This is a genomic window from Streptomyces sp. NPDC058375 (genome assembly GCF_042723425.1).
GTDB classification, from domain to species: Bacteria; Actinomycetota; Actinomycetes; order Streptomycetales; family Streptomycetaceae; genus Streptomyces; species Streptomyces durocortorensis.
In genome coordinates this window covers 1-43098 of record NZ_JBHXJG010000033.1, presented here as the reverse complement: position 1 = coordinate 43098, position 43098 = coordinate 1, and the positions used below count along the sequence as shown (strand labels likewise).

General features: G+C 72.8%; 42 protein-coding genes and 1 pseudogene. 11 read left to right on the top strand and 32 right to left on the bottom strand.

The window, feature by feature from the left end; translation table 11 throughout:
* The 17 genes from ACFWM7_RS08570 to ACFWM7_RS08490 form a co-directional block, all read right to left on the bottom strand.
* A partial coding sequence (locus tag ACFWM7_RS08570; RefSeq protein ID WP_383256746.1) for a ferredoxin occupies positions 1–192 on the bottom strand: 192 nt, incomplete at its 3' end.
* Between the two features lie 23 nt (positions 193–215).
* Positions 216–1400 carry a cytochrome P450 gene (locus ACFWM7_RS08565; RefSeq protein ID WP_383256744.1) on the bottom strand — a complete coding sequence of 395 codons (1185 nt, stop codon included), beginning with the start codon at positions 1398–1400 and terminating at the stop codon, positions 216–218.
* A 15-nt stretch (positions 1401–1415) separates the two neighbouring features.
* Positions 1416–1679: an acyl carrier protein gene (locus tag ACFWM7_RS08560; protein WP_359980278.1), complete on the bottom strand. Its 264-nt coding sequence runs from the start codon at positions 1677–1679 to the stop codon at positions 1416–1418.
* Positions 1680–1757: 78 nt separating this feature from the next.
* Positions 1758–2969 carry a ketosynthase chain-length factor gene (locus ACFWM7_RS08555; protein ID WP_383256740.1) on the bottom strand — a complete coding sequence of 404 codons (1212 nt, stop codon included), beginning with the start codon at positions 2967–2969 and terminating at the stop codon, positions 1758–1760.
* Positions 2966–4237: a beta-ketoacyl-[acyl-carrier-protein] synthase family protein gene (locus ACFWM7_RS08550; RefSeq protein ID WP_383256749.1), complete on the bottom strand. Its 1272-nt coding sequence runs from the start codon at positions 4235–4237 to the stop codon at positions 2966–2968. Before ACFWM7_RS08550 ends, ACFWM7_RS08555 begins: the two co-directional genes overlap by 4 nt.
* A 90-nt stretch (positions 4238–4327) precedes the next feature.
* The gene (locus ACFWM7_RS08545; RefSeq protein WP_383256736.1) at positions 4328–5830 is read right to left on the bottom strand and encodes an FAD-dependent monooxygenase; all 1503 of its coding nucleotides are present in this window, start codon (positions 5828–5830) and stop codon (positions 4328–4330) included.
* 31 nt (positions 5831–5861) lie between these two features.
* Positions 5862–6806 carry an aromatase/cyclase gene (locus ACFWM7_RS08540; protein ID WP_383256732.1) on the bottom strand — a complete coding sequence of 315 codons (945 nt, stop codon included), beginning with the start codon at positions 6804–6806 and terminating at the stop codon, positions 5862–5864.
* Positions 6807–6853: 47 nt separating this feature from the next.
* A complete protein-coding gene (locus tag ACFWM7_RS08535; protein ID WP_383256729.1) occupies positions 6854–7102 on the bottom strand; it encodes an acyl carrier protein in 249 nt (82 codons plus the stop codon).
* Positions 7103–7115: 13 nt separating this feature from the next.
* Complete coding sequence (locus tag ACFWM7_RS08530) at positions 7116–7445, bottom strand: TcmI family type II polyketide cyclase (RefSeq protein ID WP_381649821.1); 330 nt, start codon at positions 7443–7445, stop codon at positions 7116–7118.
* A gap of 90 nt (positions 7446–7535) precedes the next feature.
* On the bottom strand, positions 7536–9014 hold the full coding sequence (locus ACFWM7_RS08525) for an FAD-dependent monooxygenase (protein ID WP_383256725.1): 1479 nt from the start codon (positions 9012–9014) through the stop codon (positions 7536–7538).
* Positions 9011–9586: an NADPH-dependent FMN reductase gene (locus ACFWM7_RS08520; RefSeq protein WP_383256723.1), complete on the bottom strand. Its 576-nt coding sequence runs from the start codon at positions 9584–9586 to the stop codon at positions 9011–9013. Before ACFWM7_RS08520 ends, ACFWM7_RS08525 begins: the two co-directional genes overlap by 4 nt.
* Before the next feature lie 38 nt (positions 9587–9624).
* The gene (locus ACFWM7_RS08515; protein ID WP_383256721.1) at positions 9625–9948 is read right to left on the bottom strand and encodes a darcynin family protein; all 324 of its coding nucleotides are present in this window, start codon (positions 9946–9948) and stop codon (positions 9625–9627) included.
* 17 nt (positions 9949–9965) lie between these two features.
* Positions 9966–10751 (bottom strand): 3-oxoacyl-ACP reductase FabG, encoded by a 786-nt coding sequence (fabG, locus tag ACFWM7_RS08510; RefSeq protein ID WP_383256719.1) that lies wholly within the window; start codon positions 10749–10751, stop codon positions 9966–9968.
* A 289-nt stretch (positions 10752–11040) separates the two neighbouring features.
* Positions 11041–11796, bottom strand: a complete 756-nt coding sequence (locus ACFWM7_RS08505) for an ABC transporter permease subunit (RefSeq protein WP_383256715.1) — start codon at positions 11794–11796, stop codon at positions 11041–11043.
* Positions 11793–12719, bottom strand: a complete 927-nt coding sequence (locus tag ACFWM7_RS08500) for an ATP-binding cassette domain-containing protein (RefSeq protein WP_383256713.1) — start codon at positions 12717–12719, stop codon at positions 11793–11795. The genes ACFWM7_RS08505 and ACFWM7_RS08500 overlap by 4 nt, the downstream gene beginning before the upstream one ends.
* Before the next feature lie 76 nt (positions 12720–12795).
* Positions 12796–13470 (bottom strand): response regulator, encoded by a 675-nt coding sequence (locus ACFWM7_RS08495; protein WP_383256709.1) that lies wholly within the window; start codon positions 13468–13470, stop codon positions 12796–12798.
* A 32-nt stretch (positions 13471–13502) separates the two neighbouring features.
* Positions 13503–14678 carry a sensor histidine kinase gene (locus tag ACFWM7_RS08490; protein WP_383256707.1) on the bottom strand — a complete coding sequence of 392 codons (1176 nt, stop codon included), beginning with the start codon at positions 14676–14678 and terminating at the stop codon, positions 13503–13505.
* A 334-nt stretch (positions 14679–15012) separates the two neighbouring features.
* On the opposite strand from ACFWM7_RS08490, the gene ACFWM7_RS08485 reads away from it, so the two are divergent.
* Together ACFWM7_RS08485 and ACFWM7_RS08480 are read left to right on the top strand one after the other, a co-directional pair.
* Positions 15013–15888 carry a peptidoglycan-binding protein gene (locus ACFWM7_RS08485; protein ID WP_383256704.1) on the top strand — a complete coding sequence of 292 codons (876 nt, stop codon included), beginning with the start codon at positions 15013–15015 and terminating at the stop codon, positions 15886–15888.
* A gap of 135 nt (positions 15889–16023) precedes the next feature.
* Positions 16024–16596 (top strand): GNAT family N-acetyltransferase, encoded by a 573-nt coding sequence (locus ACFWM7_RS08480; protein WP_383256700.1) that lies wholly within the window; start codon positions 16024–16026, stop codon positions 16594–16596.
* Between the two features lie 163 nt (positions 16597–16759).
* Here ACFWM7_RS08480 and ACFWM7_RS08475 read toward each other — a convergent pair whose 3' ends face one another.
* The 4 genes from ACFWM7_RS08475 to ACFWM7_RS08460 form a co-directional block, all read right to left on the bottom strand.
* Positions 16760–17215, bottom strand: a complete 456-nt coding sequence (locus tag ACFWM7_RS08475) for a DUF1772 domain-containing protein (protein ID WP_383256697.1) — start codon at positions 17213–17215, stop codon at positions 16760–16762.
* A 139-nt stretch (positions 17216–17354) separates the two neighbouring features.
* Positions 17355–19043 (bottom strand): VWA domain-containing protein, encoded by a 1689-nt coding sequence (locus ACFWM7_RS08470; protein ID WP_383256695.1) that lies wholly within the window; start codon positions 19041–19043, stop codon positions 17355–17357.
* A 138-nt stretch (positions 19044–19181) separates the two neighbouring features.
* Positions 19182–20102 carry an ABC transporter permease gene (locus tag ACFWM7_RS08465; RefSeq protein WP_383256692.1) on the bottom strand — a complete coding sequence of 307 codons (921 nt, stop codon included), beginning with the start codon at positions 20100–20102 and terminating at the stop codon, positions 19182–19184.
* Positions 20099–22753, bottom strand: a complete 2655-nt coding sequence (locus tag ACFWM7_RS08460) for an alpha/beta fold hydrolase (RefSeq protein WP_383256689.1) — start codon at positions 22751–22753, stop codon at positions 20099–20101. Before ACFWM7_RS08460 ends, ACFWM7_RS08465 begins: the two co-directional genes overlap by 4 nt.
* 133 nt (positions 22754–22886) lie before the next feature.
* On the opposite strand from ACFWM7_RS08460, the gene ACFWM7_RS08455 reads away from it, so the two are divergent.
* Entirely contained in the window at positions 22887–23321 is a 435-nt protein-coding gene (locus ACFWM7_RS08455; RefSeq protein ID WP_383256684.1) for a GNAT family N-acetyltransferase, read from the top strand.
* Between the two features lie 69 nt (positions 23322–23390).
* A pseudogene (locus ACFWM7_RS08450) lies at positions 23391–24029 on the top strand (phosphatase PAP2 family protein); the annotation flags it as partial.
* Between the two features lie 391 nt (positions 24030–24420).
* On the opposite strand, the gene ACFWM7_RS08445 reads toward ACFWM7_RS08450, so the two are convergent.
* A complete protein-coding gene (locus ACFWM7_RS08445) occupies positions 24421–24867 on the bottom strand; it encodes a DUF4291 family protein (RefSeq protein ID WP_383256681.1) in 447 nt (148 codons plus the stop codon).
* A 240-nt stretch (positions 24868–25107) separates the two neighbouring features.
* On the opposite strand from ACFWM7_RS08445, the gene ACFWM7_RS08440 reads away from it, so the two are divergent.
* Positions 25108–26052: a DUF4258 domain-containing protein gene (locus tag ACFWM7_RS08440; RefSeq protein WP_383256677.1), complete on the top strand. Its 945-nt coding sequence runs from the start codon at positions 25108–25110 to the stop codon at positions 26050–26052.
* A 35-nt stretch (positions 26053–26087) separates the two neighbouring features.
* A complete protein-coding gene (locus ACFWM7_RS08435; RefSeq protein WP_383256675.1) occupies positions 26088–26312 on the top strand; it encodes a DUF2283 domain-containing protein in 225 nt (74 codons plus the stop codon).
* 86 nt (positions 26313–26398) lie between these two features.
* Here ACFWM7_RS08435 and ACFWM7_RS08430 read toward each other — a convergent pair whose 3' ends face one another.
* From ACFWM7_RS08430 to iolC, 7 genes are all read right to left on the bottom strand, one after another.
* Entirely contained in the window at positions 26399–27475 is a 1077-nt protein-coding gene (locus tag ACFWM7_RS08430) for a sensor histidine kinase (protein ID WP_383256672.1), read from the bottom strand.
* A gap of 83 nt (positions 27476–27558) precedes the next feature.
* A complete protein-coding gene (locus ACFWM7_RS08425) occupies positions 27559–28275 on the bottom strand; it encodes a response regulator (protein WP_383256669.1) in 717 nt (238 codons plus the stop codon).
* 128 nt (positions 28276–28403) lie between these two features.
* Entirely contained in the window at positions 28404–29906 is a 1503-nt protein-coding gene (locus tag ACFWM7_RS08420; RefSeq protein ID WP_383256666.1) for a CoA-acylating methylmalonate-semialdehyde dehydrogenase, read from the bottom strand.
* A gap of 60 nt (positions 29907–29966) precedes the next feature.
* Positions 29967–31937, bottom strand: a complete 1971-nt coding sequence (iolD, locus tag ACFWM7_RS08415; protein WP_383256663.1) for a 3D-(3,5/4)-trihydroxycyclohexane-1,2-dione acylhydrolase (decyclizing) — start codon at positions 31935–31937, stop codon at positions 29967–29969.
* Positions 31934–32875: a 5-deoxy-glucuronate isomerase gene (gene iolB / locus ACFWM7_RS08410; protein WP_383256658.1), complete on the bottom strand. Its 942-nt coding sequence runs from the start codon at positions 32873–32875 to the stop codon at positions 31934–31936. Before iolB ends, iolD begins: the two co-directional genes overlap by 4 nt.
* Positions 32872–33783: a deoxyribose-phosphate aldolase gene (locus tag ACFWM7_RS08405; protein ID WP_383256655.1), complete on the bottom strand. Its 912-nt coding sequence runs from the start codon at positions 33781–33783 to the stop codon at positions 32872–32874. The genes iolB and ACFWM7_RS08405 overlap by 4 nt, the downstream gene beginning before the upstream one ends.
* Positions 33780–34964: a 5-dehydro-2-deoxygluconokinase gene (gene iolC / locus ACFWM7_RS08400; RefSeq protein ID WP_383256651.1), complete on the bottom strand. Its 1185-nt coding sequence runs from the start codon at positions 34962–34964 to the stop codon at positions 33780–33782. Before iolC ends, ACFWM7_RS08405 begins: the two co-directional genes overlap by 4 nt.
* A 159-nt stretch (positions 34965–35123) precedes the next feature.
* Here iolC and ACFWM7_RS08395 point away from each other — a divergent pair, with 159 nt between their 5' ends.
* The gene (locus tag ACFWM7_RS08395; protein WP_383256647.1) at positions 35124–36053 is read left to right on the top strand and encodes a sugar phosphate isomerase/epimerase family protein; all 930 of its coding nucleotides are present in this window, start codon (positions 35124–35126) and stop codon (positions 36051–36053) included.
* Between the two features lie 109 nt (positions 36054–36162).
* On the opposite strand, the gene ACFWM7_RS08390 is transcribed toward ACFWM7_RS08395, so the two are convergent.
* A complete protein-coding gene (locus tag ACFWM7_RS08390; protein WP_383256643.1) occupies positions 36163–36687 on the bottom strand; it encodes a DinB family protein in 525 nt (174 codons plus the stop codon).
* Positions 36688–36925: 238 nt separating this feature from the next.
* On the opposite strand from ACFWM7_RS08390, the gene ACFWM7_RS08385 reads away from it, so the two are divergent.
* On the top strand, positions 36926–37117 hold the full coding sequence (locus ACFWM7_RS08385; RefSeq protein ID WP_010064909.1) for an AlpA family transcriptional regulator: 192 nt from the start codon (positions 36926–36928) through the stop codon (positions 37115–37117).
* A gap of 7 nt (positions 37118–37124) precedes the next feature.
* Here the strand turns inward: ACFWM7_RS08385 and ACFWM7_RS08380 are convergent, their stop codons facing one another.
* Together ACFWM7_RS08380 and ACFWM7_RS08375 are read right to left on the bottom strand one after the other, a co-directional pair.
* The gene (locus ACFWM7_RS08380; RefSeq protein ID WP_383256639.1) at positions 37125–37880 is read right to left on the bottom strand and encodes a class I SAM-dependent methyltransferase; all 756 of its coding nucleotides are present in this window, start codon (positions 37878–37880) and stop codon (positions 37125–37127) included.
* Positions 37881–38156: 276 nt separating this feature from the next.
* Positions 38157–40580, bottom strand: coding sequence for an MMPL family transporter (locus ACFWM7_RS08375; RefSeq protein WP_383256636.1), 2424 nt, complete (start codon positions 40578–40580; stop codon positions 38157–38159).
* Between the two features lie 158 nt (positions 40581–40738).
* Here ACFWM7_RS08375 and ACFWM7_RS08370 point away from each other — a divergent pair, with 158 nt between their 5' ends.
* The 3 genes from ACFWM7_RS08370 to ACFWM7_RS08360 form a co-directional block, all read left to right on the top strand.
* Positions 40739–41509, top strand: coding sequence for a TetR family transcriptional regulator (locus ACFWM7_RS08370; protein ID WP_383256633.1), 771 nt, complete (start codon positions 40739–40741; stop codon positions 41507–41509).
* A 98-nt stretch (positions 41510–41607) separates the two neighbouring features.
* Complete coding sequence (locus ACFWM7_RS08365; RefSeq protein ID WP_383256630.1) at positions 41608–41925, top strand: heavy-metal-associated domain-containing protein; 318 nt, start codon at positions 41608–41610, stop codon at positions 41923–41925.
* Positions 41926–42026: 101 nt separating this feature from the next.
* On the top strand, positions 42027–43098 hold a 1072-nt coding region (locus ACFWM7_RS08360; RefSeq protein ID WP_383256627.1), incomplete at its 3' end, for a cation transporter.

The following is a 43098-nucleotide window of genomic DNA, read 5'->3' as shown; positions in this document are numbered from 1 at the left end:
AGACAGGGTCACCCTGAGCGCCGCGATGGGGCACACCCGGACCGCGCGTACGGCGGCGGCCCGCTGGTCCGCCGGCACCTCGCCCTCGAAGAGGAGCTCGGCATATCCCTCGTCGGCCTGCAGCAGGGCGGGGGCCGCGCCTTCGCACAGCCCGTGCCCCTCACAGCGGCTCCGGTCGACGGTGATCCTCATCTCGGCGGCCCTTTCTCGGCGGATCAGGTGTGGAGCGTCACGGGCAGGGACGCGATGCCGCGGATCGTGTTGTGCAGCCGCCAGGTCGGCTCGCCGATCTCAATGGAACGGACCTTGCCGGTCAGCGACGTCAGGAGGCTGTGGCTCTCCAGGCGGGAGAGCGCCTGGCCGACGCAGCCGTGGATGCCGTGGCCGAATCCGACGTGCTGCGCGACGCCGGGCCGCCGGATGTCGAACCGCTCCGGGTCGGTCCACTGCCGCTCGTCGCGGTTGGCGGAGCCGTACAGGAAGAGCACCCGGGAGCCCTCCGCCACCGGTGCGCCGCCCAGCTCCCGGTCCCGGGTCGCCAGCCGGGTGAAGCCGCGCAGCGGGGACTCGATGCGGATGATCTCGTTGAACGCCGACGGGATGAGGGTGGTGTCGGCGCGCAGCAGGTCCCACTGGTCCGGGTTCGATCCGAACAGCCACATCATGCTGGAGAGCGCGCTGACGGAGGTGTCCATCGACGGGGCCAGGAAGTCTCCCAGGAGACCGGGCAGGAGGTACTCCTCGATCTTCCCCTCCTTGGCGTCGCTCACCAGCTGGGCGCCCCAGCTGCCGGGCCGCAGGTTGCCCGGGACCGACATCCGCTGGAGGAACTCGGACATCTCCTGGAGCAGCGGGAATCCGGCCATGGTGCGCTCGTTGAGCGGGCCGAAGGCGTTGAACCCGGCGGTGGCCCACTCCAGGAGCCGTTCCTTGCCCTCCTCCACGGGCCAGCCGAGCAGGTCGGGCACGACGGCGAGCGGGAACGCCTGCGCGAAGTCGGTGACCGCGTCGAAGGTGCCCTTCTCGATGAGCTGGTCGACGAGGGTGTCGGCCCAGCCGGTGATGTAGTCGTGGAACTCCTCCAGCGCCTTCGGCTTGAGGTGCCGGGCCACCAGGCTCCGCACATAGCCGTGGTACGGCGGGTCGCTGGTGAAACTGCTGCCCTTCTGGGCCTTGTTGAGCGTCTCGGTCAGTCCGACCCCGGAGCCGGAGGAGAAGGTCGTCGGATCGTGGAGCGCGTCGTAGACCTCTCGGTACCGGGCGGCCGCGAAGACCTGGTGGGCCTCCAGCCAGACCACCGGTCCGAGGTCGCGCAGCCGTCGGTAGTCCTCGTAGGGCGAGAGGATCGACTCGTCGGCGTAGGGATCGATGCCGGTGCTGGGGATGGTGAGCGTCGCCATACGGATCTCCTCGGGTCAGCTGGTGGCGGAGTGGTCCAGAAGGTGGGCGTTGACGACCCGGACCAGGTCGCGCGGGGTGTCGATGTCGACGAGTGCCGAGTCCTCGAACTCCAGGCCGTACTCCCGCCCGATGCGGCTGCCGGTCTCCAGCAGGGCGAGCGAGTCGTATCCGAGATCCTCGAAGGTGGTGTCGAGGATGTCGGCCTCCAGCGCGCTGCCGCCGCCCGCGCCCTCCCGGAGAATCCGCTTGAGATCATCGATGCCGAACTGCTTGCTCATGCGTCCGTCCTGTTCGAAGACGTGAATGGGGCGTGGATGGGGCGTTGTCGGGACGTGGGTGGCCGGATGGGGGTGGGGTCACTTCGCCGTTCCCCGCACCACGACCGCGGAGTTGAACCCGCCGTGGCCCCGGGCGAGGACGACGGCCGTACGCACCGGGGTGCGGCGGGCCTCGGTGACCAGGTCGAGGTCGTAGCCGTCGGCGCGGCTGACGTTGACCGTGGGCGGGATGACGCCGTCGCGGATCGACAGGAGCGCGGCGGCGACGTCGAGCGGGGCGGCTCCGGCGGCCAGGCGTCCGGTCATCGTCTTCGGAGCGGTGACCGCCACCCCGCCCGCGCCGAACAGCGCGCTCAGCGCGTCGGCCTCGATCCGGTCGAGTTCCGGCACGGCGGCGGCGTCCGCGAAGACGACGTCCACCTCCTCCGGGGCGGTCCCGGCGTCCTCCAGCGCGGAGGCGAGCGCCCGGCGCAGCCCGGGCTCGCGCCCGCTGCCCGGCCGGGGATCCATCGTCGCGCCGTACCCGGCGATCTCCCCGTACACCTCGGCGCCCCGCCGTCGCGCGGATTCCGCGTCCTCCAGTACGAGCAGGGCGCCGCCCTCGCCCGGGACGTGCCCGGCGGCCCGCGCGTCGAAGGGGAGGTAGGCGTCCTCGGGATCCCGGGAGGTGCTCATCCGGCCCCCCGCCATCTGCGCCACCCAGCCCCAGGGGCAGAGCGAACCGTCCACCCCGCCGGAGATGATCAGCCGGGTGCCCTTGCGGATCTGCCGGCGGGACTGGGCGAGGGCGTCGAGGCCGCCCGCCTGGTCGCTGACGACGACTCCGCTGGGCCCCCGCATCCCGTGCTGGATGGAGATCTGACCGGTGTTGACGGCGTAGAACCAGGCGTAGGACTGGTACGCGCTGACGTACTTGGGCCCCTTGCTCCACAGGTTCTCCAGCTCGCGCTGGCCGAACTCGAACCCTCCGGCGGTCGCGGCGGTGATCACGCCGGTGCTGAAGTCGGGCAGCTCCGAGGGGGTGATGCCGGCGTCGGCCAGCGCCCAGTCGGCGGCGGCCAGGGAGAGCCGGGTCATGTGGTCGGTCTGCGGGATGAGGCGGCTCGACAGGTGCGCGGCGGCGTCGAACCGCACCTCGCCCGCCAGTTTCGCCGGGTAGTCGGCGGCGTCGAACCGGGTGAGCTCGCCGATGCCGCTGACGCCGGCCAGCGTCGACTTCCAGTAGGCCTCGGTGCCTTCGCCGTTGGGCGCGATGACGCCCAGTCCGGTCACTGCTGCTGCGGCGGTCACGCGGCACCCCTCTCCGGGTCGGTCAGGACCATCGCGCTCTGGAATCCGCCGAATCCGCTGCCGACCGTGAGCACCCGGTCGGTGCGCCAGTCGCGGGCGGTCAACGGGACGTAGTCCAGGTCCAGTTCGGGGTCCTGTTGGTGCAGGTTGGCGGTGGGCGGTACGACGTTCTCCTTGATCGCCAGCGCGGAAGCGGCGATCTCGATGGAGCCGATCGCCCCGAGCGAGTGGCCCACCATCGACTTGATGGAGCTCACCGGCACCCGGTGGGCGTGCTCGCCGAGGCTGCGCTTGAACGCCGCCGTCTCGTGCCGGTCGTTCTGCTTGGTGCCCGACCCGTGGGCGTTGACGTAGTCGAGGTCGGACGGGGCGAGCCGGGACTCGTCGAGCGCCGAGGTGATCGCCTCGGCCATCTCGACGCCGTCCGCCCGCAGTCCGGTCATGTGGTAGGCGTTGCTGCGGCTCGCGTAGCCGGTGATCTCGGCGTAGATCGTCGCCCCGCGCCTGCGCGCGCTGGTGTACTCCTCCAGGACGAAGCCCGCGGCCCCCTCGCCGAGGACGAAGCCGTTACGGGTGCTGTCGTAGGGGCGCGACGCGTGCTCGGGGTCGTCGTTGAAGACGCTGGTGGCCTTGATCGCGTCGAAGCACGCCACGGTGATGGGCGAGATCGGCGCCTCGGTCGCGCCGGTGATCATCACGTCGGCGGCTCCGTCGCGGATCAGCTCGACGGCGTGCCCGACCGCGTCGATCCCCGAGGTGCAGCCGGTGGACACCACCGTGCCCGGCCCCTCCGCCCCGGCCGACCAGGCGACCTCGGCGGCGATCGAGCTGGGCACGAGGTAGTCGTACAGGTGCGGTGTCGCGTACGTGTGGTCGACCAGGTGCGCCGCCCCGTCGTCGCTGACCACCCGGTACTCGTCCTCCAGGCTGGTGGTGGCCCCGACGGCGTTGCCGATGGTGACGCCGATCCGGTGCGGGTCGATCTCGGAGAGCTCCAGTCCGCTGTCGGCCAGCGCCTCCCGGGTGGCGACCACGGCGAACTGGGCGGCCCGGTCCATCCGGCGGATCTCCTGGGCGCGCAGCCCGTGTTCCTGCGGGTGGAAATCGATCTCGGCCGCGACCCGGGAGCGGTAGGGCGCCGGATCGAAGCGGGACAGCGTTCTGGTCGCGGTGCGCCCCTCACTGATCAGAGCCCAGAAGCTCTTGGTGCCGACCCCTCCCGGTGCCAGCACCCCGATGCCGGTGATGACGACTCGTCGCCTCATGATTCTTCCTTCCGGAGATACGTCAGGAATGCGCTGCCGAACGTGCGGGGGCCTACCGGCAGGGCGGTGATGCGGATACGGATGTGCGCGTGCTCAGACCCGGGAGGCCGCGGCGGCGGTGCCGAACCAGCGGTCCAGGGCGTGGTGCAGGGGCGTCTGCGCCCGGTCGGTCCAGACGACGTGCCCGTCGGGGCGTACGAGGAGCGCGGTGGCTCCTTCGAGGTCCGCGGGCCCCTCGGCCGCGACCACGCGCACCCGGCCGTCCCGCCCCCGGGCCGGTTCCGCGACGGGTGCGGCGGAGTCGTCGTGCCCGTGGGGGGACAGGGAGAGCAGGACGCCCCGGCCGCCGGCGAGGAGCCGGGCGGCCGTGGTGGGCTCACCGTTCACGGTGAGGTCGATGTCGGGGAGCCGCGCGCCGAGCAGCGGGTCCTCGCCCGCGCCCACGTCGTAGCGCACGTCGAGTCCGCTGATCATGGCGTCGACGAGGGCGCGGGCCCCGGGCTCGGCCAGCAGTCCGGCGAGCACCCGGCGGACCGGTTGCGCCCCTTCGCCGCCGAACAGCAGCAGCCCCTGGGCGCTCACGTTCCCGATCACCCGCCGTGCGACGGGGTGGCGTTCGGCGTGATAGCTGTCGAGCAGTCCGGGCGGGGCCCAGCCGTGCACCTGGGCCGCGAGCTTCCAGCCGAGGTTCGCCGCGTCCTGGAGGCCGAGGTTGAGTGCCTGGCCGCCGACCGGCATGTGCGTATGGGCCGCGTCCCCGGCGAGCAGCACCCGCCCCCTGCGGTAGCGGGTGGCCTGGGCGCAGCCGTCGTCGAACGCGTCGGTCCAGCTCGCCGTCGCACCGGCGATGCTGTGGCCGGTGACCTCCTCCCACACCGTCGCGATCTCGTCGAACGGCGGCGGCCCGGTGCGGCCGCCCGGGAGCCGGCCGGCGGCGTGCACCATCACCCGGGTCACCCCGTCGGGCCGCCGGGCCGAGGTGGCGAAGCCGCCGGGGAACTGCTCGAAGCGGTAGGCGGGCACGTCCGCCCCGGCGATGTCGGCGCGCAGCAGCTCCCGGGTCGGGGCGGTGACGTCGAGGCCGATGCCCGCGAGCCGCCGGACCGTGCTGCCGGCCCCGTCGCACCCCACCACATGGGAGGCGTGCAGGGTCCGGGGCCCGTGGGGGGTACGGAACCGGGCGGCCACGCCCTCGTCCGTGACGGTGAGCGCGTGGAGTTCGTGTTCCCGGTGCAGCTCCACGCCCAGGGCGGCGGCCCACTGACCCAGCACCGCTTCGGTACGGAACTGGGGCGTCTTCCAGTTGCCCGGGTAGCGGCTGTCTCCCCCCTCGGCCCGGAACGACTGCCCCCCGAAGTGGCCGAGCGGCTCGTGCGTCAGGTCGCCGAACGCCTCCAGGAGCCCCCGCAGGCCGAGGATCTCCATGGTGCGGGCGTTGAGCTGGGAGGCCCGCGACTCGGTCATCGGGGCGGCCAGCCGGTCGACGAGACTGACCCGTACGCCGTGCCGGCGCAGGTCGCCCGCCAGCAGCAGCCCGACCGGGCCGGCCCCCACCACCGTGACGTGCGCGGCTGCGGCCGGGCCGGGCGGGGTCACCGTCCGGGCCCCGGGCGGCCGCCGCGCGGGGTCATGGAGCGCTGCCCTCGACGTGCGCCTTGGCGTGGGCGAGGGTGCTCAGGCTGTTGGTGCCCAGGGCCTTGCGCACCATCGCCCGGGCGTCGTCCAGGGTCGCGTCCGGGCCGAGGACCGCCGCGATGTTGGCCTCGTTGATGGAGACGGTGTGCTGCGAGGTGGCGAGCACCCCGTCGGCGTCCTCCTCGAACCGCCACTGCCCGGTGTGCAGCGTCATCAGCGCGGGCAGCTGCGTCTGCTTGTAGTGGATGCGGTCCGGCGCGAGGCACACCCGTACCGATGTGGTGGTGTGGGTGGAGCCGTCGACGGCCCGGGTGTCCATCTCCAGCAGCTGGAGCCCGTCGTCGTCCGTGAAGTTCACCCGCGCGACGTGCGGCAGGCGTTCCGGCCACCGGTTCGCCTCGTCGATGAACGCGTAGACGTCCTCGGCCCGCCCGGCGATCCGGGTGGTGTCCTCGAACACGAGGCGCGTCTGGGAGCCGTGGAGCACGGCCTCGGCCTCGGCCTTGAGCGCGCCCAGCTCCGCCCGGCTGTTGCGGTCGACTGCGGTGGAGATCCACTCCAGCGCCGCGGGGTCGTCGTCCACCGCCCGGTAGTCGTGGAGCAGCCGCACCCGGCAGCGTTCCTCACCCAGCGGCTCGACGATCCAGGTGCCGCCCATCGCGGCGACCGGCGGGCTGGACACCTCCTGGCGGAACTCGATACGGCCCTCGGCGGGGACCAGCCGCCTGCGGGAGGTCCAGGTCTTCGCCGCGCCGTTGGCCGTCGCCCAGATCCGTATCCGCTCGTGTTCGCCCTCGCGTTCGACGCGCTCGACGAGGACGCTCGGGGGGAAGATCTGCGGCCAGTTCTCCACCTCCTCCAGCAGCCCGTAGACGGCCTTCGCCGAGGCGTCGACCGTGATCTCGTGTTCGACTTCGTGGAGCTGGGGTCCGGACATGGTGCCTCCCGGCTGGTTCGGGAACGGGGTTTCTCGGGCGGCCGCGCTCATGCGGAGGTGATCAGCGCGATGAGTTCGCGGGGGGTGGTGACGGCGGTGACGGCGTCGTCCTCCAGCGCGATGCCGTACTCCCGGGAGATGAGGGCCGCCGTCTCCAGGAGGGCGAGCGAGTCGTAACCGAGTTCGGTGAACGACCGGTCCAGGATGTCGCCCTCCATGTCGATGCCTTCGTCGGCGCCGGCGGCGCTGAACAGCGCCTTCTTGAGGTCGTCGAGGGTGAACGCCGTGATGGTCATCCGTCGTGTCCTTTCAGGATTCCTGTTCCCAGTGGTAGAAGCGCTGTGCCATCGCGTCCGCGGGCGAGCGCCAGGTCGCGGGGTCGTACGCGGTGATGTGCTGCTTCAGGTCGTCGCTGATCCCCGTGAACAGGGGGTGCGAACGGGCTTCGGCGATCCGCTCGGAGCCGTCCTCGGAGGCGAAGTCCTGGAGGTGGAAGTACAGCCCCTGGTAGCTGAAGAGCTGTCGACGCAGCGTGCCCATGCGGTGCGGCATCTCCGTGCGGTCGAACTCGGCGAAGAGGCCGCCGACGTCGTCGATCGACGTGGGGTCCAGGCGGGCGACGATCAGGGTGGTGTGCATGGCCTTCCTCGTATCTCTGCGGCCCGGTCGGGGGCCGGCTGCGGTGGGGGCGGGGCCGGGTGTCAGGCGTGCGGGGCCGGGGTGACGCGGTTACGCGGCCGGGCCGGGGCCGAACCAGGTCGTCAGCGCCCCGGCGAGGTCTCCGCCGTCGGGGGACGCCCAGGCCACGTGACCGTCCGGGCGCAGCAGCACCGCGCCCGTGGCGGCGAGCCGCTCGTCCGCCGAGGTCGCCGTGACGACGTCGACGTGGGCCGCCCAGCCTGCGGCGGTCCGGCGTACGGCGGCGTCGTCGGCGAGGTCGAGCAGCACGCCGCGGCCCGCGTGCAGCAGGCGCGTGGTGGTCGTGGGACCGTCGCCGCCCAGCAGTTCGCAGGGCGGCATCCGCAGCCCGAGGAGCGGGTGGCTCCCTTCGCCGACGTCGTAGCGGACGTCGAAGCCCGTGACCATCCCGGCCAGATGCCGGGCGACGTCGTCGTTGCCGAGCAGTTCGCCGAAGACGGCGCGCAGCGGCTCGACCTCCGTGCCGCCGAGGTAGAGGAAGCCCTGGGCACGGGTGTTGGTCAGCACCCGCTCCCCCACCGGGTGCCGCTCCTCGTGGTAGGTGTCGAGCAGTTCGGGGCCACTGCGTCCGGTCACGACGGCGGCGAGTTTCCAGCCGAGGTTGACGGCGTCCTGCACCCCGACGCTGAGCCCCTGACCGCCCGCGGGCAGGTGGATGTGGGCCGCGTCGCCGGCCAGCAGGACCCGTCCCAGGCGGTAGCGGTCGGCCAGCCGGGAGGCGTCGGTGAAGGAGCTGATCCAGCGGGCCTCGCCGTGGCCGATGTCCTCGCCGGTGAGCCGCTGCCAGGCGCCGGCCACCTCGTCGAAGGAGGGCGGGGCGGTGCGTTCGCCGGGCCGGGTGCCGCGTTCGCAGACGATGACCCGGTCGAGGTCGTCGCCGAGGCGGGCGGCCATGACCATGCCGCCGCTCACCCGCTCGCCGATGAACCGCGGCCGGATGGACGCTCCGGCGACGTCGGCGAGGAACATCTCGCAGGTGGCGTCCTGCCCGGGGAAACCGATGCCCACGGCCCTGCGTACGGTGCTGCGCCCGCCGTCGGCGCCGACGAGGTAGGAGCAGCGCAGCACGCGCGGGCCGTCCGGTGCGGAGACCTCGACCTCGACGAACGTGTCCTGCTGGGTGACGGCGAGGACCTCGTGGCCGCGCAGGATCCGGGCACCGAGGCCGGTGGCCCAGCGGGTCAGCACCGCCTCGGTCTCGGTCTGCTCGACGTTGCGGACGCCGAAGTGGCCGTCGGGCAGGACGGAGTAGTCGAGTTCGATGCCGCCGAAGTGGCCCTTGGCGCTGATCTCGGGGTTGCCGAAGTCCGCCAGCAGACCGCGCTGGTCGAGCACTTCGGTGGCGCGGGCGGTGAAGCCGAGTCCGCGGGACTCGCTCACGGGCTCGGCCAACCGGTCGAGGACGATCACCTCGGCGCCGCCGAGGCGGAGTTCACCCGCCGTCATGAGGCCGGTCGGTCCCGCTCCGGCCACGATCACCTGCGCGTTCAGCTTCGGGTCGGCGGTCATCGGTCCTGCCCCGCCTTCCGCCGTACCGGCTCCAGGGCCTCGCTCCAGGCGACGACCTGGTCGAGGACCGCCTCGACCGTGGCCGCGCTCTCCTCGGCGGGCCGGAACGTCGCGTGGTCGGCGAAGTCGGTGGCGAAGGTCAGCGTCGCCTGGGCGCGTACGGTGGCGACCTTGAGCTCGGACATGATCAGCCGCAGGTGCTCGACGGCGCGGGTGGCTCCGGTGGGCCCGTAGCCGACGAACCCGGCCGCCTTGTCGCCCCACTCCGCGAAGAGGAAGTCGATCGCGTTCTTGAGCGCTCCGGGCACCGAGTGGTTGTACTCGGGCGTCACGAAGACGAACCCGTCCAGCCGCTGGACGCGCTCCGCCCAGGCGAGGGTGTGCGGGTGGGTGTAGGCGCCGGCCATCGGAGGGATCGGCTCGTCGAAGTGGGGCAGCGCCTGCTCGGCGATGTCGATGAGCTCGTACTCCGCGTCGTCGCGGCGTCCGGCGATGTCGAGGACCCACCGGGCCACCGCTTCACCGCTGCGCCCCGGCCGGGTGGAGCCGAGAATGATGCCGATTCTGGTCATGCTTGCTCCCGTGTAGGGGTGAACACGTGACGGTGCGGTTACGCGTCGCGATCGGCGTAATACTTCTCCTCGATGCCGATGTGGTTGTCGGTGATGGTGACGTAGCGACGGCTCATCAGCGGGCTTTCGCTGAGCGACTCGATGAGGCCGCTGTAGTCGTCGACGTCGTCGAATTGCACGAGGAAGAAGTTCGTGTGCCGGGTTCCGAAGGCACTGGCGCGGAACGGCCTGATCTCAAGAAACTGGGCGTGTTTTCCGAGGATGGGAAAGAGATGTTCCGCCTCGAACGCGTCGCGTTCGGACGAGCTCATCACGAACCACTCCGGTTCGAACCTGACGCCGAGAAACGCCGTGTACTTCATGGGAATTCTCCTTGGTGTCAGAAGTTGCCGAGGCCGCCGCAGACGTTGATGGCCTGGGCGGTCACCGAGGCGGCCGTGTCGCTGACGAGGTAGCCGACCATGCCCGCCACCTCCTCGGCGGTGGAGTAGCGGCCGAGCGGGATCTTGGCCTGGAACCGTTCGAGGATGTCGTCCTCGGTGGTCTCCCACGCCGCCGCGTATCCGCTGCGCACCCGCTCGGCCATCGGCGTCTCGACGTACCCCGGGCAGACGGCGTTCACGGTGATGCCCGTCTTCGCCAGCTCGTTGCCGAGGGACTTGGTGAACCCGACCACGCCGTGCTTGGAGGCGGAATAGGGCGAGGCCAGGACGACGCCCTGCTTTCCGGCGGTGGAGGCGATGTTGACGATCCGGCCCCAGCTCCGGTCCCGCAGACCGCCCACCGACAGCACGTCCCGGGTGACCCGGAAGACGCTGTTGAGGTTCGTGTCGATGACGGTGTTCCAGGCCTCGTCGGTGAGGTCGGCGGTCACCCCGCCGCCCCCGGTTCCGGCGTTGTTGACCAGGACGTCGACGGTGCCGAAGCGGTCCACGGCGGCGCTCACCATGGCGCGCACCTGCTCGGAGGAACGGACGTCGCAGTCGGTTCCGTCGGCTTCGTGTCCCGCGGACCGCAGCTGCTCCACCGTCAGTTTCACGGCGTCGGCACTGCGCGCGCAGATGAAGACGCGATATCCGAGGGTGCCGAGATGGTGCGCGACGGCCAGACCTATACCGCTGGTCGCCCCGGTCACGATTGCTGTCTTCCCGTTGCCCTGCGTCATTCCGTCTCCTCACATGGGTCAGAACATGGGGTCAAAAGCGCATGACGGCAACACCGACTCCGGGCCGGGGCCCGTGGCGGCGCAAAGAAAAAAGGCCCGGAGATCTCCGGGCCTTTCGGGAAAGTCCTCGCTCGCGCCGGGATCGCGCCCACTCGGAAATGAACCGGGTGTCAGGATTCGGGGCGAGTGCTCAAGGGGCACAGACTTTCCAATGTGAGGTATATGTTCTTCACTCCAGGTCGCGTTGTCAAGAGGGGACTTGGACAGGTGGCCCGAAGGCACCTCTCCCTCACACGTCCCGCCGCCGGAGCAGCGCCAGGGCCGCGAGGGCGAGCGCCGCCGTGCAGGAGGCCACCAGGAGCAGGGAGGGCCAGGGGCCGAGGCTGCCCACGGTGCCGGCGGAGGCGTCGGAGGTCTGGGTGAGCTTCTCCAGGGCGGCCGTCGGGGAGAGTCCGGCGACCCAGCGCTCCGCGTCGCCGAAGAGAGGGCCGAACAGGGACGGCAGGAGCAGCAGCCCGATCACCGTGGTGACCGCCCCGGCGGAGTGGCGTACGAGGGTGCCGACGGCGAGGCCGAGCACCGCGGCCACCGCGAAGGACGCGGCGATCCCGAACAGGGCGGGCAGCGGCTCGCCCTGGGCGTACCGGCCCTCCGGCAGCAGGGCGTCCCCGACGAGGTAGGCGACCGTGCAGGACGTCAGGGCGAGGACGTACATCAGGCCCGCGACCAGTGTGGCCTTGGCGGCGAGGACCGTGCCCCGGCGGGGGCGGGCCGCGAACGTCGTGCGGATGGTGCCGCTGCTGTACTCCCCCGTCATCACCAGCGCACCCACCACCGCCGCCAGCATCTGGGCGACGACGGAGAGCGTGAGGCTGCCGCCCAGGACCGTGTCGTCGGACTGGAGGCTTCCGCTCGTGGCGACGAACGCCGCGCCCAGAACGGGCAGTACGGCGGTCGCCACCGTCGTCCACACCGTGGAGCGCACGCTGCGGAACTTGATCCATTCGTAGGCGAGGGCCTGGGATCCGAGAACGGGTGTTGTCATCGGACTGTCTCCTTCCGGCCGGCGGTCCGGTACTCCACCGAGGACCGCGAGAGCTCTGTGTAGACCTCTTCCAAGGAGGAGTGGGCCGGGGTGAGTTCGTGGACGGCGATGCCCCGGTCGCGGGCGAGGTCGCCGATCGTCGCGGCGTCGGGCCCGTCGACCCGCCAGCCGCCCCCGGCGTCCAGGCGGACCTGTGCCCCCGCCGTCTCCAGCAGGGCCCGGAGCTTCTCCGGTTCAGGGGACCGTACGAGCGTGTGGGCGCGGGAGTTGGTCTCGATGAAGTCGCGCATGGTCGTGTCCGCGAGGAGCCGGCCCTGTCCGATCACGACGATGTGGTCGGCCGTCAGCTCCATCTCGCTCATGAGGTGGCTGGAGAGGAAGACCGTGCGGCCCTCCGCCGCCAGGGACTTCATGAGTCCCCGGATCCAGCGGATGCCCTCGGTGTCGAGGCCGTTGACCGGTTCGTCGAGGATCAGGACCTCGGGATCCCCGATCAGCGCCGCCGCGATCCCGAGCCGCTGGCCCATGCCGAGCGAGAAGCCCTTGGTGCGGCGGCGGGCCGTCTCCACGGGCAGCCCGACCAGGTCGAGCACCTCCTCCACGCGGTGGCGCGGGATGCCGTTGCTCGCGGCGAGCCCGGCCAGGTGGTGGTAGGCGGAGCGGCCGCCGTGGACGCCCTTGGCGTCCAGCAGCGAGCCGACCGCCCGCAGGGGTACGGGCAGGTCGGCGTAGGCCTTCCCGCCCACGGTGACGCGTCCCGCGCTCGCGGAGTCCAGGCCGAGGATCAGGCGCATGGTGGTCGATTTCCCGGCGCCGTTCGGTCCGAGGAAACCGGTCACCCGGCCGGGCCGGACGGTGAACGACAGCCGGTCGACGGCGGCCCGCCCGCCGTAGCGTTTGGTGAGTTCCGTTGCTTCGATCATGCGGCCGACGCTACGAGCGGGCTCGGAATCGCGAATCCTCCGGCGGGAGGCGGGGACTGCTCCCGCCGGAGTACGGTCAGCGGCCCCCGGCCCTGACCAGGCCCGTTTCGTAGGCGAGGACCACCAGCTGGGCCCGGTCGCGGGCGCCCAGTTTCGTCATGGTCCGGCTGACGTGGGTCTTCGCGGTCAGCGGGCTCATGATCAGCTCCCGGCCGATCTCCTCGTTGGACAGCCCGGCGGCGACCAGCGCCATCACCTCGCGCTCCCGGCCGGTGAGCACCGCGAGCCGTTCGGCGCCCGCCGCCTCGGGGGCCTTCAGCCGGGCGAACTCCTCGATCACCTGGCGGGTGACGGCGGGGGCGAGCAGGGACCGGCCCGCCGCGACCGTGCGGATCGCGGTGCGCAGGTCATCCGGCTCGATGTCCTTGAGCAGGAAGCCCGCAGCCCCGTGCCGGAGGGCCTCGAAGACGTACGCGTCGACCTGGTACGTGGTGAGCATGACCACCCGGACCCGGTCCAGGGAGCGGTCCTCGGCGATCCGGCGGGTGGCCTCCAGGCCGTCGACGCCGGGCATCCGGACGTCCATCAGCACGACGTCCGGGCGGGTCGTGCGGACCGCCTCGACGGCCCGGGCCCCGTCGGCCGCCTCGGCGACGACGACCAGGTCGTCGGTGAGGTCGAGGAGGGCCCGGAAGCCGGCCCGTACGACGGTCTGGTCGTCGGCGAGGACCACGCGGACGGGCGCCGGCATCGTCCTCTCCCCACGGTCTGTCTGCTGCTCGGTCACGGGGCCGCTTCCTCCGTCGGCAGTTCGGCGTGGACACGGAATCCGCCGCCCGGCTCCGGACCGTAACGGACGCCGCCGCCCACCGCGACCGCCCGCTCCCGCATGCCGATCAGGCCGAAGCCCCGCTCGGTCAGGGGGGCGGCGGGCGGTCGCGCCGGCGGGCCCTCGTCCACGATCTCGACGGTCAGCCGGCCGGCGTCGCGGGTCACCGACACGGCGGCGTGGCGCGCCGCGGAGTGCTTCACCACGTTGGTCAGCGCCTCCTGCACGATCCGGTACGCCGTGGCCTCGACGACGGCGGGCAGGGCGGCGTCCCCCGTGTCCCGCCGCAGGCTGACCCGCACCCCGCCGGCCTCGACCCCGGCGACCAGCTCGTCCAGCTGGTCGAGGCGGGGAGCCGGGGCCGTGGACTCCGCCGCGCGCAGGACGGACAGCGTGGCGCGCAGTTCCCGTACGGCTTCCTTGCCCGAGGCGCGCACCTGGGTCATCGCCTGCCGCGACACCTCCGGCGCGGCGTCCAGCGCGTCGAGGGCCACCCCGGCCTGCACGGTCATCGCACTCACCGTGTGCGCGAGGATGTCGTGGATCTCCCGGGCGACCCGCACCCGCTCCTGGCGGACCCGGCGGGCCGCCTCCCGCTCGCGGTCCTCCTCGGCCCGGGCGGCGCGCGCCGCGTACTCCGCCAGCAGCTCCCGGCGGGTCCGCACCACCTCGCCCAGGAGCAGCGGGACGAGCGGCCAGACCATCTCCAGGACGGGCAGCCCCTGCGGGTTGACCACGTCCCGGCCGACCTTCAGCGCCACCGCGCCCGAGACCGTCGCGGCGATCGCCCCGGTCCACAGGGTGCGCCGGCGGTCGCCCAGCACCGCGACGGTGTACAGCGCCACGATCACCGGGAGGTTCAGCAGCTCGCCGATGTGCCCGTGCAGCGCCCACCCGGCGCAGGCCGCCCCGGTCACGCAGACCACCGGAACGGGCCAACGGCGGCGGCAGGCGAGCGCCGCCAGCGAGACCACGAGGAGGGTCCAGGTCAGCGCGTCGGCCTGCCGGTAGCCGGGCTCGTTGACGGCCGCGTCGGCGGTGGTGAACACGCCCACCACCGCCACCACCAGCAGATCCGCGACGATCGGCGGCAGCGCCCGCGCCCGAGCGGCCAGGCGGTCCAAGGTCATCACCCCCTCACGGTAGGAGGCGGACCGTCCGGCCGCATACGACAGCGGGAGTAGGACGAGGCACGAGACCTTCGGGCAGGAGTTCGGACATACCCGGACGGGAGTTCGAGCGCGGTGAAACCTTCCGCCCGACGGGACGTTCGTCAGGGCATAGGAGCGGGCAAATCGATCAGGTGGGCCCGAAAGGCGGAACCCCTCGCCGCAGGGCGCTCCCGACCGCCCCGTCACCCGGCGGGCGGACGCGGCCCAGCGCCGCCGTCCACCCCGCCGGTCCGCCGCCCGCACACCGAAGCGCCCGCGTGAACTACGCACCATCAGGGAAAGGAGCCCCGCGATGGCGACGCCGCTGTCCGCCGACAAGCTGCTCAAAGCCCTCCGCGACGAAGGCCTCCACGTCGTCGAGCACCGAAGCTGGCGTACCAACAACCGCAACCACAAAGGCCCCTGGGGCCCGGCGCACGGAGTGATGATCCATCACACCGTCACCTCGGGCACCGCGTCCTCGGTCGAGCTCTGCTACAACGGCCACTCCGCCCTGCCCGGCCCGCTCTGCCACGGGGTCATCGCCAAGGACGGGACCGTCCACCTCGTGGGGAACGGGCGGGCCAACCACGCCGGGCTCGGCGACGACGACGTGCTGCGCGCCGTCATCGCGGAGAAGGCGCTGCCCCCGGACAACGAGGCCAACACCGACGGCAACCGGCACTTCTACGGCTTCGAGTGCGTCAACCTCGGCGACGGCAAAGACCCTTGGCCGGCGGCCCAGCTGCTGGCGATCGAGCGGGCCGCCGCCGCCGTCTGCCGGGCGCACCGCTGGTCGCAGCGCTCCGTGATCGGGCATCTGGAGTGGCAGCCGGGCAAGATCGATCCGCGCGGCTTCACGATGAACTCGATGCGCACCCGGATCGGCAAGCGGCTGGACGGCTCCCCGGACGGCCCTTCGGAGCCGCCGCCGAAGCCGACGTACGAGCCGTTCCCGGGGGCCGCGTTCTTCAAGGTGGGCCGTAACAGCGCGATCGTCACGGCGATGGGCAAGCGTCTGGTGGCCGAGGGCTGCGGCCGGTACACGGTGGGCCCCGGCCCGGCCTGGTCCGAGGCCGACCGGAAGTCGTACGCTGCCTGGCAGCGCAAGCTGGGCTACTCGGGAGGCGACGCGGACGGCATTCCCGGAAAGAGCAGTTGGGACCGGCTCAAGGTGCCCAACGTCTGACCCGGGCGGCGGTCCGGCTCGCGCTCTCCGGATGAGCGGGAGCCGGACCCTCCGCACCCGGGCCGGCGGCCGAGGCCGCCACCCGGTTCCGATGGCCACCCGCGGGTCCGCCGACGAGACCCGAGGGACGGGGCGATGACGACCGAGGTACGAACGGTGCGGGCCGGCGAGGTGATCCGGTACGCCGAGGGAATCCGCGACGTGTACGCCAGGGCGTTCGCGGGCCCGCCCTGGAACGAGGATCCGGCGGAGGCCGGCGCCTATGCGCAGCGGCTCGCACGGGACGCGCTGCGGCCCGGGTTCACGGCGGCGGTCGCGACGGCCGAGGGGGCGGTGACCGGCTTCGCCACGGCCTGGACCACCCCGGAGGTCTTTCCGGCCGACCGCAGCTACGGGCAGGTCGCCGAGGCTCTCGGGGCCGGGCGTACGCGGGCCTGGCTCTGCGGGGCGCTGGAGGTGAACGAGCTGGCGGTCGCGCCCGAGGCCCATGGTGCGGGGCTGGGCGCGGCGCTGCTGGAGGCGGTGACGGAGCCCGCCCCGGACGGCCGGTGCTGGCTGCTGACCTCCACGCGGGCCGAGGCGGCGCTGCGCCTGTACGAGCGGACCGGCTGGCGGCAGATCGACGCGCCCGTGCCCGGGAAGGCGGCCCTCGTGGTGCTGCTGGGCCCCCGCCACCCGGGGCGGGCCGAGGCCGACAGCGGCCGGTAGCCCCGCCGCCGTACCCCGGTGGTGACGTACGCCGTACCCCGGTGGTGACGTACGCCGCACCCCGGTGGTGACGCACGCCGCACCCCGGTGGTGACGTACGCCGCACCCCGGTGGTGACGCACGCCGCACCCCGGTGGTGACGTACGCCGTACCCGGTGGTGACTTACAGCGCGACGACCAGCAGCACGAACGCCGCCAGCGAAAGCGCCGTACGCACCCGGTGCAGCGTGTTCCAGCGGGACTCGAAGGCCGCGCGGGCCGCGCTGTCGTCGCCGCCCTCGGAGGCGGCGAGGGCGTTGTTGAGCGGGATGTTCCCGATCACGGTGATCAGGTGACCGATGACCGAGCAGATCAGCGCCGCCAGGATGGCCGGTCCCGCCCCTTCGTCGTGCTCGCCGAGGCCGGTGAAGTACGCGGCGGCGGGCAGCGCGACGACGCCCAGGAACAGGACCAGGAAGACCGGGCCCGGGACCTTCTCGTTGAAGCGGCGCATGGCTGCGGCGAACTGCTCGTCCGTCAGGTCGGCGAGGCCGGGCATGATCCCGGTCAGGAAGGTCAGCATGAAGCCCGCGTAGAGGCCGGTGACGATCGTGGCGAGCACCAGGAGGAGGGAGGTCATGGCGGACATCATCGCCCGGGAGGCCGGTTCGCAGGACGCATTTTCGAGCGACGACCGTGCGGCCCGCCGCGCCCGCACCGGGCCCGGTGCGGGCGGGGGCCGGTGCGGGCAGCCCCGGCGCGGGCGCGGGCGGTCCGTCTCAGCCGATCTCGCCCTCGCTCGGTTCCGGCGCGTCGTCCGTGCCGGCTCCGCGCTGGAGCCGGTCCGCCTGGCCGATGGCCGTGGCCAGCTTCTCCACCGCGCTGTCCTCGGTGGACTCCGCCAACCCGGATGCGCGGGAGGCGAGTTCGCCGAGACCCGGTGCGCCGGGCAGGTCGCCTCCGCGCAGCCGGTCGGCGAAGAAGGCGGCCACGGCCGCGACTTGGAGCCGGTCGCTCTCGCCGCCCCAGAGGGTTCCGTCGACCGCCCCGGTCGTGACGGTTCCGGTCTCCTCCTGGGCCTTACGGGTCTTGGGGTCGAGCCAGCGGACCGTCGCCCTGGCCACCGTGCCGGACGCGCCCTCGCGCAGCCGTACGGCATACAGGGCGGTCACCGTGTGGCCGGGGCCGACCTCGCCGCCGTCGACGCTGTCGTCGCGGAAGTCCTCGTCGGCGACCTTGCGGTTCTCGTAGCCGATCAGCCGGAACTGCTGCACGGTCTTGCGGTCGAACGCCACCTGGGCCTTGGCGTCGCGGGCCCGGATTTCGAGGTGGGCGGGCAGCTGGTCGACGAAGACCTTGCGGGCCTGCGCCTCGTCACCGACGTACGTGGTGTTCCCGTCGCCCTTGTTGGTGAGCTGCTCCATGAACGCGTCGCCGTAGTCGCTGCCGACGCCGACGCCGAAGAGGGTGATCCCGAACTCGCGGCGGGCCGATTCGATCCTCTTCAGGATGGACTCGGCCTCGGTGTCACCGGTGTTGGCGAGGGCGTCGGAGAGGAGCACCACCCGGTTGGTGACGCCTTCGCGGTGGCCGTCGACCGACTCCTCGTAGCCGAGGGTGATGCCCGCCTCCACGTTGGTGGACTGGGCCGGCTGCATCTGCGCCACAACGCCCTTGATCCGATTCCGGTTGCCCTCGATGCGGGTCATCGGCAGGCGGGTCTCGGCCTCGTTGCTGAAGGTGACCAGGGCGATGGAGTCGTCGTCGCGCAGTTCGTCGGTGAGGAGGGTCAGGGACTCCCTGACCAGGTCCAGGCGGCCGGTCTCGGACATGGACCCCGAGATGTCGACGACGAACGTGAGCGCGGCGGGCGGCCGTTCGGCGACGGGCGGCGCGGTCTTCGTGGCCAGACCGACGCGGAGCAGCGACCAGTCGGAGGCTCCGGTTCCACCGCCCCCGCCCTTGCCGGAGCCGATGCGCGCCCCGTCGACGTTCACCGAGAAGCCGTTGCCCTTCGGCCGTTCGTACCCCTGGCGGAAGCTGTTGACGAACTCCTCGGGGCGTACGTCCCCGGCGTCGGGCAGCCTGCCGTCGCCGAGGGTGCGGCGCGCGTATCCGTAACTGGCGGTGTCCACGTCCAGGGCGAAGGTGGAGAGGTAGTCGGGCGCCTCGGGGTCCGGCACGGCGGAGGCCCCGGCCTCGGCGTCTCCCCCCGGGGCGGCCGACCGGCCGTTCTCGGGCGCCACCGCGTCCGGCGCGGGCTGTCCGCCGCCGGTCGAGCTCTGCCCCTGCCCCTGGCGCTTGCCCGAGCTGAGGTCGGGCGTGCCGTCCGACCCGCTGCCGCCGCCGCAGGCGGTGAGGAGCACGGCGCCGACCAGGAGGAGCGCCGCGGCCCCCGCCCGTCCTCCTGCCCGGTACTCCGCCCGTCCTCCTGCCCGCTTCTCATGTCGTCGGCTGACCTGGTTCATGCGTAACCCCCCACGTCGTCACGGTGTCCTCGACATCTGTGAATGTGACGTACGGGGCCGCCGACCGGAGTCGACGAAAGCGTTGCGGAACCATCTCGATGCGGCAACAGCGGGCAGGAAACCGGCGGAACATCAGGTTCAGGACACGATGTCCTTACGACTGAACCCGCGGAAGGCCAGCGCGAACAGGAGCAGGGCATAGGTCACTGATACGGCCGTGCCCTTGATCATGCCGCCCCACTCCAACTGCGGCTGGAGCGCGTCGGCCCAGGCGAACTGCCAGTGCGCGGGCAGGAAATCGCGCCAGGAGCCGAGCGCGGTGACCGCGTCGAGGACGTTGCCGACGATGGTGAGGCCGACCGCCCCACCGACCGCGCCGAGCGGGGCGTCCGTCTTCGTGGACAACCAGAACGCCAGCCCGGCGGTGACCAGTTGGGAGACGAAGATGAACGCCACGACGATCGCGAGGCGCGGCACCGTGTCCCCGGCGGCCAGCGCTCCCCCGGTGGGCAGTTTCAGCGGCCCCCACCCGTAGACCGCCGTCCCCGCCGCCAGCGCGACGACCGGCAGCAGCACCATCGCGGCGAGGCTGAAGCCGAGCGCGACGACGAGCTTGGACCACAGCAGCCGTACGCGCGGCACGGGCGCGGCGAGCAGATAGCGCAGGGAGGACCAGCTCGCCTCGGAGGCGACGGTGTCCCCGCAGAACAGGGCCACCGGCACCACGAGCAGGAATCCGGCCGAGACGAACAGCGAGGTGGCGGCGAAGTTCGCGGCGGACTCGGTCGCCACGTCCATCAGGTTGATCCGGCCGCCGCCCCCGCCAGGGCCGCCTCCCCCGCCGCCGTCCTCGCCGTCCGGCGTGCCGCCGATGGCGAAGGCGATGATCAGGATGAAGGGGAGGGCGGCGAGGACCCCGCCCATGAGCAGGGTGCGGCGGCGGCGCAACTGCCGCATGGCCTCGACGCGCAGGGGCAGCGTGCGCCCGGCGCGGTAGCCCGCGGCCTCCGGGTGGTCGGTCTCCACCCGGGCCTCGGGGGGCTGGACGGGGGCGCTCATGCTGCTCCTTGGGAGATCAGGGTGAGGAAGGCGTCCTCCAGGCGGCGGTGCGGGCCGACGCCGGTGACCGGGACGTCGAGCCGGACCAGGTCGGCGACGAGCCGCGAGGTGGTGGCCCCGTCCAGGCGGACGAGGAGCCCGTGCCCGTCGTCGGTGGGGACGGCGGAGCCGATGCCGGGCAGGGCGGCGACCTTCTCCGCGAGCGGCTCGGACACCTCATCGGCCGTGGTCACCAGGATCATGTCGCCGGAACCGGTGATCTCGGCGACCGGACCGGCCTGCACGAGCCGGCCCCGGTCCATGACGACCAGGTGGGTGCAGGACTGCTCGACCTCGGAGAGGAGGTGGCTGGAGACGATGACGGTCCGGCCCCCGGCCGCGTACCGGATCATCACGTCCCGCATCTCGCGGATCTGCGGCGGGTCGAGCCCGTTGGTCGGCTCGTCGAGGATCAGCAGGTCCGGCATACCGAGCATGGCCTGGGCGATGGCGAGCCGCTGCCGCATGCCCTGGGAGTACGTCCGTACCGCACGGGCGAGCGCGTCCCCGAGGCCCGCGATCTCCAGGGCCTCGTCGATGTGCGCGTCCTCGGCGGGGCGTCCGGTGGCCTGCCAGTACAGGTCGAGGTTGGCGCGCCCGGAGAGGTGGGGCAGGAAGCCCGCACCCTCGACGAACGCCCCGACCCGGGACAGCACCGGGGCTCCCGGCCGGATGGCCTGCCCGAAGACGCGGATCTCGCCCTCGTCCGGGGTGATGAGCCCCATGAGCATGCGCAACGTGGTCGTCTTGCCCGCGCCGTTCGGTCCGAGGAGCCCGAGCACCTGGCCCTTCTCGACGCGGAAGGACAGCTCGCGCACGGCGTACCGGTCGACGGACTTCGCGTACTTCTTCGAGAGCCCGGTGATCTGGAGCGGTACGTCGGCGAGAGCGGGGTCCGGGGCGGGCGTCGCGGTCCGCCGCCGGGCGGTGATCAGGAGCGCGGCCGCGATGACGAGGGCGGCGGCCGGGAGGCCCCAGGTCCACCACGGGAGAGCGGCCGCGGCGGTCGTCACGGCGGGCGCGGTGGGGACGGTCAGCGGTCCGTCTGCGGTGACGCTGTACGTGGCGGGCTCGGCGGGGGACGCGTAGCCGAGGTCGGTCGCGGAGAAGACGAGCCGCATCCGGTGCCCGGCGTCGAACTCGTGGTCCACGGCGGGCAGGGCCAGCTCGATCGGCTTGCCCTGCTGGTCGGGGGTGATCCGGTAGGGGGCGACGAGCTGGTGGGGCAGCACCTGCTGCCTGCCGTCCGGCGACACGTCGTACACCTTGCCGAAGAGCACCGCGTCACGGTCGCCGTTCGCCTTCACCGTCACCTTCGCGGTGGGCGTGCCGGTGACGCGTACGGAGCTGTCCAGCGGGGCCGACTCGAACCGGCCGAACTGTCCCGGGAAGTCGAGCGAGAGCCCGACGCCGAGGGAGGAGAGCTGGGCGAGTCCGCCGCCGACGCCGGGCACGGCGGAGATGGCGGGCGGGGCGGCCCCGGCCGGGTTGCGGAAGGTCTTGGTCCCGCCGCCGAGCGCGATGTCCCGGCCGCCGCTGCGCAACCCCGGGTAGGTGTCGCTGCTCGCGCCGCGCAGGAGGGCGGCCCCGTCGGTGGAGTCGACGCCTCCGGTACGGCTGACGCGGAAGGCGGGCCCGGTGCCGGTGCCGGTGTCCTCCTTGAGGTACCGGTCGAACCAGTCCCCGACCCGCCCTTCGACGCGTCCGGTCTCGCTGTCGCCGCCGTCGTGCCCGCCCGCGATCCAGTCGACGGAGACGGGTGCGCCGTTGGCGCTGATGGCCTTCTGCATGGCGTCGGCCTGGCCGAGCGGGAAGAGGGAGTCGGACTGCCCCTGGAGGAGCAGCGAGGGCACCTTGATGCGGTCGGCGACGGCGGACGGCGAGCGCTCGGTGAGCAGCTTGACGGCCTCGGCGTCGGGCTTGCCGCTGACGGCGACGCGCTCGTACATCTCGCAGAGCTGCTTCTCGAACCGCTCGCAGCCGCCGCCGGTGGTGATGAAGATCCCGGCCCAGAGCTTCTTGAAGACGCCATCGGGGAAGAGGGCGTCGGCGAGGTTCCAGTAGGTGATCAGGGGCGCGACGGCGTCGACGCGCTCGTCGTGCCCGGCGGCGAGCAGGGAGACGGCCCCGCCGTAGGAGGCCCCGGTGAGACCGACCCGGGGGTCGCCCTTGCCGTCCAGCTCCACCTCGGGCCGCTCGGCCAGCCAGTCGATGAGCCGGGAGACGTCCTTGACCTCGTGGTCCGGGGCGTTGAGGGAGATCTCCCCGCCGGACTCGCCGAAGCCGCGCGCCGACCAGGTCAGCACGGCGTACCCATCGGCGGCCAGCTTCTCGGCCTGCGCCCGGACGTCGTTCTTGCTGCCGCCGAAGCCGTGCCCGATGAGCACGGCGGGCCGCTTACCGGAACCCTTGGCGTGGAAGAACGAGGTGTCGATCGGCACCCCGTCCATGCGCAGCGTCCGGTCCTCGCGCTGCACGGCGGGCGAGCCGTCGTCGGCGACGGCGGACCAGGTGCCGCCGCCCACGAGCACGGCGAGCGCGGCGCCGACCGCGGCCCACCGGCCAGGGGTACGGGGCAGCAGGCGCCGCCATCGAGCAGTAGGGGTCTCCATCCCTCGACCCTAAACGGAGGACGCAAGCCGGTTGAATGCCGCCAGGGTGAGGTACGCGGCCTCCCTGAGAGGTACGGTGCGCCTCGCCCGTACTCCGGACGCGGTACGGAGTTCCTGCCCTCGGGAGGCCCTTGTGGACATTCGCCCCGCTTCGACCGTCGGGGAGCTCCTGGCCGCCGGCCGTCTCTTCGACGCCCAGCCCCGCGCGGAGTGGGCGGCCCGCTTCCTCGCCGCGGACGGCCACGTGATGCTGATCGCGTACGTGGACGGCGTCCCGGCGGGCTTCGTCTCGGGCATCGAGATGCTGCACCCGGACAAGGGCACGGAGATGTGCCTGTACGAACTCGGCGTCGACGAACCGTTCCGCCGCCGGGGCATCGGCAAGGCCCTGACGCGGGCGCTGGTGGACCTCGCCCTGGAGCGCGGGTGCTACGACGTGTGGGTCGGCGTGGAGCCGGACAACGAGGCGGCGCTCGCGACGTACGAGGCGGCGGGGGCGAGGGCCGACGGGCGGTTCGCGATGCTGGCGTGGGAGTTCGGGGACGACACGGACGGGAGTCAACCCTGACGTTCGTCGGGGGTCGCTCCTGCCGTTCGGCCCCCGCGCCGGACCGCGTCGCCTTCATACGTTCGCCGCATGGCAAAGCACACACATCAACACCACTGGCCCCTCCGGCTGTTCGGGTCGGCCACGCTGCTGGCGACGGCGGCGGCCGGCACCGGGGTGCTGTCGCCCGGCGGCCTGGGGCAACCCGGTCCGACCGAGGTCACGGACGGGGCGTCCGTCTCCGCCTACCGCGCGCTGACGGAGGCGGTCGGCGACGCCCCGGAGTGGGTGGGGCACCTCCTGGAGCTGTCCTCGGAGGCCACGCTGATCGTCCTCGGGCTGCTGCTGCTCGGCGTCTGCTGGGCGGCCCTGCGCCGAAGGGATCCGGGCGCGGTGGCGGGGGCCGTGCTGATCGGCGTCGGGACGGTGGTGGCGTACGCCGTCAGCGAGGCGTTGAAGCTGGTCGTCGACGAGGAGCGGCCGTGCCGGGCGGTGGACGGCGCGACCGCGCTCGCCGCGTGCCCCGAGCCGGGCGACTGGTCGTTCCCGAGCAACCACGCCACGCTGGCCGCCGCCCTCGCGGTCGGGCTGGCCGTCCGGCGGCCGCGGCTGGCCGCGGTGACCCTGCCGGTGGCGGTGGCGGCGGCGCTGCTGCGGGTCCTGGTGGGGGTCCACTACCCGCACGACGTGGTCGCCGGCGCCCTGCTCGGCGGGGCGGTCGTCACCGCGGTGCTCCTGGTGCTGGGCCGCCCCGCCGGTCTGCTCGTCTCAGCGCTGCTCGGGCGGTGGTGGGGGCAGGAGGCCGGCCTCGTGCGCGACGACGGCGGCCGCGGCCCGGTTGTCGACGCCGAGGCGGGCCAGGACGGAGCTGACGGGCCCCCGCCCGGCGGCGAACGCGGCGAGCGCGGTGGGCAGGCCCCACCACCACCCCACCAGGCTCAGCGCGCCGAACGCCGCGATGGCGGGCACCAGCAGACCGCCGGGGGCCACCCACCGAAGGCCGGATCCCCGGCCTTCGGTGGGCCTCCTGCCGGAGCCACCGGAAACCCTGTTCACGAGGGAGAAGCTGTTCACGAAGGCGAGGTTACGGACACCCAACGCCTCCCGGCACTGCCGAAAGTCACCTGGCCGGCTCCGGCAGGGCGTCCGGCACCGGCCGGGACGCGGCGAGGTCGAGCGGCGTCTCCACGGGCAGCAGGGCGGCCGCCCGCTCCCGCTCCCCCGCCCGGACCGCCGCGTGCACCTCGCGGGCGAGCGGGGTGACATCGCGTACGGAGACGGTCCACTCGTCCGCGTACCGCCGGGACGCCTCGCCGCTCAGCCCCAGTTGCAGCGAGCGGTACGGCAGCGGGTTCAGGTCCAGGTCGCGTTCGGGATCCCGGTACATCATCCACAGGAAGCTGGGCTTGATCCACGTCATCCGGTCCCGCTTCCACTCGGCGGGGAACCGCCCGTCGCGCGCGGCGGGCAGCCCGATGGCGGGGCGGTACGCCTGGTAGACGGTGACGGTGGTGGCGGTGTGGAGCGCGCGGATCTCGTAACGGGGCGGGAGGGGCGGGGTGTTCACGGGCCCTGGATGCGGTACGGGTCCGGGGCCGGGCATCTCGTTCTCCGCGGCGGTCCGTCCGCGGTCCCGCCGACTCTTCCCACGTCCTACGCCCGCCCCCTTCCTACCGGTTCGCCCCCGCCGACCGGCGGGGGTCGTCCACCGCCGCCGGGCGGATTCCCCGGGCCGGGGGCCGCTGCCAGGCTTCTCTGCGTCGATGTTCACCACGGGCCCGTCCCCGGGCCGGCAGCAAGGACACACATGTCTCGCACCACCGATCGTTCCCTCCGACGCCACCGCGGCATCGCCCGGATACTCGTGGCCGGCTGCACCGCCGGTGCCGTCCTCCTCACCGCGACGGCCGCCCAGGCCGACAGCGTCTCCACCGCCCGGGTCGTGCAGGCCGCCGAAGCGGTGGAGCGCGTCACCGGGACCGCGGACCTCGTCCCCGGAACCGCGCTCGACGGCGGCGCCACCCGCTTCGAGGTCCCCGCCGACGCGCACACCGCGCGGATCACCGCTCCCGCCACCGCCGACGGCTCGGTGGAGTCCACCTACGGCGAGGACACCGTACGGTTCGGCCTGCCCGGCGGCGCGCACTCCTCGGCCGCGCGCAGCACCGGCGGGACCGTCGTGTACGCCGACGCCGAGGAGGGCTTCGACCTCGCGGTGCAGCCGAACCGGGACGGCGTGCGGGCCCTGGTCACCCTGCGGGACGCCCAGGCGCCGACCGAGTACCGGTTCCCGCTCGACCTGCCCCCCGACGCGGTGACCGAGCACCTGGAGGACGGCAGCGTCCTGGTCAGCCAGGGGGACACCTACCTCGGCACCTTCGACGCGCCGTGGGCGAAGGACGCCGCCGGCGAGGCCGTGCCCACCGATTACCGCGTCGAGGGCGGCGCGCTCGTCCAGACCGTGCGCCCCGGGCCGAACACCGCGTACCCCGTGGTCGCCGACCCGGCGTGGTTCATCCCGCTCGCCATCGTCGCCGGGCGCCTGCTGCTCTCCACCGGCGTCAAGAGCATCTCCAAGCACGCCGCGCAGCGGATGGCCCAGCGGGGCATCAGCCAGGAGATGGTCGCGCGTACGGTGAAGAACGGCAAGAAGACCAAGGGCAAGTCGGCCGGCACCTGGAAGTACGTCAGCGGGAAGATCTGGGTCGTGGTCAACAAAGCCGGCAACGTCGTGTCCGTCGGCCGCAACTGACCCCCTCCCTCGTGGAGCGGAACGGAAGGGAACCCATGCACATCGAGTACGACCACGAGAACGACGTCGCGTACGTCTCGCTTGTGGCGCACATCGCCGACGGCACGGCCGTCCGGCAGTTCACCCTCGACTCCCCCGGCGGCGCGGACCTGAACCTCGACTTCGACGAGGCGGGGCGTCTGCTCGGCATCGAGGTCGTCGGAGCCCGGGCCGGGCTGCCGGAGGAGCTGCTCCGGCAGGCCTCGCGCACGGACGGCTAGTCATGCCCCGTACGGACGGTTAGTCACGGCCGTACGTACGAAGGAGGCCGGTCCAGTCACGACCGTACGTACGACGCGGGGGCCGGTCAGACCGGGAACTCGGCGCGGACGAGGAATCCGCCGCCGGGCAGCGGTCCGGAGGTGAACGAGCCGCCGAGGAGCTGTGCCCGTTCCCGCAGGCCGACCAGGCCGTTCCCGCCGGCGGGCAGCCCCGGCGGGACGGCGCTCCGGCCGGCGGCGGTGTTGCGCACCTCCACGTGCAGCCGCCCGCCGGCCGGCCCCACCCGCACCTCGGCCCTGGCCCCGGGGGCGTGCTTGCGTACGTTGGTGAGGGCTTCCTGCACCGTCCGGTACGCGGCACGCTCCACCGCCTCGGGAAGCGGGCCGTCGAGGTCGCCCAGCCTCAGCTCGACCGGCAGGGCGCTCTCCTCGATCAGTCCGCCCAGGTCGGCGAGGCGCGGCTGCGGGACCAGGCCGCCGGTGTTCCCGCCGTCCGCGCGCAACACGCCCACCAGGTGCTGGAGTTCGGTGAGGGTGTCCACCGACAGTTCTCGGATCACTCCCGCGGTCTCCCGGACGGCCGCCGCGCCGGGCTCCGTCACCTGGAGCGCCCCCGCCTGGAGGCTGATGAGGCTGACCTTGTGGGCGACCACATCGTGCATCTCCCGGGCCAGCCGGGCCCGTTCGGTGGCCAGCGTGTGCTGCGCCAGCAGGCGGTGTTCCCGCTCCCGGCCCTCCGTGATCTCGCGCAGCCTCTCCCGCCGCTGCCGGGACGACCGGCCCAGCACGAAGGCGCCGACGCCCAGCGCGCAGGAGTCGAGCGCCTGCAGCACGATGTCGTGGTCGAGCCGGAGCAGCGTGATGTCCCCGAGCGGGAGGGGGAGGAACTGCGCCAGCGCGACCAGCACCGCGCCCACGGCTCCGGGGACGGCGCTGCGGCGGTGGACGGCGAGGAAGTACAGGGCGATCAGCGGCGCGAACGCCAGATGGCCGAGGTAGAGCCCGGGGATGCCTGCGGCCAGCGCCAGTTCGGGCTGCCGCCGCCGCAGGACGAGCGCCCCGGCGGCGGCGAGGGCGCCCCACAGGACCGGGCCCGCGTGGACGGCGTTGACGACCAGCCCGTCGAGGGCGGCCACGCCCACGGGGAGTGCGGCCGACCTCACCCGTCGCAGGGGCCGGGCACCGGGGGCCGGGCGCGGCTTCGGCGGTCGCCCGCTCGGCCGCTGCCGCGCCGGTGCCTCGGTGCTCACAGGCCCCGTTCCCGTACGTCGGCGTTCATCGCCCCCGTACCGGCGGGCCGGTCGTCCCCGCGTACCGGCGGCGGGTCGGTCATTCCCGCGCGGTCGGCGACGACGGCGGCCTGGACGCGGTTGACTCCGCCCAGCTTCGCGAGCACCGAGCTGACGTGGTCCTTCACCGTGCCGTGTGCCAGATGCAGCCGCCCGGCGATGTCGCGGTTGGAGAGGCCGCGGCTGACCAGGGCGAGCACTTGGCGTTCCCGTTCGGTCAGGGCCTCCACCCGGCGGGCCGCGTCACGCGTGGCGGCGGAGGCGAGGTACGCGCCGATGACCGGGGCCGTGGCCTCGGCGGCGAGGATCCGGCCGCCGCCGGCCAGCACCCGTACGGCGTGGATCAGTTGCTCGGGCGAGGAGTTCTTCATCAGGAAGCCCGCCGCCCCGGCGCGCAGGGCCGTCTCCACGTACTCCCCCGCGTCGAACGTCGTCAGCATCGCGACCGCCGGGGCCGGTGTCATGGCGGCGACCTGCGCCAGCACGGTCAGGCCGTCCACGTCGGGCATCCGGATGTCCAGCAGCAGCACGTCCGGCCGGTGGCGGGCGACCGCCCCCGCCGCGTCCCCGCCGCCGCAGTCGGCCACCACATCGATGTCCGCCGCCGACCCGAGGATCGCCCGCAGGCCCGAACGGACCAGCGGCTCGTCGTCCACGACGACAACCCGAATCACGGTGTCTCCCCCTCGCCCCGCACACCACAAGTCCACGAAGGGTACGACAATCACCAAATCGCCCGCCCGTGGCGTCGTGGCCACGGGCGGGCGGAGGCTAGCGTCAGCGTGTCAGGACGTCAGGGCGGTCAGTGGTTGCGCGGGAAGCCCAGGTCGACGCCGGCCGGGGCGTCGGCCGGGTCGGGCCAGCGGGTGGTGACGACCTTGCCGCGGGTGTAGAAGTGCACGCCGTCGTTGCCGTAGATGTGGTGGTCGCCGAAGAGCGAGTCCTTCCAGCCGCCGAAGGAGTGGTAGCCCACCGGGACCGGGATCGGGACGTTGACGCCGACCATGCCGGCCTCGACCTCCAGCTGGAAGCGGCGGGCCGCGCCGCCGTCGCGGGTGAAGATCGCGGTGCCGTTGCCGAACGGCGAGGCGTTCATGAGGGCGACGCCGTCCTCGTACGTCTCCACGCGGAGCACGCACAGCACCGGGCCGAAGATCTCGTCCTTGTACGCGTCGGAGTCGGTGGAGACCTTGTCCAGGAGGGACAGGCCGATCCAGTGGCCGTCCTCGAAGCCCTCCACCGTGTGGCCCGTGCCGTCGAGGACGACCTCCGCGCCCTGGGCGGCCGCGCCCGTGACGTAGGAGGCGACCTTGTCGCGGTGGGCGGCGGTGATCAGAGGGCCCATCTCGGAGGCGGGGTCGTTGCCGGGGCCGATCGTGATCTTCTCGGCGCGCTCGCGGATCTTGGCCACCAGCTCGTCGCCGATCGCGCCGACCGCGACGACGGCGGAGATCGCCATGCAGCGCTCGCCCGCCGAGCCGTACGCCGCCGAGACCGCCGCGTCGGCGGCCGCGTCCAGGTCGGCGTCCGGGAGGACGAGCATGTGGTTCTTCGCGCCGCCGAGCGCCTGGACACGCTTGCCGTTGGCGGAGGCGGTGGCGTGGATGTAGCGGGCGATGGGGGTGGAGCCGACGAAGGAGACGGCGGCCACGTCGGGGTGGTTGAGCAGGCCGTCGACCGCGACCTTGTCACCGTGCAGGACGTTGAGGACGCCGTCCGGAAGGCCCGCCTCCGAGGCCAGCTCGGCCAGCAGGTTGGCGGCCGAGGGGTCCTTCTCGCTCGGCTTCAGCACGAACGTGTTGCCGCAGGCGATGGCCAGCGGGAACATCCACATCGGCACCATGGCCGGGAAGTTGAACGGTGTGATGCCCGCGACCACGCCGAGCGACTGGCGGATGGACGAGACGTCGACCCGGTTGGAGACCTGGGTGGACAGCTCGCCCTTGAGCTGGGTGGTGATCCCGCACGCCAGCTCGACGATCTCCAGACCCCGGGCGACCTCGCCGAGCGCGTCCGAGTGCACCTTGCCGTGCTCGGCGGTGATCAGCGCGGCGATGTCGTCGCGGTGGGCGTCCAGCAGCGCCCGGTAGCGGAAGAGGACCGTGGTGCGCTGGGCGAGCGAGGAGGTGCCCCACGTCGCGTACGCGGCCTTGGCCGCCGCCACGGCCGCGTCGACCTCCTCCGTGGAGGCGAGCGCCACCTGCGTGGTGACCGCGCCGGTGGCCGGGTCGGTGACGGGACCGTACTGGCCCGACGTGCCCTCCACTGTCTTGCCGCCGATCCAGTGGTTGACGGTCTTCGTCATGACGTACTCCTTCAGACTTCGGGCAGGCGTGGGGGCCGGTTCAGGCGTTCAGGCAGGGCTTCACAGGTGGCGGCGTCGGGCGGCGACCTGCCGGTCGTACTCCTCCCGGGCCTTCACCGCCGCCGGTCGGCTCGCGGTTTCGGCTACCGGAACATCCCACCACGCCTGTGCCGGAGGGGGGCCCGACACTGTGTCGGGCGTTTCGGTCTCGACGTAGACACAAGTGGGACCGTCGGCGTCGCGGGCCTCGGAGAGGGCTTTGCGCAGGTCGTCGACGGTGGAGGCGCGCAGGACCCGCATGCCGAGGGAGGCCGCGTTGGCGGCCAGGTCGACGGGGAGCGGCGGGCCGGTGAAGCCGCCGTCGGCGTCGCGGTGGCGGTAGGCGGTGCCGAAGCCCTCGGCGCCGACCGACTCGGAGAGGCCGCCGATGGAGGCGTACCCGTGGTTCTGGAGGATCAGCAGCTTCAGCGGCAGGTTCTCCTGGACGGCGGTGACGATCTCGGTGGGGTTCATGAGGTACGTGCCGTCGCCGACGAGGGCCCAGACGGGGCGGGGCCGCTCGTGGGTCGCGGTGGCGAGGAGGACGCCGATCGCGGCCGGGATCTCGTAGCCCATGCAGGAGTAGCCGTACTCGACGTGGTACTGGTCGCGGGAGCGGGTCCGCCAGAGTTTGTGCAGGTCACCGGGGAGGGAGCCCGCGGCGTTGATGAGGATGTCGTCCTCGGTGACCAGGGCGTCCAGGAGGCCGAGGATCTGGGTCTGGGTGGGGCGTGCGGTGGGGTCGGGGGTGGCGAAGGATGCCTCGACCTGTTCCTCCCACGCCTCCTTCGCGCCGGTGTACTCCGTCTCGTACGCCGGATCGACCCGGTAGCCGCGTCCGGCGAGCGCCGCCGTGAGCGCCTCCAGCCCCGCGCGGGCGTCGGCGACCAGGGGGAGGGCTGCCAGCTTGTGGGCGTCGAAGGCGGTGATGTTGAGGTGGAGGAAGCGGACGGCCGGGTCGGCGAAGAGGGTGCCGGAGGCGGTGGTGAAGTCGGAGAAGCGGGTGCCGACGCCGATGACCAGGTCGGCGGTGCGGGCCAGCTCGTCGGCGGTGGCGGTGCCGGTGTGGCCGATGCCGCCGACGTCGGCCGGGTGGTCGTGGCGCAGGGCTCCCTTGCCCGCCTGGGTGGAGGCGACCGGGATGCGGGTGGCGGCGCTGAACGCGGCGAGGGTCTCCTCGGCGGCGCTGTGCCGGACCCCGCCGCCCGCGACGATCAGCGGGCGGCGGGCGGAGCGGATCGCCCGTACCGCCGTCTCCAGCTCGTACGTGTCGGGCGCGGGCCTGCGGATGTGCCAGTCGCGCTCGGCGAAGAACTCCTCCGGCCAGTCGTACGCCTCCGCCTGCACGTCCTGCGGCAGCGCGAGCGTGACGGCTCCGGTCTCGGCCGGGTCGGCGAGGACCCGCATCGCCTGGAGGGCGGCCGGAATCAGCGCCTCCGGCCGGGTGATCCGGTCGAAGTAGCGCGAGACGGGGCGCAGACAGTCGTTGACGGACAGGTCACCGGCGTACGGCACTTCGAGCTGTTGCAGTACGGGGTCGGCGGGCCGGGTCGCGAAGGTGTCGCCGGGCAGGAGCAGGACGGGCAGCCGGTTGATGGTGGCGAGGGCGGCCCCGGTGACGAGGTTGGTGGCCCCGGGCCCGATGGACGTGGTCACCGCGTGCGCGGAGAGCCGCCCCGACTGGCGGGCGTACCCGACGGCCGCGTGCACCATGGCCTGTTCGTTACGGCCCTGGAGGTACGGCATGCGGTGCCCGGCCCCGTTGCCGGTGCCGTTTCCACCGTGGGCCGCCTCCACGAGCGCCTGGCCGATGCCCGCGACATTGCCGTGGCCGAAGATGCCCCAGGTGGCGCTGATCAGCCGCTGCCGGCGGCCGTCACGCTCGGTGTACTGCCGGGCCAGGAAGGCGACCAGGGCCTGAGCGGTGGTCAGACGGCGGGCGGGGGCCGGGCGCTTGGGGTTCTCAGGGCTCGCGGGACTCGTCGGGCTCAAGGCGTTACCTCCGGGCCGGGCGACGGATGCGCCGTGTAGAGCGGGAGTCTGGCGTCGATCGGCTCGCCTGGCCAGGTGTCGCGGATCCACCGGTGGTCGGGATGGTCGCGGATCAGCCAGGCGCGCTCCTCCCCCGGCCCGGCCATCACGTTCAGGTAGTACAGCGTGCGGCCGGGCGGGGCGATGGACGGGCCGTGCCAGCCGTCGGGGATCAGGACCGCGTCCCCGCTGCGGACTTCGGCCAGGACATCCGTACCGCCGTCGCGCGACGGGGAGACCCGGTGGTAGCCGAGCCCGCCGTCCTGCACCTCGAAGTAGTAGATCTCCTCCAGCTCGCACTCCTCGCCCGGGACGTGCTCGTCGTGCTTGTGGGGCGGGTACGAGGACCAGTTGCCGCCCGGGGTGAGGACCTCGACGGCGATCAGCCGGTCGCAGTCGAAGGTGTCGGCGGCGGCGAAGTTGTTCACCTGCCGCGAGCAGGTCCCGGAGCCCCGCAGCTCGACGGGTACCTCCGGCGCGGGGCCGTAGCGAGCGGGGAGTCGTCGCTCGCACTTCGCTCCTGCCAGGGCGAAGCGGCCACCTGCGCCGGAGGAGATCTGTGCGTGGGCGTCGCGCGGTACGTAGGCGAAGTCGGACACCCCGCTGAACACGCTCTCCCGGCCCAGCAGTTCAAAGGTCTCACCTGCCGTATGCACCGTACAGCCACCGGCCAACGGCAGGACGATCCATTCACTACCGCCGGTGACGAACTCATGAACCCCGCCCGGCTCCAGCTCCAGAACCCGCAGGGCGGAACGGTCCCAGCCGGCGCTCTCGGGATCGATGTCGACGGCGTACGCCCCGCGCGCGGCGCTGCCGGACGGGAGATGGAACCGGCGCGGCTCCTGGCCCTGGTTCTGGTCCCGGTGCTGTCCCTGGTCGGGGTGATGCGTCGTCATATCCCCTCCCTACCCGTGCGGAGCAGCGATACGGCGGTGTCGACGGCGAGCGTCACGTCCCCGTCGACCGGGTAGAGCAGCGAGCGTCCCACGACCAGCCCCCGCACCGTGGGCAGCCGCAGCGCGTCGCGCCACTTCCCGTACGCCACGTCCTGGTCGTCGCCGACCTCGCCGCCGAGCAGGACGGCGGGCAGCGTGGACGCCTCCATCGCCCGGCCCATGGCGTCGGGGTCGTCGGTGACGGGGACCTTCAGCCAGGTGTACGCGGAGGTCCCGGCGAGGCCCGACGCGATGGCGATGGAGGTCGCGACGGCGGCGGCGCCGAGGTCGTTGCGGAGGCGGCCGTCGACGCGGCGGCAGAGGAACGGCTCGACGAAGACGGGCAGCCGGTGCGCGGCCATCGCGTCGATGGTCCGGGCGGCGGTGTGCAGGGTGTCCAGCGAACCGGGGTCGTCGTGGTCGATGCGCAGCAGCAGCTTCCCCGCGTCGAACCCGTGCCGGACCAGGTCGCCGGGGCGGTAGCCGGTGAACCGGTCGTCGAGCTCGAACGCGGCGCCGGCCAGCCCGCCGCGGTTCATCGAGCCCATCACGACCTTGTCCTCCAGGGCTCCGAGCAGGAGGAGGTCGTCCAGGACGTCGGCGGATGCGAGCACGCCGTCGACCCCGGGGCGGGAGAGGGCGAGGCAGAGCCGCTCCAGCAGCTCGAAGCGGTTGGCCATGGCGAGGGGCCGGTCCCCCACGGCGAGCGCGCCGCGCGCGGGGTGGTCGGCCGCGATGATCATCAGCCGGTCGCCGGGGTGCCGGATCAGGCGTCGCCGCTTCCGTCGCGCGGCGGCCTCGGCAACGGCTTCGGGACGCTCGGCACGCAGCCGGACGAGGGCGGAGAGGGAGGGCGCGAGCGGCGTCATGAGCCCGCCCCGGTGCGAGGGCCCGCGGAGGCGTCGTGGCCGCCCGGAGCGGCTGGGTGAGCCGCGGGGCCGGAGCCGCCCGGGTGAGCCGCGGGGGCATCGGGGGCAACCGCCACGCCGGTGGTTGCCTGAGCGCCGGGGCCGGTCGCCGCACCGGTGCCCGCCGGAGCACCCAGCTCCGCCGTGACCGCGCCGGCCGCGAGGGCCGCCTCGACCTCGTCCGGAAACGGCATCGCGGAGGAGCAGGCGAGCCGGGAGGCGACGATCGCGCCGGCCGCGTTCGCGTACCGCACGAGGCGGTCCAGCGGCCACCCGGCGAGCAGGCCGTGGCAGAGCGCACCCCCGAACGCGTCGCCCGCGCCGAGGCCGTTGACCACCTCCACCGGCAGCGGCGGGCAGTCGGCGGCGGTGCCGTCGCGGTGCACGGCGAGCACGCCCTTCGGGCCCCGCTTGACCACGGCCAGCTCCACCCCGGCCGCGAGCAGGGCCCGGGCGGCGGCGTACGGCTCGCGTTCGCCGGTCGCGATGGCGCACTCGTCGACGTTGCCGACGGCGACCGTGGCATGGGCCAGCGCCTCCCGGTACCGCGCGGGCGCCTCGGCACTGTCGTCGCCCCCGTCCCAGAACATGGGCCGCCAGTCGAGGTCGAAGACGGTCGCCGTACGCGGGGCGCCCGCCGGGCGGTCGGCCCGCGCCGCGCTCTCGCTGCGGGCGCGGAGGGCGGCCAGTGTGGCGGAGCGGCTCGGTTCGGCGCAGAGCCCGGTGCCCGTCATCCAGAAGATCCGGGTGTCGCGCACCGCGGCCAGGTCGAGGTCCGGCGCGTGGATCTCCAGGTCGGGGGCCTTGGGCTGCCGGTAGAAGTAGAGCGGGAAGTCGTCCGGCGGGAAGATCTCGCAGAAGGTGACCGGGGTCGGGTACTCCGGCACGGGCGTCACCCACCGGTCGTCCACCCCGAACCGCTCCAGTTCCTGATGGAGGTACGCGCCGAAGGGATCCTGCCCGGTGCGGGTGATGACGGCCGTGCGCCGCCCCTGCCGGGCCGCCGCCACCGCGACGTTCGCCGGGGAACCGCCGAGGAACTTGCCGAACGTCTCGACCCGGGCGAGCGGTACGCCGACCTCCAGCGGGTAGAGGTCCACTCCGATCCGCCCCATGGTGATCACGTCGTACGGCTCAGGCATGCCCATCCCTTCGCACCACCGGCTCGCCCCGCCGGTTCGCCCCGCCGGTGGCCGGCTGGTCCCAGGTCTAGCCCTCTCCCGGGAACCCTGTCAACATTTTGTCCGGACATTCGGACGAACCCTTGACACTCTTCCGCACGGGCCATGAGGCTGGGCGTTATGACCCCCTCCGTCCGCTCCTCGGCCCGCATCCGCATCGGCTCGGCCCCCGACTCCTGGGGCGTGTGGTTCCCCGACGACCCGCAGCAGGTGCCCTGGCGACGCTTCCTCGACGAGGTGGCCGAGGCCGGGTACGAGTGGATCGAGCTCGGCCCGTACGGCTATCTGCCCACCGACCCGGCCCGGTTGGCCGACGAGACCCGCGACCGGGGGCTCACGGTCTCCGCCGGTACCGTTTTCACCGGATTGCACCACGGCCCGGACGTCTGGGACCGGACCTGGGCGCATGTCGCGGACATCGCCGCGCTGACCCGGGCCATGGGCGCCGAACACCTGGTCGTCATCCCCTCGTTCTGGCGCGACGACAAGACGGGCGAGGTGCTGGAGGACCGCACACTCACGCCCGCGCAGTGGCGTGACCTGACCGCGCAGACCGAGCGGCTGGGCCGGGAGGTCCGGGAACGCTTCGGGCTGCGGATCGTCGTCCACCCGCACGCCGACACCCACATCGACACCGAGGAGAACGTCAACCGCTTCCTCGACGCCACCGATCCGGAGCTCGTCTCGCTCTGCCTGGACACCGGGCACTACGCCTACTGCGGCGGCGACAGCGTCAAGCTCATCGAGACGTACGGGGAACGCATCGGCTACCTCCATCTCAAGCAGGTCGACCCGGGGATCCTGGCGGCGGTGGTGGCGGAGGAGGTGCCGTTCGGCCCGGCCGTGGCCCGGGGGGTGATGTGCGAGCCGCCCGGCGGGGTTCCTGCCCTGGAACCGGTCCTGGAGGCGGCCCGCGCCCTGGACGTCGACCTGTTCGCGATCGTGGAGCAGGACATGTATCCGTGCCCGCCGGACAAGCCGTTGCCCATCGCGCGCCGCACCCGGGAGTTCCTCCGCTCCTGCGGAAGGCCCGGCTCGCCCCTCGGGTGAGACGGGGCGGCCCCCGGGCCGAAGATCCCCGGGCCGAAGATCCCCGGGCAGGAGGTTCCCGGGGAGGAGGGCCCCGGAGAGGAGGGCCCCGGGCCAGAGAATCCCCGGGTCAGACTCCCGTGCGTCCGTCGACGCGTTCGCGGACGATGTCGGCGTGGCCGCAGTGCCGTGCGTACTCGCCGATCATGTGGGTGTAGATCCAGCGCAGCGTGACCCGTCCGCCCATGAACGGGCTGGTGTCATCGATCGCCCGGCCCGCGCAGTTCTCCCGGGCCGCCGCCACTTCTCCCTCCCACTGCGCGAGCGCCTGCTCATAGGTGGCGCCCTCGGCGAGCTCCCAGCCTCCTTCACGGCCCTGGCTCCCGTCCCCACCGCCGGCCGGAGGGGCGAAGAGCGGCGGGGCGTCCTCCTGGGCGAGCACCCGGCGGAACCAGTTCCGCTCGACCTCGGCCAGATGCTGGAGCAGTCCGAGCAGGGTGATCGGCGAGGGTGCCGCCGACGCCTCGCGCAGCCCTTCCTCCGGCAGGTCGGCGCATTTCTGGGCGAGGGTGGCGCGGTAGAAGTCGAGCCAACTCTCCAGGGTGGCGCGTTCGTCGGCGTCCAGCGGGGGCATCGGGCGTTCGGCAGTGCTCATGCCTTTCATCGTGGCACCCGGGTCTGACAGCGGCCGAGCCCCTCGCCGCCGGCCCGTCACCACCAGCCGCACTTCATCCTTTCTGTCACAGCAGTAACCGTTTCGGCACACATATCTCCGTTACGCGGGTTTTCTGTCACAGCCGGTCGACAGCCCCACCCCGCCTGCCGCTCGGGGTCGTTCAACCGAGCACAGGCTGAGTGATCGTCGACTCGGGAAGTGCAGAAAGGTGTCACCGATGACGGACAGAACGCTCTGGTCCTACAAGGACATTGCCGCGCACATCCAGGTCCAGCCGGACACCGTCCGCTCCTATCGCAAGCACGGCCTCCTGCCCCCGCCCGACCAGGTGAAGAACGGGAAGCCGTACTGGTACGGAGACACCGTCCGCGCCTGGGTCGCCTCGCGCCCCCGCAACCGGGGGCGCTGACGCCCTGTCACCTCTGGTCGGCGGCCCTGCGGAAGAGGGCCGTCCAGAGGAACGACTCCCCGAAGCGCGGGGATTCGGGTGACTCGTCGCTCATCCGGCGCAGCTCGATCTCCGTCAGCCCGGAGAAGACGTGGCGCAGCTCGTCTTCGGTGTAGGCGAGCCCGCCGTGCAGACCACCCGTCAGGTAGAGCTCGGCGTCCGGCAGTTCCGACCCCATCCCGCCCTCACCGGCGGCGAAGCAGGTGAGCGCGAAGTGGCCGCCGGGCGCGAGGCACCGCTCCAGGAGGGCGAGATAGCTGATCCGCCGGTGGGGCGGCAGGTGGTGGAAGCAGCCGGAGTCGTAGATCAGGTCGTAGGGGCCTGCCAGGGCGGCCCCCTCCGCCGTCAGGGCGAACGCGTCCCCGTGGTGGAACCGGACGCCGTGGGCCCCCGCCTCGTCGGCCCGCTCCCGGGCCCAGGTCAGCGCCGCCGGGGAGAGGTCGACCGCGTCGACGTCGAAGCCGAGCGAGGCCAGGTGGAGCGCGTTGCGGCCGGGTCCGCAGCCGAGTTCGAGCACCCGGCCCGGGGCGATCAGTCCCTGCCGGAGGTACGCGTCGAGGTTCTCGTCGGGCTTGTCCACGAAGAACGGCACCTCCTTCGAACGGTCCGCGTAGAAGTCGTCCCACCAGGACGCCCCCTCGCCCGTCCACCGGTCCGCCCCCGGGGCGAACAGCCCGTCCATCAGCGCCAGTACATCGTCGGTTGTGCGTACGTGCCGGTCCATCCCCGGGCCCCCCTTTTCCGATGGGGCAATTCTAGGTAGTCGGAGCATGAAACCCCAGGTCAACGACCTATTGCCGAGGCCGCCCGCGCCCCTCTGACGCCTTCCGGCCGGGCGGGGGAACCGGGCCCACCGCCCCACCCGTTCGATGCCGAGCGGGCCCACCGGGGCCCGCCTGGAGGGCATTCCCGGCCTCCCCGAGGGCTGTTTCCGAAGGACTTTCCCGCCCCGCGTTCCGGGACGGGCCAGCCCCTGAGGGCGAACGCCCCGGAACGGGTGTCAGCGTCTCGCCGGTTCGGCCGGTTCGGCTGGTTCGGCCGGTTCGGGCCGTTCGGGCCGTTCGGGCCGTTCGGCGAGGGGCGCGGACGTCTCGGGGGCGGACTCCGCCGCGGGCTCCCCGCCCCCGGGGCCGCCCCGGTCGCCCGCCGCCTCCGGAGCGGGGGCGCCGGCCGGGGCCGCTTCCCCTTCGCTGAGGCCGAACCTGCGGTGGAAGGCCCGCAGGGGCGCGGGGGCCCACCAGGTGGAGCGGCCCATCAGCTTCATCACCGCGGGGACCAGCAGACTGCGCACCACCATGGCGTCCATCAGGACGGCCAGCGCGATGCCGAGCCCCAGCATCTTGGTGTTGGTCACCCGTGAGGTGCCGATGGCCACCATCACGACGGCGAGGATGACGGCGGCCGCGGTGATCAGTCCGCCGGTATGGCGGAGTCCGAAGGTGACGGAGTGCTCGTGGTCGCCGGTGCGGTCGTACTCCTCCTTGATACGGGATATCAGGAAGACCCCGTAGTCCATGGAGAGTCCGAAGGCCACGCAGAACATCAGGACGGGCAGCGTCGTCTCGATGTCGCCCGTGCTGGTGAACGCGAGCAGCCCGGAGAGATTCCCGTCCTGGAAGACCCAGACCACCGCTCCGAACATCGCGGTCAGGCTGAGGGCGTTGAGCACGACCGCCTGAAGCGGGATGAGCACACTGCCGGTGAGCAGGAAGACCAGGAGCAGGGTCACGACCACGATGATCGCCAGGGCCCAGGGCAGCCGGTCGGCTATGGCGTCCTTGGAGTCGACCAGGACCGCCGCCGTGCCCGTCACCGAGGTGTCGAGGGAGGAGGCGGGGGGCATGGACCTCAGGTCCCGTACGAGCTGCTGGGCCGCCTCGCCGACCGCTTCGCCCTCGGGCAGCACGCTGTAGTAGGCGACGGGGCCCTCGGCCACCGGGCCGTCGACCCGCTGGACGCCCGGGTGCCGCTCGATCCGCTCCTTCAGGTCCGCGTACTCGGCGGGGGAACCCTGCCCCTCGGCCAGCACCTCCAGGCCCCCGCCGGGGCTGCCGGGGAACCCGTCGCGCATGTGTTCCTGGACGATCCGGGACTCCGCGCCGGCCGGCAGCTGACGGTCGTCCGCCGTGCCGAACTTGACGCCCAGGAACGGCAGTCCGAGCAGCAGGAGCCCGGCCGTGGTGACGATGGCGAAGACGGGCGCCCTGCGCATGACCAGCGCACCCAGCCGCGCCCAGCCCCGGCCCGGCGACGCATCGGCGCCCTCGCCGGAGGCCGCCGCCGAGCCACCGGAAGCCGTGCCCGCCCCGGCCGTCGTGCCCGCCGCGCCTGCCGGGCCTGTCGTGGCCTTCCTCCGGCGGCGGAGCAGTCGGCGCAGGTCCAGCGAGTTGATCCGGTGTCCGAGCAGGACCAGCGCCGCGGGCAGCAGGATCAGTGCGGCAGCGGCGGCCAGGAGGACCACGGCGATACCGGCGTAGGCGAAGGACCGCAGGAAATACTGTGGGAAGACGAGCATGGCCGACAGGGACACCGCCACGGTCAGCGCGGAGAACAGCACCGTACGCCCGGCGGTCCGCAGCGTCGTGCCCACCGCCGTCCGGGGGTCCGCACCGCCGGCCAGCTCCTCACGGAAGCGGCGGACGATGAACAGGGCGTAGTCGATGGCGAGTCCGAGGCCGAGCGCCGTGGTGAGGTTCATGGCGAAGACCGAGACGTCGGTGAACTCCGTCAGGCCCCGCAGTACCGCGTTGGTGCCGAGGATGGCGACGATGCCGACGCCGAGCGGCAGCATCGCGGCGACGGCGCTGCCGAAGACCATGACCAGCAGGACGAGCGTCACCGGCAGGGCGATCAGCTCGGCCCGCAGCAGATCCTCCTGAATGATCGTCTGCATCTCGTGCTGCACGGCGACCGGCCCGCCGAGGGAGACCGTCACCGGCCCCCGCTCCCCTGCGAAGGCCGGGGCTATCCGGTCGAGGGTCTCCCCGGCGGTCGTCTCGTCGCCCCCGATCCGGGCAGCGATGATCGCCTCGTGACCGTCCTCGGAGCGCAGCGCGGGCGATTCGCTCCCCCAGTACGACCCGACGCCCGAGATCCCCGGCTCGGCCTCCAGCCGCTCGACGAGGCGGGCGGCCTCGGCGGCCACCGCCGGGTCGTCGACGGTCACCGAGCCGCTGTCCACCAGGAGGAGCAGGTTGGGCTGGGAGGCGGGGAACTCCCGCGCCAGCACCTCGGTCGCGTAGCTCGACTCGGCATCGGGGGCCTGCCAGCCGCCGCTGCCCATCCGGTCCGCCACCCCGCTCCCGGCGAACACGGCGAGTGCGGTGATCACCAGCGCGGCCAGCAGCGCGAGCCGTGGCCGGGCGGTGACGAACCGGGTCCAGCCGCCGACCGGGGGCGGCGCGGAACGGTTGACTTCGGGCATGGTGCGGTGTCCCCTTCACCGAGACCCGGGCAGCGCAGGGCAGCATGGGTCGGTCGTTGCCGTTTATTGTGGCAAACACGAGTAGTCGCTCGCGTTTCTCTAGAATGCGAGCGAGCACTCGCGTTTGTCAATCGCGTCATGAGAGCTGGGGATTGACCGTGCCGGAGGCCAAAGCCAACAAGGGCGCCGCAACGGACGGAGCAGACGGAGCCGTCGACGAGCCCGCCGCCGCGAACACCACCGCGGAGGGCGGCACGGAGGCCGGCGGCGGGGCGTCGGGCCCTGCCCGCCCGCGACGCCGCCAGGCCCGTGGCGAGGCCCGTATCGCCCAGCTGCTCCGGGCCGCCGCCGACGTCTTCTGCACCAGCGGCTACACCGCGTCCAGCACCAACGCCATCGCCCGCGAAGCCGGGGTCTCACCGGGCACGCTCTACCAGTTCTTCCCGAACAAGGAGGCCATCGCCGTCGAGCTCGGCGACCGGCTGCTGGACCGCTGGCGGGACACCTACGGCGCCGCCTTCGCCCAGAGCCACACGGACCTGCCGCTCGACCGCATGCTGGACGCCGTCCTCGACCCGCTGATCGCCTTCAACTGCGAGAATCCGGCGTTCTTCGTCCTGATGCACGGCTCGGAGATCCCCGGACAGATCACCGAGGCGCACGACACGCTGCACGCCACGATGCTGACGCGGGTGGAATCGGTGCTCGCCGACTACCTCCCGGACCTGCCCGGCCCCCAGATCCACCGCATCGCCGAGATGGCCTTCATGGTCTTCAAGGCCGGACTGGACCTGATCATGGCCAACGAGGGCGAGGAGCGCGCGGCCTGCATCCAGGAGTTGAAGACGGTGATGTTCCGCTATCTGGATCCCCTGGTCGGCGACGACACGTCGCGCCCGGCACCGCCGGAGACCATCGATACCCCCTAGGGGTATAGTATGGGTAGGGCGGGGCGCCGCGGCGCCCTCTGCGGCCCCACGCGCCCCGCCCCGTACCGCCGAAACGTGTTCGCGAAGAGGAGAACGTCATGACCGCCGAGACAGAGACCACGCCGTCCACCGGTTCCTGCTGCTCGCCCACCGGCTCCTGCCACGACGGTGCGGCCGACGTGCAGATCGAGCAGACCGACTCGGTCACCACCGTCTACCAGGTGAAGGGCATGACCTGCGGCCACTGCGAGGGGGCCGTGTCGGAGGAGATCTCCGGGATCGCGGGCGTCACCTCGGTCGCCGCCGTCGCCGCCACCGGCCTGGTCACCGTGGTGTCGAAGGCCCCGCTGGCCGAGGACGCCGTCCGGGCCGCCGTGGACGAGGCCGGTTACGAACTTCTCGGCCCGGCCGCCTGAGCGCCGGCCCTCCGCCGCACCACCCGTCCGCCGTCGGGCCGGCCGCACCAGTCGATACTGGTGGGGTACGGCCCGATCTGCGTTTTCCAGGAGTTCCGGACATGGCCAGCACAGCACCAGCCGACTTCCCGGCCGCCGACGCCTCCGAGGCCGAGCTCATGATCGGCGGGATGACCTGCGCCTCGTGCGCCGCCCGCGTCGAGAAGAAGCTCAACCGGATGGACGGCGTCACCGCCACGGTGAACTACGCGACCGAGAAGGCCCGCGTCACCTTCGGGGAGGGGCTGAAGCTGGGGGATCTCGTCGCCACGGTCGAGAAGACCGGCTACACGGCCCGCCCCGTGGCCCAGCCGCCTGTTCCGGCCCCCGCACGCGCCCCTGAGGGCACCCGGGAGGCCGCCCCGGAACCCGCGCCGCAGTCCGCCTCGGAGCCCACGCCGGAGTCCGCCCCGGAGCCCACGTTGGAGCCCGCGCCGGAATCCGCTGCGGAGCCCGTATCGGAAGCCGCCCCCGACTCCATCGCCCGGGACGCCGAAGCGGAGCAGGATGCCTCCCTCCCCGCGCTCCGGCGGCGTCTCGTCGTCTCCGCCGCGCTCGCCGTCCCCGTCGTCCTGCTCGCCATGGTCCCTGCGCTCCAGTTCGACTACTGGCAGTGGCTGAGCCTCACGCTCGCCGCGCCCGTCGTCGTCTGGGGCGGTCTGCCGTTCCACCGTGCCGCCTGGACCAACGCGAAGCACGGGGCGGCGACGATGGACACGCTGGTCTCGCTCGGCACGCTCGCCGCGTTCGGCTGGTCGCTGTGGGCCCTGTTCCTCGGCGAGGCGGGCATGCCCGGTATGCGCCACGGTTTCGACCTCACCGTCTCGCGCGCCGACGCCACCTCGACGATCTACCTGGAGGTGGCGGCCGGGGTCATCGCGTTCATCCTGCTGGGCCGCTACCTGGAGGCCCGGGCGAAGCGGAAGTCCGGGGCGGCGCTGCGGGCGCTGATGCACCTGGGGGCGAAGGACGTCGCCGTGCTCAGGGCGGGCGGGGAGGTACGCGTCCCGGCGAGCGCGCTCGCCGTCGGCGACCGCTTCGTCGTCCGCCCCGGGGAGAAGATCGCGACGGACGGGACGGTGGTCGAGGGATCCTCCGCCGTGGACGCGTCCATGCTGACGGGAGAGTCCGTGC

Excerpts from the sequence above, each read along its gene's own strand:
- ACFWM7_RS08395 (WP_383256647.1), top strand. The coding sequence starts at position 35,124 with ATGACCCCCTCCGTCCGCTCCTCGGCCCGCATCCGCATCGGCTCGGCC.
- ACFWM7_RS08465 (WP_383256692.1), bottom strand. The coding sequence starts at position 20,102 with ATGAGCGCCCCCGTCCAGCCCCCCGAGGCCCGGGTGGAGACCGACCAC.
- ACFWM7_RS08500 (WP_383256713.1), bottom strand. The coding sequence starts at position 12,719 with ATGATCGAAGCAACGGAACTCACCAAACGCTACGGCGGGCGGGCCGCC.
- iolB (WP_383256658.1), bottom strand. The coding sequence starts at position 32,875 with ATGACGACGCATCACCCCGACCAGGGACAGCACCGGGACCAGAACCAG.
- ACFWM7_RS08375 (WP_383256636.1), bottom strand. The coding sequence starts at position 40,580 with ATGCCCGAAGTCAACCGTTCCGCGCCGCCCCCGGTCGGCGGCTGGACC.
- ACFWM7_RS08390 (WP_383256643.1), bottom strand. The coding sequence starts at position 36,687 with ATGAGCACTGCCGAACGCCCGATGCCCCCGCTGGACGCCGACGAACGC.
- ACFWM7_RS08385 (WP_010064909.1), top strand. The coding sequence starts at position 36,926 with ATGACGGACAGAACGCTCTGGTCCTACAAGGACATTGCCGCGCACATC.
- ACFWM7_RS08560 (WP_359980278.1), bottom strand. The coding sequence starts at position 1,679 with ATGAGCAAGCAGTTCGGCATCGATGATCTCAAGCGGATTCTCCGGGAG.
- ACFWM7_RS08470 (WP_383256695.1), bottom strand. The coding sequence starts at position 19,043 with ATGAACCAGGTCAGCCGACGACATGAGAAGCGGGCAGGAGGACGGGCG.
- ACFWM7_RS08460 (WP_383256689.1), bottom strand. The coding sequence starts at position 22,753 with ATGGAGACCCCTACTGCTCGATGGCGGCGCCTGCTGCCCCGTACCCCT.
- iolC (WP_383256651.1), bottom strand. The coding sequence starts at position 34,964 with ATGCCTGAGCCGTACGACGTGATCACCATGGGGCGGATCGGAGTGGAC.
- ACFWM7_RS08505 (WP_383256715.1), bottom strand. The coding sequence starts at position 11,796 with ATGACAACACCCGTTCTCGGATCCCAGGCCCTCGCCTACGAATGGATC.
- ACFWM7_RS08475 (WP_383256697.1), bottom strand. The coding sequence starts at position 17,215 with ATGACCTCCCTCCTCCTGGTGCTCGCCACGATCGTCACCGGCCTCTAC.
- ACFWM7_RS08380 (WP_383256639.1), bottom strand. The coding sequence starts at position 37,880 with ATGGACCGGCACGTACGCACAACCGACGATGTACTGGCGCTGATGGAC.
- ACFWM7_RS08420 (WP_383256666.1), bottom strand. The coding sequence starts at position 29,906 with ATGACGAAGACCGTCAACCACTGGATCGGCGGCAAGACAGTGGAGGGC.
- ACFWM7_RS08365 (WP_383256630.1), top strand. The coding sequence starts at position 41,608 with ATGACCGCCGAGACAGAGACCACGCCGTCCACCGGTTCCTGCTGCTCG.
- ACFWM7_RS08480 (WP_383256700.1), top strand. The coding sequence starts at position 16,024 with ATGACGACCGAGGTACGAACGGTGCGGGCCGGCGAGGTGATCCGGTAC.
- ACFWM7_RS08435 (WP_383256675.1), top strand. The coding sequence starts at position 26,088 with ATGCACATCGAGTACGACCACGAGAACGACGTCGCGTACGTCTCGCTT.
- ACFWM7_RS08440 (WP_383256677.1), top strand. The coding sequence starts at position 25,108 with ATGTCTCGCACCACCGATCGTTCCCTCCGACGCCACCGCGGCATCGCC.
- ACFWM7_RS08405 (WP_383256655.1), bottom strand. The coding sequence starts at position 33,783 with ATGACGCCGCTCGCGCCCTCCCTCTCCGCCCTCGTCCGGCTGCGTGCC.
- ACFWM7_RS08520 (WP_383256723.1), bottom strand. The coding sequence starts at position 9,586 with ATGACCAGAATCGGCATCATTCTCGGCTCCACCCGGCCGGGGCGCAGC.
- ACFWM7_RS08485 (WP_383256704.1), top strand. The coding sequence starts at position 15,013 with ATGGCGACGCCGCTGTCCGCCGACAAGCTGCTCAAAGCCCTCCGCGAC.
- fabG (WP_383256719.1), bottom strand. The coding sequence starts at position 10,751 with ATGACGCAGGGCAACGGGAAGACAGCAATCGTGACCGGGGCGACCAGC.
- ACFWM7_RS08540 (WP_383256732.1), bottom strand. The coding sequence starts at position 6,806 with ATGTCCGGACCCCAGCTCCACGAAGTCGAACACGAGATCACGGTCGAC.
- ACFWM7_RS08530 (WP_381649821.1), bottom strand. The coding sequence starts at position 7,445 with ATGCACACCACCCTGATCGTCGCCCGCCTGGACCCCACGTCGATCGAC.
- ACFWM7_RS08525 (WP_383256725.1), bottom strand. The coding sequence starts at position 9,014 with ATGACCGCCGACCCGAAGCTGAACGCGCAGGTGATCGTGGCCGGAGCG.
- ACFWM7_RS08535 (WP_383256729.1), bottom strand. The coding sequence starts at position 7,102 with ATGACCATCACGGCGTTCACCCTCGACGACCTCAAGAAGGCGCTGTTC.
- ACFWM7_RS08565 (WP_383256744.1), bottom strand. The coding sequence starts at position 1,400 with ATGGCGACGCTCACCATCCCCAGCACCGGCATCGATCCCTACGCCGAC.
- ACFWM7_RS08515 (WP_383256721.1), bottom strand. The coding sequence starts at position 9,948 with ATGAAGTACACGGCGTTTCTCGGCGTCAGGTTCGAACCGGAGTGGTTC.
- ACFWM7_RS08495 (WP_383256709.1), bottom strand. The coding sequence starts at position 13,470 with ATGCCGGCGCCCGTCCGCGTGGTCCTCGCCGACGACCAGACCGTCGTA.
- ACFWM7_RS08490 (WP_383256707.1), bottom strand. The coding sequence starts at position 14,678 with ATGACCTTGGACCGCCTGGCCGCTCGGGCGCGGGCGCTGCCGCCGATC.